Raw genomic sequence first — 54957 nt, forward strand, 5'->3', positions numbered from 1 at the left:
CTGCTCCAGCCGCTGGGCGATCTCGGCGTCGCGGGTGACAATCAGCCCGCCGGGCGGGCCGCCGAGCGATTTGTAGGTGCTCATGGTGATCAGATGCGCGCCGTCATCGAGCGGATTGGGCCAGGCGCCGCCGGCGATGATGCCGCATTGATGCGCGGCGTCGAACAGCAGGCGGGCGCCGGTCTGATCGGCGATCGCGCGGATCTCGCGCACCGGATGCGGCAGCAGGTTGAGGCTGCCGCCGATGGTGATCAGCCGCGGCTCCACCGCCTCGGCCAGATCGGCCAGCGCCGCGAGATCGACGGTGTAGCCGTCGGCATCGACCGGCGCCTCGTAGATCGTCAGCCCGTAGAGCCCGGCGGCCCCGCTATCGTGATGGGTGACATGGCCGCCGATCTCGGCCGGTGGCACGATCACCGCGTCGCCGGGCTTGCACAACGCCATGAAGGCAAAGAGATTGGCCATTGCGCCCGAGGGCACGCGAATTTCGGCATGGGTCGCGTCAAAGACCTCGCAGGCCAGTTCGGCAGCAATCACCTCGATCTCTTCGATCGCCTCGAGCCCCATCTCGTATTTGTCGCCGGGATAGCCGAGCGAGGGCCGGGTGCCGATGCCGCTCGACAACAGCGCCTCGGCCGCGGGATTCATCACGTTGGTGGCAGGGTTGAGGTTGAAACACTCGCGCTCGTGGATGCGCCGGTTCATCGCCGCCAGCGTGGTAATGCGGCTGGCGATCTCGGCGCTGTCGCCGGTGGCGGTGCGGCCGGCGATCTTGTCGATCAGCGTGGCGCTGCGCTCGGGCAGCCACGCGCGGGCCGCGAGTTTGGCGGTGGGGTCGGACATGCTTGGCCTCGTGGGTTTTCTGCCCGGCCACTCAACCTTGTCGCGGTCGCCGGTGTAAACCCATTATCGCCCGGGCGGTCATCAGCCGCGGGCGGCGCGGCGCTCGCGGCGGACGCGAAATACCTCTTCACGCGGGGTCCAGGTGTAGCGGCTGTCCTTCAGGGTCTGGACCCAGAACAGGGTGCCGCCCAGGCGCCAGGGGTCGAGCACGATGCCGTCATATAGCGACTGGCCGCGCTGCGACAGGATGACGGTGGAATGCTCGAGCAGAAGATTGTCCCAGTTGGCCACCGCGCGGTGCAGTTCCAGCGAACCGAAGCGTTCCTGCTTCAGGCGCTTTTCCAGATCGTCGGCCCAATGATAACACAGGCCCCGCGGCTTCAGCCCGAGGTTGACCTTGGAATTGTGGACCAGCGGCGGATCCTCGATCTCGTAGAGTTTCGCCAGCCGCCAGGTCTCGGAATAGGCCACCGTTGCGGCGCGAGTTGCCTCTTCCGGATCGACCTCCGGGCCCAGCATCTGCAACGCCCGGGTCAGCGCCTGTTCGTCTTCGGGGGTGGCCAGTGTCGGGCCATAGGTGCCGGGGGCCGCACAGGCAGACAGCCCGGCGGCGGGCAGCGCCATGAGAAAGAAGCGTCGGGTGAGGGCGGGCATGGGTATCCTGCGTGTGGCCGGGTCTGGCCCACGTTTTAGCGCACTCACCGGCACTGTCGAGCCACCCGGGCTTGCCGGATGGCCGATTGTTGCCCATTGGCAGGCAGCTAGCGAATGCGGTGCACCCGTGTGCCCTGATCGTTCACCAGCGTGTTGCGGTCGACGATGCGCAGGGGAAAGGCGCCGCTCACCGTTTCGACAAAGGGGCCGGTGTCGAGGAAATAGGTCGCCGACCCCTTGAGGACCAGCACGAAGTCAGTCTCGGAGGCGTTCTGGATCTCGTAGGTGCCGTCGAAAGTGAAGTTCAGCTGCTGGGTATAGCCGCGCGCGGTCATCTCGACCTGGCCATAGCCTTCATAGGTCTTGTCGCGGCGGTATTCCGTGGTGCCGGTGATCCGCGCGCTTTCGACGCCCGACATTTGCATCTGTTCCGGATCGGAACGCCAGGTGCCGGTGAGAAAGGCCACGCCGTCAAAGCTGGGGGTGACCGGCGCCGGCGGTGGGGCGGCGGCGAGGATGTCTTGCAACTGTGCCACCTCCTTGGCGCGTTTCCATTCGGTCATGCCCTCCATCCAGACATAGGTCTCACCGGTCAGCTCGCCGCTGGAGACTTTCCGCTTGAGCTCTGCGGCAGCGAACGGCCCCGTGGTGGCGCCGCCGGCGGCAATATAGATCGCCAGCACCGGGTCGGCGGGCGGTGGCGGCGGCGGTGTGGCCTTGCGGTCGTCATCGGCGGGGGGCGGGGGCGGCGGCGTGACACGCGTGTCGGGCACATCCGGCGTGCCGTCGCCTCCGGGCGGCTGCGGGGTGATCGAAATCGGCGGGGTCGGCGCCTCGCCTTCGGCGGGTTTGGCGCCGGCACCCAGCTTGTCGAAAAGGCCGGGGGTGCTGAAGGTCACCTGCGCCTCGGCCGGGGAAAAGTGGGCGAGGCTCGCAAGAAGAAAGACGGCACAAAGGCCGCGGATGAGACAAGTCATCGTTAAAACTCCCTTGATTCAATGGCCGCAGCATAGCAGATGCGCCGCCGCTCCCAAAGGACGCGGCGCCGGCACACGGAAATTGTCAGAGAGGCGAACTGCCGGGACGGGGCCGGGGTCCGCTCAGAGCATCGCGGGCACCACCTGATCGGGCGGGCGATGGCCATCGGCAAAGGTCTTGATGTTCAGCAGCACCTTTTCGCCCATCTCGAGCCGGCCCTCGAGCGTGGCCGAACCCATATGCGGCAGCAGCGCCACGTTGGGCATGTTGCGCAGGTCGGGGTTGATGGTGGCGCCATGTTCATAGACGTCGAGCCCGGCGCCGGCGATCTCGCCCGCCTTGAGCATCCGGGTCATGGCGTTTTCGTCGATCACCTCGCCGCGCGAGGTGTTGACGATGACTGCACTGGGTTTCATCAGCTTGAGCCGCCGGGCGTTCATCAGGTGAAAGGTCGAGGGGGTGTGCGGACAATTGACCGAGATCACATCCATTCGCGCCACCATCTGGTCGAGGCTTTCCCAATAGGTGGCGTCGAAGCGCTCTTCCACTTCGGGGCGCAGCCGGCGGCGGTTGTGGTAATGCACCTGCATGCCAAAGGCCATGGCGCGGCGCGCCACCGCCTGGCCGATATGGCCCATGCCGAGGATGCCGAGCCGGCGGCCGCCGACCCGTCCGCCGAGCATCGCCGAAGGCGACCAGCCGCCCCAGTCGCCGGTCTGCATCAGCGCGAGGCCCTCGGGAATGCGACGGGTGACGGCGAGGATCAGCGACATCGCCATATCGGCGGTGTCCTCGGCCGAGACGCCCGGGGTATTGGAGACCAGAACGCCCCGGCTGCGTGCGGTGGCGACGTCGATGTGATCGACCCCGGCGCCGTAGTTGGCGATCAGCTTGAGCCGCTCGCCGGCGCCTGAGATCAGCCCGGCGTCAATGGTGTCGGACAGGGTTGGAACTATGACATCGGCCTCTTGCATGGCGGCGGCCAGCTCCTGCCGGCTCATCGGCGTGTCGGCTTCGCGCAGGCGCACGTCGAAGAGTTCGGTCAACCGGGTTTCTACCACCTCGGGCAAGCGTCGCGTAACGACAACACTCAGGCGTTTTGATGGCATGTGCTCCCGGCTCCTTCTTCCCATCGGGGTCGTCTTGGGGGCACACTGCCGCAGAGCACGCGGAGGCACAAGAACCCCGTGGCGAATAAACGATTGGCAGGCAGTGCAAGGTGACTGACATGGTGTCGCGGGCCACGCGAACGGGCGCTATCGGCGCGGTGATACTGAGTTTCTGGATGGGGATGGCCGCCGCGCAGGAGACGCGCGGACCGGTGACGAACCTGCCTTTGCCTCGGTTCGTCTCGCTCAAGGCGAACGAGGGCAACGTGCGGCGCGGCCCGTCGTTGAGCCACCGCATCGACTGGGTGTTCAAGCGGCGCGACATGCCGCTCGAGGTGACGGCCGAATATGGCCACTGGCGCCGGGTGCGCGACCGCGAAGGCGCCGGCGGCTGGGTGCATTACGCGCTGCTCTCGGGGTCGCGGACGGTGATTGTCGATGCTGATCTGCTGGCGCTGCATGTGCGCCCCGACGGGCGCACGCCGGTCAAGGCGCGGCTGGAGCGCGGTGTGATCGCGCGGCTGGGTGATTGCGATCTGGAATGGTGCCAGGTGAGTTCCGGCGGCTACAAGGGCTGGGCCGAGAAGCGCGCGCTCTGGGGCGTGGCCCCGGACGAAATCCGCGAATAAGGCCCTGACGCGGCGCCAAGGTCGCCGCGTCGGGGCCGCGCGGGCCGCTCAGCCCTTGAAGGCCGCTTCCAGCGCGATCTCGACCATGTCGCCAAAGCTCTTTTCGCGCTGTTCCGACGGCAGCGCCTCGCCGGTCAGCAGGTGGTCCGAGACCGTCAGCACCGCCAGCGCCCGCACCTTGTGACGCAGCGCGAGGATGTAGAGCTCGGCCGCCTCCATCTCGACCCCGAGAATGCCGTGACGGGTCATCTGCTCGTTCAGGTCGGGGCGCTCGTCATAAAAGACATCCGAGGAATAGATGCCGCCCACATGGGTCGGCGTGCCGCGCGCCTCGGCCGCATCGGCGGCGGCGCGCAGCAGGCCGTAGTCGGCGCATGGCGCAAAGTTCAGCTCGCGCAGGATGCCGCGCGACGGCGTCGAGAGCGTGGTCGAGGTCATGGCGATGATGATGTCGCGGACCTTCACCGCCTCCTGCATCGCGCCGCAGGAACCGATGCGGATCAAAGTTTTGGCGCCGAAGTCGCGGATCAGCTCGTTGGCATAGATCGACAGCGAGGCCATGCCCATGCCCGAGCCCTGGATGGTGACCCGCTGGCCTTTCCAGGTGCCGGTATAACCCAGCATACCGCGCACCTCGTTGATGCAGACCGCATCCTCGAGAAAGGTCTCTGCCGCCCAACGCGCCCGGTAGGGGTCGCCCGGCATGAGCACGGTTTCTGCGATATCGCCGGGGTTGGCCCCGATGTGAATGGTCATGGCACACTCCGCTGCGCAATTATGATGCACAAAGAGTGACATCGGGGCTTTCGGATCACAAGTGGCGCGGATTATGTGCATTAGCGATTGAAGACGGGCGACTTATCCTTAAAGTTGAATTCGGGGGCAAAAGGGAAGGCATGACGTCATGTCGACCGTAGCATTGGTGTTCGGCCTTGGCGCCGGGGGACTGGCCCTCGCGGCTTTCTATCTTGCGCTCCGGCAATCGAAGCGGGCGGCAGATGAGACGGCGGCGCTGCGCGAACGCAACAACGCGCTGGTGGCGGAAAACGCCCGGCTTCTCAACATGGTGGAATTCGACGATCTGACCGACGCCCGCTCGCGCCGCTATCTGCGAGAGCTCTTTGCCCGCTCCCGGCAGGATGGCACCAATGCGATGATCTTTGTCGATCTCGACGAATTCAAGAGCGTCAACGACGGCTTCGGCCACCGCGCCGGCGACGGATTTCTGCGCCGGATCGCCCAGGCACTGCGCGACGAATGCCGCGAGACCGAGACCCTGTTTCGCCATGGCGGCGATGAATTCTGCATCTACCTGCAAGGCATCGCGTTGCCCCAAGCGGTGCAGCGGGCCGGCACCTTCGTGCAGGTGGTGCGGGAGACATCGGTCGATGTCAGCGGCGTCAACGTGCGCCGCACCGCCAGCGCCGGGGTGGCGCAGGTCGATCCCGGGCAGGACATGATGGGCGCGCTCTACTATGCCGACGAGGCGCTATATGCCGCCAAGCAGGCCGGCGGAAATTGCGTGCGGGCGACCGAAGGCGAAACCCTGAAAACGATGATCGCCCGCCGCACCGGGCCGCGCGCCGAGGATCTGGCCGAGGCCATCCGGCGCGAGGAGATCACTTATTACGTTCAGCCGATCTATGACACGCGGGCCGGTCGCGCGGTGGGGGTCGAGGCGCTGATCCGCTGGGTGCGCAGCGACGGCGACGTGCTCTTGCCGGCCAAGTTCATCGACATGATGACTCGCAGCCAGCACCGCGAGCTGTCGCCGCCTGACAGCGTCTCGGTCGACGTGGCCCAGAGCTTCTGCCCGGCCAATGACCGGCTTTATTGCGCCTTCAATATCTCGTCGCGCTTTCTCGAACGTTCAGTCGAGGACAACATGCACTTTGCTCGAAGTCTGACCCGCGGGCTCAACCCGTCGCAGGTGGTGCTCGAGCTGGTCGAAAGTGCCGCGATCCGCAATTCCGAGCGTGCGCGCGACATGCTGCAACAGCTGCGCGCCCATGGCATCCGCATTGCGCTTGACGACTTCGGCACCGGCTTTTCCAATCTGGAGCGGCTTCAGGAATACGAGGTCGATATCGTCAAGATCGACCGCCGGTTCGTGCACGGCCTTGGTACGGGGCAGGGCGATCGCGGCATTCTGCGGGCCCTTCATGCGCTGTCGCTCGACATGGGCTTTTCGGTGATTGCCGAAGGGGTCGAGACCGAGCAGGAACTGCGCGCCCTTCAGGAAATCGGGATCTATGATGCTCAGGGTTATCTTCTGGGTCGCCCCGAAACCGTGAGCTATTGGCAAAGCCGCATTGGCCAGCCGCTGTCGCCTGGCCTCTGCCTGCGCAAAACCGCCTGACGTCGGCGGCTATTCCGCCGCCACCGACTGTGGATCGGCCAGGGTGACGATATCGGCCATGATGGTGTTGAGCTCGAAATCCTTCGGCGTATAGACCCGCGCCACGCCCATGGTCAGCAGCCTGCGGGCGTCCTCGTCGGGGATGATGCCGCCGACGATCACCGGCACATTCCCGAGGCCGGCGGCGCGCATCCTGTCCATCAGGTCCTCGACGAGCGGGATGTGACTGCCAGAAAGGATCGAGAGGCCGACCACATGCGCCCTGTCGGTTTCGGCGGCGGCGACGATTTCCTCCGGCGTCAGGCGGATGCCTTCGTAAGAGATGTCCATGCCGCAATCGCGGGCGCGATAGGCGATCTGTTCGGCGCCATTGGAATGCCCGTCGAGCCCCGGCTTGCCCACCAGGAACTTGAGCCGGCGGCCCAGCCGGTCGCTGACCGCATCCACCGCGCTGCGCAGATCGTCGAGGTTTTCGGTGCGGTTGGATTGTGACGGCGAGACGCCGGTGGGGCCGCGATATTCGCCATAGGCCCGCCGCATCTCGGCTGCCCATTCGCCAGTGGTGACCCCGGCTTTGGCCGCTGCTATCGATGGCGGAACAATGTTGCCGCCGTCCCGCGCGGTGGCGCGTAGATCGGCCAGCGCGGCCGCGACCGCCGCGGCATCGCGGGTGTTGCGCCAGTCGGCAAGGCGGTCGATCTGCTCCTGTTCCACCGCCGGATCGACAACCATGATCCCGCCATCGGCGGTCATCAGGGGCGAGGGTTCGGTCTGGGTCCATTTGTTGACGCCGACCACCGTGGTCTCGTTGCTTTCGATCCGGCCGAGACGTTCGGCATTGGCATCGACCAGCCGCGACTTCATGTATTCGATCGAGCTGACCGCGCCGCCCATGCTGTCGAGATTGGCCAGCTCGTGGCGGGCGCCGTCCTTCAGTTTCTCGACCTTGGCATCGACCGCCGGGTTGCCGTCAAACAGATCGTCGAATTCCAGCAGGTCGGTCTCGTAGGCCAGGATCTGCTGCATTCGCATCGACCATTGCTGATCCCAGGGGCGGGGCAGGCCCAGCGCCTCGTTCCAGGCGGGCAATTGCACCGCCCGGGCGCGGGCCTTTTTCGAAAGCGTCACCGCCAGCATCTCGATCAGGATGCGGTAGACGTTGTTTTCCGGCTGTTGCTCGGTCAGGCCGAGGCTGTTGACCTGCACGCCATAGCGAAAGCGGCGCATCTTGGGATCGGTGATGCCATAACGGGTGGCGCAGATCTCGTCCCAGAGGTCGACAAAGGCGCGCATCTTGCACATCTCGGTGACAAAGCGGATGCCGGCGTTGACGAAGAAGGAGATGCGGCCGACGACGGTGGGGAAATCCTCTTCCGGAATGCGCGGCTTCAGCTCGTCGAGCACCGCCGTTGCCGTGGCAAGCGCAAAGGCCAGCTCCTGCTCGGGCGTCGCGCCGGCCTCTTGCAGGTGATAGGAACAGACGTTCATCGGGTTCCACTTGGGGATGTTGGTGTAGCAGTATTCGGCCACATCCGCGATCATCTTGAGGCTGGGTTTCGGCGGGCAGATATAGGTGCCGCGCGACAGGTATTCCTTGATCAGGTCGTTCTGCACCGTGCCTTGCAGTTTCGCCGTGTCTGCGCCCTGTTCCTCGGCCACCGCGATATAAAGTGCCAGCAGCCAGGGGGCGGTGGCGTTGATCGTCATCGAGGTGTTCATCTCTTCCAACGGGATCTGATCGAAGAGTGTGCGCATGTCGCCCAGGTGACAGATCGGCACGCCGACCTTGCCCACTTCACCGCGCGCCAGCACGTGATCGCTGTCGTATCCGGTCTGGGTCGGCAGGTCGAAGGCCACGGAGAGGCCGGTCTGCCCCTTGGCGAGGTTGCCGCGATAGAGCGCGTTCGAGGCCTTGGCGGTGGAGTGGCCCGCATAGGTACGGATGAGCCAGGGACGATCTGTCTTGGTTTCGGTCATATCGGCCTCTCGATTCGGGTGCGCAACTTTGTTTCGTTCCGGCTGTGATAAGCGAAAGAATATGGCGCTGTCAATTCGCTGCGTTGCGGCGTGCGACTTATGTTTACGCAAATGCAGCAAAATGCAAATGTCGCGCCATGTCAGGCACTGTCCAAATCCCGATATGGCTGTTTTTGCTGATCCTTGCCTTCGCAACGATCACCTTCGCCTCGCATTTTCTCTTTCCTTCGGTGCGCTGGTTTCTGCGCCGCAGGATGGAACGGGTCGTCACCCGCATCAACGAGCGGCTGGAACGGCCGATCCATCCGTTCAAGCTGGCGCGGCGGACCGACATGATCCAGCGGCTGGTCTATGACCCCCAGGTGACCGAGGCGATCGTCGACTATGCCCGTGAACAGGGGGTGCGCGAAGACGTGGCCTTCGAAAAGGCGCGCGACTATGCCCGCGAAATCGTGCCGTCGTTTTCGGCCACCGCCTATTTCGGATTTGCCATCCGGGCCGCGCGCTGGTTGTCGCGCTCGCTCTACGAAGTGCGGCTGAACCGCGCCGACAGGGGGGCGCTGGCCGAGATCGATCCACAGGCGACAGTGGTCTACGTGATCAATCACCGCTCCAACATGGATTACGTGCTGGTCACCTACCTGGCGGCGGAAAGTTCGGCTCTGGCCTATGCGGTGGGCGAATGGGCGCGGGTCTGGCCGCTCTCGGGGCTGATCCGGTCGATGGGGGCCTATTTCATCCGGCGCAAGTCGCGCGACGATCTCTATCGCCGGGTGCTGGCGCGTTACGTGGCGATGGCGACGGCGGGCGGCATCAATCAGGCAATGTTCCCCGAGGGCGGGCTGAGCCTCGATGGCGCGCTGGCGCCGCCCCGGGTGGGGTTGTTGAAATACATCGTCGATGGCTGGGATGCCGAGGGGCGCGACGTGGTCTTTGTGCCGGTGGCGCTGAATTATGACCGGGTGCTCGAGGACCGGGTGCTGATCGCCGCCGGCCAGTCCGGTGAGCGGCGCTTTCGCGGCAAGCTGGGCGAGGCCCTGGCCTTTCTCGGCCGGCATGTCTGGCTGCGCATCACCGGCCGTTTTCGCCGGTTCGGCTGCGCCGCAGTGAGCTTTGGCCCGCCGCTGGGCCTGCGCGATTTCGTGCGCGAGCGGGGCCGCAGGCCGGAAGCGCTGGCGGCGCTTCTGATGGGCCGGATCGCGGAAGCAATGCCGGTGCTGCCGGTGCCGCTGGTGGCGCAGGTGCTGCGTGACGGCAGGGCGCGCAGCATGGCCGAAATCACCGCCGCCGCCGAAGGCATCGCGCCAAGGGACACGGGCGATCTGGTGCAGGCCGGGATCGCCGGCATGCTTACCCGCAAGCTCATCCGCGAAACGCCCGAGGGCTATCAGATGCTGCCCGAACAGGCCGATGCGGTGCATTTCTACGCCAATTCCATCGCCCATCTGGAACTGTCGGGTTCTGCGGCTGCACAGTAAATTTCTGCATCGGCTCGGTTATAAAATTACAAAACTGCGACATTGTGTGTTGCAATGTTGCGCAGCCGTGCGTATTTCATACAAACAGCCCGCGATTCTGCGTTGCGGCACGATTTGACCAAGGAGGCCCCTATGGCACTGGACACGCACGGCGGCATTGCCGCCTATGAGGCGCCTGAAAAGGACCTGTATGAACTGGGCGAAATGCCCCCGCTGGGCTTTGTGCCCAAGCAGATGTACGCTTGGGCGATCCGCAAGGAACGCCACGGCGAGCCGGACACGGCGATGCAGCTCGAAGTCGTCGACGTGCCGCAGCTAGACAGCAACGAAGTGCTGGTTCTCGTGATGGCGGCGGGCGTGAACTATAATGGCGTCTGGGCCTCGCTCGGCCAGCCGATCAGCCCGTTCGACGGCCACAAGGCACCGTATCACATCGCCGGCTCGGATGCCTCGGGCATCGTCTGGGCAGTGGGTGACAAGGTCAAGCGCTGGAAGGTCGGCGACGAGGTGGTGATCCACTGCAACCAGGACGACGGTGACGACGAGGAATGCAACGGCGGCGACCCGATGTATTCCTCCAGCCAGCGGATCTGGGGCTACGAGACGCCGGATGGCTCCTTTGCCCAGTTCACCAACGTGCAGGCGCAGCAGCTGATGCCGCGGCCCAAGCATCTGACCTGGGAAGAGGCGGCCTGTTACACGCTGACGCTGGCCACTGCCTACCGGATGCTCTTCGGCCACGAGCCGCATGACCTCAAGCCGGGCCAGAACGTGCTGGTCTGGGGCGCCTCGGGCGGCCTCGGCTCTTATGCGATCCAGTTGATCAATACCGCCGGCGCCAATGCCATCGGCGTGATCTCGGACGAGAGCAAGCGCGATTTCGTCATGAGCCTCGGCGCCAAGGGCGTGCTCAACCGCAAGGATTTCAATTGCTGGGGCCAGCTGCCCACGGTGAACACGCCGGAATATGCCGAGTGGTTCAAGGAAGCGCGCAAGTTCGGCAAGGCGATCTGGGACATCACCGGCAAGGGCGTGAACGTCGACATGGTCTTTGAACACCCCGGCGAGGCGACCTTTCCGGTCTCGACCTTCGTGGTGAAAAAGGGCGGCATGGTGGTGATCTGCGCCGGCACGACAGGTTTCAACCTGACCTTTGATGTGCGTTACATGTGGATGCACCAGAAACGGCTTCAGGGTTCGCATTTTGCCCATCTGAAACAGGCGGCGGCAGCCAACAAGCTGATGCTCGAGCGGCGGCTCGATCCCTGCATGTCGGAAGTCTTCGAATGGAACGACCTGCCGGCGGCGCATATGAAGATGCGGCGCAACGAGCACAAGCCGGGCAATATGTCGGTGCTGGTGCAGGCGCCCCGGACCGGGTTGCGCACCTTCGAGGACGCGCTGGAGGCCGGCCCGAAGGGCTGAGGCCCGCCGAAACCCCAGGCTGCGGCCCGCGCTGCCCCCAGAGGGCGCCGCGGGCCGCAGTGCGTTTGGAGGCTCGCATGTCTTGTTTCAAATGCTTCGCATTTTCCGCCTCGCTGTTTTGGGGGAGTTGAAATGCGTGAATTTCCTGGAAAGTCGCGTCGTGGTAGAGTTGCTTTAATCCTTCGTTAACCAATCGAAATGAGAGTTAACAATGCAACACGACTGGATACTCGACGTACTGGCCGACCTCAAAACCTTCGCCCTGTCCAACGGGCTGCCGGCCCTGGCCGAACAGCTCGACGATGCGCGCATCGTTGCGATGGCCGAGCAGGCGTCGTGCACGGAGGGGACGGGCATTGGGGTTCGAGGCGGCACAGCCGAAACTGGACATGGTGCTCAGGCGATTGGAGCAATCCGACGCGCTTGAGGCGTTACAGGATTTCATCACCGAGCTGCGCGACGCATTCGGCGTCAATCATCTGGTTTATCACTGGGTCAACGGCAACGGCGACCAATACGGCTGCGGCACCTATGATCCGGCCTGGGTCCAACGTTACCTCGATCAGGGCTATCTGCGGATCGATCCGGTGGTGCTGGGCTGTTTTCAGCGGTTCCACCCGGTAGACTGGAAACAGCTCGACTGGTCATCCAAGGCCGCGCGGGCCTTCCAGAAGGAAGCGATTGCTTACGGCGTCGGAAACCAGGGATATTCGATCCCGATCCGGGGGCCCAACGGGCAGTTCGCGCTGTTTACCGTAAGCCACAGCTGCGACGACGAGGCCTGGGCGGAATTCTGCGTCTCCTCGCGGCGCGATCTCATTCTGGTGGCACATTTCTTCAACCAGAAGGCGCTCGAGTTCGAACCCGGGCGCCTGCCGGAACAGGGACATGCGCTGAGCCCGCGAGAGGTGGATGCGATGACCCTGCTGGCGGTGGGCTACAGCCGGGCGCAGGCGGCCAAAGCGCTGGAGATTTCCGAACACACGCTGCGGGTCTATATCGAATCCGCGCGCTTCAAGCTCGGGGCGCTGAACACCACCCATGCGGTGGCCCGCGCGCTCAGTCGGGGGTTGATCGTTGTCTGAGGGTTAATCCGGGCAACGCTCTGGTCCGGCAGGTTTAACGGCAGAGATCGCAGCCTTCTCTCGAGACACGAGAGGAGAGGCGCGATGATCCGTTACCTTTATGCCGACCAGCTGGCCCGCGAGCCTGCCTTGCAGCACGAGATGTTCCGCGACCGGGCCGATCAATTCGGCCGGAGGCTGGGCTGGAATGTGACGGTGGATAGCCAGGGAGAGGAGCGCGATGCCTATGATGGCGAGCATCCGCTTTACGTGCTCTGGCAGTCGGCCGATGGTGGCCATGGCGGCTCGATGCGGTTTTTGCCAACCACCGGTCGAACCATGGTGAACGATCATTTTTCCCATCTGACCGGCGGCGGGCGGATCGAGAGTCCGCTGATCTGGGAATGCACCCGCTTCTGCCTGTCGCAAGGTGCGGGCGGGCAAGTGGCGGCCGCGCTGATGCTGGCAGGCGGCGAGATCATGCGTAACTTTGGCCTGCGCCATTTTGTCGGGGTGTTCGATGCGCGCATGGTGCGGATCTATCGCCGGATCGGCGCCTCGCCCGAGGTGCTGGGCAGCGCCGGCACCGGTCGGAAGCGGGTCAGCGTCGGGCTCTGGGAATTCTCGGAAGCCGCGCGGGCGCAGGTGGCGACGAGCGCGGGACTTTCGCCGGCGCAATCGGCGCATTGGTTCGACCGGGCCTTTGGCGGCCCGCCACATCTGGCGGTCAGCGCCTGAGGCGGGCAGCGCTTGGGGAACGCTGCTCCCCGACGCGCGGTCGCCCTTCGAGGTAGCTGTGAGCGGAAGAAGCAGGGGAGCGGCGGCTCTATCGCTCTGGTGCTTGTTTGGCGGGGCTTGTAGGGTCCGCGCATGACCTTGCCCGCGCTGAGATTTTCCGAAGACCAGGCCGAAGCCTTTGACCGCGTCAGCGCCGCGCTGCGCGGGGTGGGTGTGGATCTGGATGCGGGCCATGTGGCGCCGCCGCGCGAGGGGCGATCCGGCGTGCTGGCGGTGATCGGCAAGGCCGGCTCGGGCAAGACCTTGCTGCTGGCCGAGCTTTACAAGGCGCTGAAAGAGGCCGGCGTCGATATCGTTTCGGGCGACTGGGAGGGCAAGCGCAAGAAGGACCGGCGCACGCTGGCAATTCTGGCGCCGACCAACAAGGCGGCCAGCGTGCTCAGGATGCGCGGCGTGCCGGCGACGACGATCCACCGCATCCTTTATACCCCGGTCTATGACCCCGAGTACGAGCGCATTGCCGAATGGCTGGCCGGGCAGGGCGAGCGACCCGAGATCGAGGGGCTGACCGAGGCGGCACTGGACCGAGCCCATACCTTCTATCAGTCGAACAATTCGATCCCCGGGGCGCTGGCGGCGGCCGGGCTGCGCGGCTCGGATTTCATCACCGGCTGGAAGCGGCGGGACGAGCCGCTCGACATCGGTTTCGTTGACGAGGCCTCGATGCTGGACGACCGGCAATACGAGGATCTGCGCGAGATTTTTCCTACGCTCTGCATGTTCGGCGATCCGGCGCAGCTGGCGCCGGTCAACCAGTCCGGCACGATGGTATTCGACAAGCTGGCCGAACCGGAAGTTCTGTCGCTGCGCCGCATTCACCGTCAGGAGGCGGACAATCCGATTCTCGATCTGGCGCATGCGCTGGCTGATCCGCAGCTCGAATTCCACGATTTTGAGCGGATGGTGGAGGATAAGGCGCGAGCCGACGAGCGGGTGGTCTGGGGCCAGCGGGTCGAGGTCGATCTGATGGCGCGTTCACCGGTGCTGGTCTGGCGCAATGCCACGCGGATCCGACTGATCAACGCCTTTCGCAAGGTGCATGACGCGCCGGAGGACCGGCTGCTCGAGGGCGAACCGTTGATCTGCGACGGTATCGAGCTGCCATTGAAACACCGCAAGAAGCGGCTCGACCTCGAGGCGCGCGGGCTGATCAAGGGCGCACAGGTGATCTTTCTGGGCGAGGGCAAGCGGCCCGGATTTTCCCGCCTGCACGTGATGGGGGCCGAGGATCCGCGGGTCTCGGCCGCCTCGATCGTCAAGATCGAGATGCTCGACGAGGAAGAGCCCTTTATCCCCTTTGCCGCGCGGATGGGCGCCACCTTCCTGCACGGAGCAGCGGTGACGATCCACAAGGCGCAAGGCTCGCAATGGGATTCGGTGCAGGTCTTTGCCCCCGATCTTTTTGTCGCCGCGCGGATGGGCCGGGTCGAGGCCGGCCAGCCCCTGTGGAAACGTCTGGCCTATGTGGCGATCACCCGGGCGCAGGAACGGCTGATCTGGGTGGTGCGCAACCGCTTGTCAAAGCCCACTTATCCGCTCAGGATCGATGATCTGCCGGTGCCGCAGCAGGCGCTGACCCTGGAGATGCAGGGCGAGTAGCGCCTCTTCCCACGGCCGCCGCGCTCGGCTATAGCGCGCGGATGACATCCAATCCGCCCAACCTCCGCCCCGATCTTGCCCATATGACCCTGCCGGAGGCGCAGGCCCGCCGGGGCGGGCCGACCATCGGCATGGTCTCGCTCGGCTGCCCCAAGGCGCTGGTTGACAGCGAGCGCATCCTGACGCGGCTGCGCGCCGAGGGGTATGGCATCTCGCCGGATTACGCCGGCGCAGATGCTGTGATCGTCAACACCTGCGGCTTTCTCGACAGCGCCAAGGCCGAGAGCCTGGAGGCGATCGGCGAGGCCTTGCAGGAGAACGGCAAAGTGATCGTCACCGGCTGTCTCGGGGCCGAGCCCGAGTATATCACCGGGGTGCATCCCAAGGTTCTGGCCGTCACCGGACCGCATCAATACGAACAGGTGCTGGATGCGGTGCATGGGGCGGTGCCGCCCGATCCCGATCCGTTTGTCGATCTGCTGCCGGCCTCGGGGGTGACGCTGACGCCGCGACATTACAGCTATCTGAAGATTTCTGAGGGCTGCAATCACAAGTGCAAGTTCTGCATCATTCCCGACATGCGCGGGCGGTTGCAGTCGCGGCCGGCGCGCGCGGTGCTGCGCGAGGCCGAGAAGCTGGTCGAGAGCGGCGTCAAGGAGCTGCTGGTGATCTCTCAGGACACCTCGGCCTTTGGCACCGACTGGAAGGACCGCGAGGTCAAGGCGCCGATCCTGCCGTTGGCGCGGGATCTCGGCAGCCTGGGCGCCTGGGTGCGCCTGCATTACGTCTATCCTTACCCGCATGTGCGCGAGCTGATCCCGTTGATGGCCGATCCGGCCAACGGCGTGCTGCCGTATCTCGACATCCCGTTTCAGCATGGCCACCCGGAGGTGTTGAAGCGCATGGCGCGGCCCGCCGCCTCGGCCCGGACGCTGGACGAGATCGCCGCCTGGCGGGCCGATTGTCCCGAGATCACCCTGCGGTCGACCTTCATCGTGGGCTACCCCGGCGAGACCGAGGCCGAGTTCGACTATCTGCTCGACTGGCTAGACGAGGCGCAGCTCGACCGGGTCGGCTGTTTCCAATACGAGAATGTTGCCGGTGCGCGGTCGAACGATCTGCCAGATCATGTGGCGCCCGAGGTCAAGCAGGAACGTTGGGACCGGTTCATGGCGAAGGCGCAGGAAATCTCCGAGGCCCGGCTCGCCGCCAAGGTGGGCAAGACCCTGCCGGTGATCGTCGATGACCTCGACGAAGACGGCATTGCCACCTGCCGCACCATGGCGGACGCACCGGAAATCGACGGCAACCTGTTCATCGACGAAGGGGCCGAGGCGTTGAAGCCGGGCGATATCGTCACCGTCGAGGTCGACGAGGCCGGCGAATACGATCTCTGGGGGCGGCTGACCGCCTAGAGCGAGCCATCCTCGAGGTGCAGCTTCATGTCGATCAGCACCTGTTGCAGGGCGATGGTCTCCTTGAGCATGCGCTTGGCCTCGTTGACGGTGATGATGCCGTCTTCGATCGACTGGGAATATTCGGTCATCAGCATGGCAAAACGCTGGCTCAGCGCCACAACGTCGGCATTCACGCCACCGCTGCGTTCGGCGTTGTCGCGGCGGTTGTCAAACGACAGGGTGATGCCGCGCAGCTCTGACAAGGCGGCGGTGACATGCGGATAGGAGGCGGCCGCCTCGAGCGCGGCCACGGCGTCGACCGGCATGAAACGGTCGGAATGTTCCTCGTGCTCGGAATAATAACGGCCCAGCGTCGCCTTCGACTTGCCGGTCACCTCGCAGGCGGGTTCTATCCCCACGTCCTTTACAAGCGCTTCGGTGTGCTTCTTGAGATAACTTCCGACACTGTCCATGCCCACTCCTGGCTTTGCCGCCTTCGCCCCAGAAGTCGGGGAAATCCCCGACTTTTTTCCCATTACGAGGTTTAGCAGCTTTTGCCATCGATGAAACACCCCAATCGGCTTTCACGCATAACCGGAGGCGCAGCCCCGGCGATGTGAAAAGCGCAACAGCTCTGCCGGTTCGGGCGGCGAAACCGGCAGCCCGATGAGGTGGCGCCCGGCTTGTCTGCGCGGTGGCTTCTGCGGGGCCGGCACTTGCCTCCGTCCCCGCGGCGCGGCATAGCATCGCGCCATGGCCAAGCTCTATTTTCACTATTCCACGATGAACGCGGGGAAATCGACCCTGCTGCTTCAGGCGGCGCACAACTATCGCGAACGCGGCATGGAAATCTATCTGATGACCGCGCAGCTTGACAGTCGCGCCGGCCCGGCGCGCATCGGCTCGCGCATCGGCATCGGCTGCGACGCGGTGACCTATGCGCCGGGCGAGGACCTGCTGGCGCATGTCGAGGCGCGTCTGGCCGAGGGGCCGCTGGCCTGTATCTTTCTCGACGAGGCACAGTTTCTCGAACCGGCACAGGTCTGGCAGCTGGCGCATGTGGTGGATGACCTCAAGGTGCCAGTGATGTGCTACGGCTTGCGGGTGGATTTCCAGGGCCAGCTTTTTCCCGGCTCGGCCACGCTTTTGGCGCTGGCCGACGAGATGCGCGAGGTGCGCACCATCTGCCATTGCGGCAAGAAGGCCACCATGGTGGTGCGGCAGAACGAACAGGGCAAGGTGCTGACCGAGGGGGCCCAGGTCCAGATCGGCGGCAACGAGACCTATGTGAGCCTCTGCCGCAAGCATTGGCGCGCCGCCACCGGCGCGGGGCAGGCGCGCGGCTAGCGGCTTCCGAGTTGATCCCGGATGTCGGCGGCGGCCTTGGCCATGGCGGAATTCGGATGCGCCGAGATCCGGCTGAGCAGCTCGTATATCCGCTGGGTGACGTCGGGGTTGTCGGCGCCATCGCGCGAGATCGGCAGAACGGCGCAATCGAGCAGGGTACGGGCCCGCACCACCGGCAGCGAGACCCGGGCAAAGGTCGGGGTGTAATCCGTTTCGGATTGCGGCTCGTTCGGGACTTCCTCCCAGAGCAGCCGCTCGATCCGGCCGAGCACCTCGATCGCGGTGCCGGGATCGTTGATCCCGGGCGAAAGCGCACGCTGCCCGGTTTCGGCGAGGATGGTGAGCCCCAGCGTCGGATCCTGCTCGAAGGTGCGCACGTCGCCGATGTCGAAGGCGCGGGCGGCACGTGAGCGCAGTTCCGCGTCGCTGCGCGACAGCGTGCCGATGACAGACCCGCGCAGTACGAATTCACCCGGCACGCTGGTGACAAAGACCTGGGAGTCGGTGTCCTCGGCCAGTTCGTTGAGCCGCGCGACATCGATAAAGCGGACATAGCCGCTCTTGCGCGAGCAGATGCTGCCGGCGGTGTCCGGCACGACGTCGTCGTCGAGCATGCGGCGCGCGCCGAGCGAGGGGCGGCGGGCGCGGGCATGCATCGACTCGCGGGCGCGTTTCTCGATGATTTGCAGCGTATGATCCATACTGCCGAGATGTGACAGGTGGTCGATCCAGCGCAGGATCGCCAGCACGATCAGCGTGACGACCACCATGGTGAAGGCAAAGACCACCACGGCGGCATCTTCGGAATAGACCTTGGCGTGAAACAGGATCACCGCGCTCAGGCTGTAGACGAAGCCGCCGACAAAAGTGGCCAGCACCGATTGGGTGATGGTGTCGTCGAGCAGCAGGCGATAGGCGCGCGGCGTCGCCATCGACGAGGCGGCGCGATAGGCCGAGACCATGACGTTGAGCGAAAAGGTCGTCACCGCCAGCATGCCGCTGGCCAGGATCGTCAGCACCGGCAGCACCGCCTCGCGGCCAAGCTGGAGCCGGATGTTTTCCGGGATGAAGGGCGTCAACAGCGGCGCGATTGCCAGCGCCAGAAGCGAGAAGACCGAGATCAGCACCACCCGAACCCAGAGCGTTCGCCAGATGTGCTGGGCCAGGTACAGCAGTTTCGAGATCATGCGAGGCTCATCAGGATACGGGCCCCGGCATCGGTGAGCACATCGCGGACCATCGTGCGCTCTTCGGCGGCCAATACCTGATGGCGCGGATAGCGCGGCATGGCGCGGTCATCGAGGATCGGCGCCTCCCAGCCGTCGGTGGTGGCGACAAAGCCGGTGACACCCTCAACTCCGAAGCGATGCAGATAGCCTTGCAGCACACATTCCAGATAGGACATCAGAATCGGGCTGGCGTCGCTTGGCGGGCGATGACGGTCGGACGGTATGGCATAGATCGCGATATCGAGCGGATGCGGCGCGTCATGGTCGATCTGCGCGCTGGCCGCGATCCGGTCATAGGCGTGTTCGCGTTCGTCGAGCGCGAGCCAGTCGGCGCCCGGCACGGCGGCGATCACCCCGTCGATGGTGCAATCGTTATCCGGCACGGCGGTGAGAAACGACACCGGTCTGAGATCGGTGTGCCGCCACGCGCGGCGCCATCCGCGGGCCCGGGCGAGGCGGATCTGTCGAAAGTCGTGAGTCGCGGTATTGACCAGCGACCCGTATCCGAAAAAAAATGGATCGTTCATGCCATAAAGGTGCCCGCGCAGTGACGGATGTCAAATTCTCCTTTCGAGTTTTGTGGCAGGGTCGCGCCATATTGTTATCGGGGATTAAATCTATGCGTGTTACGAAGCGTACTTATATCGCTATACGTGTATTGATGTATTGCGCCTCCAATTCCGACCGATTGGTGACAAAATCCGAAATAGCAAAGCAGTGCAATTCCTCTGAAAACCATGTGGCCCAAGTGGTCAATCAATTGGGACAGCTCGGTTTTATTGAAACGCACCGTGGCCGGAATGGCGGGCTGGAACTGGCGCGCGCGCCCGCCGACATCCGTATTGGCGAAGTGTTTCGCGCGGTCGAGGCACCGGTGCCGATGTCCGACAGTTTTTCCGCGGCCGACACCAGTTTCCCTTTGGTTGCCGCCCGTCAATTGCGAATTGCGCTGGACGATGCCTATACCGCGTTTTTCGAACAGCTTGACGGGGTCATGCTGGACATGCTGGTCGGCGACAGCAGGCCATTGATGGACATGATTGCGCCGACATCGCCATCGCGCGCTTGAAATTTTTACCATTGTCAATTGCTTGGCCCTTCGCATAAAGTCCCCGCGACTCGACGGGAGAACCGGCCATGCCGGTGCCGAAGGAGCAACCGCCCCGGAAACTCTCAGGCCCCGAGGACCGTCGATGTCGCAAAAATCTGGAGAGATCCCGGCCATGTCCGGGGCGCCGAAGGGATAACGATCTCAGGCAGAAGGACAGATGGGGCATCGCCGGGCTGACCTGTTGGGTCGGTTCATGGGGATGCCGGGATGTATCCGAGCAAGGACACTCCGGCCCGCAACGGGAGATGGATGAGTGTCTGACGAGGATGGGGCGCTGAAGCGCACGCCGCTATATGATCTGCATGTGAGCCTCGGCGCCAAGATGGTGCCGTTTGCCGGCTATGAGATGCCGGTGCAATATCCGCTGGGCGTGCTGAAGGAGCATCAGCACACCCGTGCCCGCGCCGGGCTGTTCGATGTGAGCCACATGGGGCAGGTGGTGCTGCGCGCCAAGACGCCCGAGATGGCCCGCGCCGCGCTGGAACGGCTGGTGCCGGTGGATGTGCTGGGGCTGGCCGAGGGCCGGCAGCGCTATGGGTTTTTCACCAATGATTACGGCGGGATCGAAGACGACCTGATGATCGCCAACCGCGGCGACCACCTGTTTGTCGTGGTGAATGCCGCCTGCAAGGCAGCCGATATCGCGCGGATGCGCGCGGCGCTCGAGCCCGAGGTGACGGTCAAGGAGATCACCACCCGCGCGCTGCTGGCCTTGCAGGGGCCGGCGGCCGAGGCGGTGCTGGCCGAACATCATCCGGGCGTGCGCGAGATGAAGTTCATGGATGTCGAAACGCTGCCGATCGCCGGCGCGGAATGCTGGATCTCGCGGTCGGGCTATACCGGCGAGGACGGCTTCGAGATCTCGGTGCCGGAGGCGGCGGCGGTCGATCTGGCCCGCGCCCTGCTGGCGCATGACGAGGTGGAGGCGATCGGGCTGGGCGCCCGCGACAGCCTGCGGCTCGAGGCCGGGCTGTGCCTCTATGGCCATGACATCGACGCCGACACCACGCCGGTCTCGGCCGGGCTGGTCTGGGCGATGCAGAAGGTGCGCCGCCCCGGTGGCGACCGCGAAGGCGGCTTTCCCGGTGCCGCCGAGATATTCGGCGATCTGGCCGAAAGCACCGCGCAGCGCCGGGTCGGTCTGCGGCCCGAGGGCCGCGCGCCGATGCGCGAGGGTGTGGAGATATTTGCCGCGGAAAGCGGTGGCGAGGCGGTCGGTCGGGTGACATCCGGCGGCTTTGGCCCGACGGTGGGCGGGCCGGTGGCGATGGGCTATGTCTCGACAGCGCTCGCCGCCGAGGGCACGCTGCTTTATGGCGAGGTGCGCGGCAAGCGGCTGCCGGTCAAGGTGGCGAAGCTGCCCTTCGTGGCGCAAGGTTTCAAGAGATAGGTCCAACAGGAGACGACCATGAAATACACCGAAGAACATGAATGGCTCGAGGCCGATGACGACGGCGTGGTAACCGTGGGCATCACCGCGCATGCCGCCGAACAGCTGGGCGACGTGGTCTTTGTCGAACTGCCCGAGGTCGGCACATCGGTCAACAAGGACGACGAGATCGTGGTGATCGAGAGCGTCAAGGCGGCCAGCGACATCCTCGCCCCGATCGACGGCGAGATCGTCGAGGTCAACGAGGCCATCGTCAGCGAGCCGGGCAAGGTGAATGACGATCCCGAGGGCGACGCCTGGTTCTTCAAGATCAAGGCCGAAGAGCTTGGCCAGATGGACGATTATATGGATGAAGCGGCCTACAAGTCCTTTATCGGATAGGCTTTTCCGCCCGAGTGGCTGCGGTTGTTGCGGGCAAGGGCCGCAGCCCTCGGCGGGCAATTTCTTGGCAAGATGAAGCAGGGGGCTTCGCATGACTTTCACACCGACCGATTATCTGCCTTATGATTTCGCCAACCGGCGGCATATCGGGCCTTCGCCGTCCGAAATGGCCGATATGTGCGAGGTGCTGGGGGTGGCGGACCTGGACGCGCTGATCGACGAGACGGTGCCGAAGGCGATCCGTCAGGAGACGCCGCTGAATTTTGGCAAGCCCAAGTCGGAACGCGAGCTGCTGCGCTACATGCGCGAGGTTGCGGCCAAGAACCGGGTGCTGACCTCGATGATCGGCCAAGGCTACCACGGCACGGTGACGCCGCCGGCGATCCAGCGCAACATCCTGGAAAACCCGGCCTGGTACACCGCCTATACGCCCTATCAGCCGGAAATCAGCCAGGGTCGGCTCGAAGCGCTGCTGAATTTCCAGACCATGGTGAGCGATCTCACCGGGCTGGAGGTGGCCAATGCCTCGCTGCTCGATGAATCCACCGCCTGCGCCGAGGCGATGACCATGGCGCAGCGGGTGGCGAAATCCAAGGCCAAGGGTTTCTTTGTCGACCGCGACTGCCATCCGCAGAACATCGCCGTGATGAAGACCCGTGCCGAGCCGCTGGGCATCGAGGTGATTGTCGGCAACCCCGAGAAGCTCGACCCCGAGGCGGTCTTCGGCGCGATCTTCCAATATCCGGGCACCTATGGCCATGTGCGCGATTTCACCGAACAGATGGAGGCGCTGCACGCCGCCAATGCGGTGGGTATCGTCGCCGCCGATCCGCTGGCGCTGACGGTCCTGAAAGAGCCGGGCGCGATGGGCGCCGATATCGCCGTCGGCTCGACCCAGCGCTTTGGTGTGCCGATGGGCTATGGCGGGCCGCATGCCGCCTATATGGCCTGTCGCGACGCCTATAAACGCGCCATGCCGGGGCGGATTGTCGGCGTCTCGGTGGACAGCCATGGCAACCGCGCCTATCGGCTCTCGCTGCAAACCCGCGAGCAGCATATCCGCCGCGAGAAGGCCACCTCGAACGTCTGCACGGCGCAGGCGCTGCTGGCGGTCATGGCCGGCATGTATGCGGTGTTTCACGGGCCCGAGGGGCTCAAGGCGATTGCCCAGCGCATTCACCGCAAGACCGTTCGGCTGGCGCGCGGGCTCGAGGAAGCCGGCTTCAAGGTGGATCCGCAGGCCTATTTCGACACCATCACCGTCGATGTGCGCACGCTGCAATCGGCGGTGCTGAAATCGGCCCGCGACGAGGGCGTGAACCTGCGCCGCGTCGGCGAATACCGGGTCGGCATCACGCTCGACGAATGCACCCGGCCGTCGAACATCGAAGCGGTCTGGCGCGCCTTCGGCATTACCCGCAAGGACGACGACTACACCCCGGTCTACAAGATGCCCGAGGACATGCTTCGGAGTTCGGATTATCTCACCCACCCGATCTTTCACATGAACCGGGCCGAGACCGAGATGATGCGCTACATGCGGCGGCTGGCCGACCGTGACCTGGCACTGGACCGGGCAATGATCCCGCTGGGGTCCTGCACAATGAAGCTCAATTCGGCGGCCGAGATGATGCCGGTGAGCTGGCGCGAGTTTTCCTCGTTGCATCCCTTTGCGCCGGCCAATCAGGCGCTGGGCTATACGCATCTGGTGAGTGACCTGAGCCAAAAGCTCTGTGCCATTACCGGTTACGACGATTTCTCGATGCAGCCCAATTCCGGCGCGCAGGGCGAATATGCCGGGCTGTTGACGATTGCGGCCTTCCACCGCGCCAATGGCGAGGGGCACCGCAATGTCTGCCTGATCCCGATGTCGGCGCATGGCACCAACCCGGCCAGCGCGCAGATGGTCGGCTGGAAGGTGGTGCCGGTGAAATCGGCCAGGAACGGCGATATCGATCTCCAGGATTTCCGCGCCAAGGCGGAGAAACATGCCGAGGCGCTGGCCGGTTGCATGATCACCTATCCCTCGACCCACGGGGTATTCGAGGAAACCGTGCAGGACGTCTGCAAGATCACCCATGAGCACGGCGGTCAGGTCTATATCGATGGCGCCAACCTCAACGCCATGGTGGGGCTGTCACGGCCCGGCGATCTGGGCGGCGATGTCAGCCACCTGAACCTGCACAAGACCTTCTGCATCCCGCATGGCGGCGGCGGCCCCGGCATGGGGCCGATCGGCGTCAAGGCGCATCTGGTGCCGCATCTGCCGGGACACCCGGAGGTGGGCGGCGAAGAGGGGCCGGTGAGCGCCGCGCCTTATGGTTCGCCCTCGATCCTGCCGATCTCCTGGGCGTACATCCTGATGATGGGCGGCGAGGGGCTGACCCAGGCGACGCGGGTGGCGATCCTGAACGCCAATTACATCGCCAAGCGGCTGGAAGGGGCCTATGACATCCTCTATCGCGGGCGCGGCGACTGGGTGGCGCATGAATGCATCATCGACACCCGGCCCTTTGCCGAGAGCGCGGATGTCACGGTCGACGACATCGCCAAGCGGCTGGCAGATTGCGGTTTTCACGCGCCGACCATGTCCTGGCCGGTGGCCGGGACATTGATGGTGGAACCGACCGAGAGCGAGACCAAGGCCGAGCTGGACCGGTTCTGCGATGCGATGCTGGCGATCCGCGAAGAGATCCGCGAGATCGAGGAGGGCCGGATGGACCGCGCCAACAACCCGCTGAAGAACGCGCCGCATACGATGGAAGACCTGGTGCGCGAGTGGGACCGCCCCTACAGCCGCGAGCAGGGGTGTTTTCCACCCGGCGCCTTCCGGGTGGACAAGTACTGGCCGCCGGTGAACCGCGTCGACAACGTCTTTGGCGACCGCAACCTGGTGTGTATCTGCCCGCCGATGGAGGAATATGCCGAGGCGGCGGAGTAGCGGCCGGCTCGGCCACGGCCCGGGCCCGGAACAAGGCCGCAGGCCGCCGTCGGCCCGGCTTGTCTGAGGGCGCGGTGGGGGGAAACCCTACCGCGTCTGTTCCTATTCCTCGTCGGAAAGCGTTTCGCTCTCGGGCTTCGGCCCGAGCAGGAAACCAAGCTCGTCGGCCACGGTCTTCCAGGTGGCCTCGGAGCCGGCGCAGAGCAAATAACCCTCTTTCTCGGCGGCGGAATACTCTCGGCCGTCAAGGAAACCGACATGCCCGCCGGCCTTCTGGCAGAGCAGCACGCCGGCGGCATGGTCCCAAGGCGTCATCTTGCACGACAGCACGAAATCGCAATGGCCCTCGGCCAGCAGTCGGTATTCATGCGCCGAACAGCGCAGCGCGTCGGGCCGTCCGATCTTGGGATAAAGCGCCGCGACCAGCGGCTGAACCTCGGCCGGCATCAGCTTCATGTGGATGTAGCCGACCATCTCCGACAGCGGCTTTGCGTCGGCGGTGGAGAGCGTGCGGCGGCGGCCGCGCGGGCCGGTCCAGGTGGTCAGGCTGTCCTCGTCGGCCACCACCACGTCATCGTTGAGCGGGTCGTAGATCATGCCATAGACCGGTTTGCCAAACCGTGTCGCCGCCACCATCGTGCCGAAGAGCGACAGCCCATGGGCGAAATTCCAGGTGCCATCGACCGGGTCGATCAGAAAGCCCAGTTCGGCATCGCCCAGGGCGTCGAGGATCCTGGGATCGCGCGACGCCGCCTCTTCTCCGACGATCACCGCCGAGGGAAAGGCCATTTGCAGCCCACGGGTGATCATAGCCTCGGCCGCTTCGTCGGCGGCGGTGACGAGATCGAGCTTGGACGTCTTTTCGGACACCTCCGAGGGATCGAGCGCCCGAAACCGCGGCAGGATCTCGGCCTTGGCGGCGCGGCGGACGAGGTTCAGAAGCGAGGTTTTCTGCGCGCGCGTCAGCGGCGCGTGCACGGCCATGGGCAGGTTGTCCGACATGGGAACTCCGAGTCATTGGGGTTGCGCAGGGTGTGCCAGCCCACGGGAGAGGGATCAAGTGCAGGATTGGCGCAGCTCGGCCTGTACGGGCGCGGGCCAGGGGCGGTGGAGCGGCGGCTGAAGGGGTTCCGGGCGCGCCTCACTCGCGCGCCCGCAGCACCCGCGCCGGACGGGCCGCCAGCGGCCGCCAGGCAAAGCCGAGGCTGGCCAGCAGCGTGGCCAGCACCCCGCCCAGCACGATCAGCAGCGCCGAGGACCATTGTACCGCGAAATCCACCTCCATCAGATAGGTCATCACCGCCCAGCCCCCGGCCACCCCGGCCCCCAGTGCCACCAGCCCTGCCGCCGCGCCGAGCAGCGCGGCGCGCAGGGCGAAACTTTGCAGGATGCGGGCGCGGGCCGCCCCCAGGGTCTTGAGCACTGCCGCCTCGTAGGTGCGGGCCTGTTCGCCCGCCGCCGCCGCGCCGATCAGCACCAGGAAGCCGGTCAGCAGCGTTGCCGCCGCGCCCCAGGCGGTGGCCTGGGCAATGCCGCCCATGATCTCGGCCACCCGGTCGACGGCGTCGCGCACGCGGATCGCGGTGATATTTGGGTAGGTCGAGGTGAGATCGCGCAGGATCGTCGCTTCGGCCGCTTCTTCGGCATAGACCGTCGAGATGAAGCTGTGCGGCGCGGCCTCGAGCGCGGCCGGGTTCATCGACATCACAAAGCCGATCCCGGCGGTCGAGAAATCCACCTCGCGAAACGAGGCGATGGTTGCGGTGATGTCGCGGCCCAGGATGTTGACGGTGATATCGTCGCCAAGATGCAGGCCGATCTCGGCCGCTTCCTCGGCGGCAAAGCTGACCAGCGGCGGGCCGGCGTAGTCGGGTTCCCACCAGGTGCCGGCGGTGAGCGTCGTGTCCTCGGGCAGGGCGGCGGAATAGGTCACCCCCCGGTCGCCCCGGATCACCCAATGATCGCCGGCCACCTCGCGCGCGGGTTGGCCATTGATCCGGGTGATGATGCCGCGCAGCATCGGCGCGCTCTGCACCTTGCTCACCGCGGGGTCGTCGCCGAGCCGGGCGCGGAAGCCCGGCATCTGGTCTTTCTGGATGTCGACGAAAAAGAACGAGGGCGCCACGTCGGGCAGGTCTGTCTGGATCGCGGCGCGCATGTTGCCTTCGATCTGGCCGACCGCGGCCAGCACCGACAGCCCGAGCCCCAGCGAGAGCACGGTCGAGGCGGCACCTTCCTGAGCGCCGGAGATCGCCGAAAGGGCCCAGCGCAGCGCCGGCCGGTGGCGCGCAGCGCGGCCCGACCGGCGGGCGGCCCAGCGGATCAGCGCGGCGGCCAGCGCCAGCACGGTGAGCGCCACGAGGATGCCGCCGGCGGTCCAGAGTGTCAGCATCGACGAGCCGGAAAACAGCGCCGCCGCGCCCAGCAGAGTGGCGATCAGCGCGAGGATCACCAGCACATGCGGCCAGCGCGGCAGCAGGCCGGCACTGCCCAGGGCATCGCGGAACAGCGCGGCCGGGCGGATCTCTTCGGTGCGGGCCAGCGGCCAGAGGGTAAAGATCAAGGCGGTGAGGCCGCCGTAAAGCGCCGCCTCCAGCAACGGGCCGGGGTGGATGGCAAAGACCGCCGGCACCGGCAGCAGCGCTTGCAGCAGCGGTCCCAGGGCCAGCGGCACCAGCGCGCCGAGGGTGAGCCCCAGCGCAATGCCCAGCAGGCTCAGCGCGCCGATCTGAAGGAAGTAGGTGAGAAAGATCACCTGTCGCGTGGCGCCCAGCGTGCGCAGCGTGGCGATGACCGAGGTCTTGGAGGCCAGATAGGCGCGCACCGCCGCCGAGACGCCGACGCCGCCCACCGCCAGCCCCGACAGGCCGACGAGGATCAGGAAACTGCTCAACCGGTCGACAAAGCGTGCGATCCCCGGCGCGCCGTTGCGGGCGTCGCGATAGCGCCCGCCGACTTCGGTGAAGCGGTCTCTGGCCTCGGATTGGAAACTGTCGAGATCTGTGCCGGCGGGCAGGGTCAGACGGTAATGGGTTTCGAAGAGCGTGCCGGGCTGAAGCAGGCCGGAGTTTGCCAGCGCCTCGGTGCGCACCAGGGTGCGGGGTCCGAGCGCAAAGCCGCCGCCGGCATCATCCGGCTCGAGCGCGATCAAGGCAGAAAGCGTGAAGGTCTCGGTGCCGAGCTGGAAATCGTCGCCAGGCGAGAGGGCCAGCCGTTCGGCCAGAACCGGGGCCATGACGGCACCGGTGCCTGCCAGCGCCGCATCCAGCGGCATCGGCGGCTCGAGCGTGACCGCGCCGATCAGCGGATAGGCGCTGTCGACGGATTTCACCTGGGTCAGGGCGCGTTCGGTGCTGTCGTTACGGTCGACCACCACCATCGAGCGGAAATCGGTGATCTCGGATACCTTCGTGGCGCGATCCTGCATCCAGGCGCGTTCCTCGGGCGTGGCAAAGCGGTAGGTGAAGCGCAGCTCGGCGTCACCGCCGAGAAGCTCGGCGCCTTTCTCCTCCAGCCCCAGCGCGATCGAGGTGCGCACCATGCCGATGCCGGCAATCGCGGCGACACCCAGCGCCAGGCAGGCGAGGAAGATGCGGAAGCCGCGCAGGCCTCCGCGCAGTTCGCGCCGGGCAAAGCGGGCGGCCGTGGTGAGGCTCATTCCGCCGCCTCGCGGGCCTGTGCGTCGATCCGTCCGTCGCGCAGCCGCACCACGCGGTCACAGCGCGCGGCCAGCGAAGGGGCATGAGTGACCAGCACAAGTGTCGCGCCATGGCGGTCGCGGAGATGGAACAGCAGATCCATGATCGCGCCGCCATTGGCCTCGTCGAGGTTGCCGGTGGGCTCATCCGCCAGCAGGATGTGCGGCCGTGGCGCCGAGGCCCGGGCCAGCGCCACCCGCTGCTGTTCGCCGCCCGACATCTGTGCGGGATAATGGCCGGCGCGATGGCCGAGGCCCACGGTCTCGAGCTCGGCCTCGGCGCGCTCAAAGGCGTCGCGGTGGCCGGCCAACTCCAGCGGCGTGGCGACGTTTTCCAGCGCCGTCATTGTCGGGATCAGATGAAAGCTCTGAAACACCACGCCCATGTGATCGCGCCGGAAACGCGCCAGCGCATCCTCGTTCATCGCGCCGAAATCTTCGCCCAGGGCCGTGACGCTGCCGCCGGTGGCGCGCTCCAGCCCGCCCATCAGCATCAGCAGCGAGGATTTGCCCGAGCCCGAAGGGCCGATGAGGCCGATCGAGGCGCCTTTGGCGACATCAAGCGAAATACCATGCAGGATCTCGACCCTGCCGGCATTGCCATCGAGCGCCAGATGCACATCTTTAAGCGACAGGACGGGATCAATCATGCAAAGGGCCTTTCGGGCAATGTATCAGCTTTTCACATATGGGGTATGCGCGCGGTTGAGCAAGGCGTGCGCAATTGTTTTGACGCTGGCGGCGCCGGCGGCGGCGGAAGAACTCGAGATCCTGGCGCTGGGCGACAGTCTGATCCAGGGCTACGGGCTGATGGCCGATGAGGGGTTTGTGCCGCAGATGCAGGATTGGCTGGAGGCGCAAGGCCATGATGTGACGCTGATAAACGGCGGCGTGTCGGGCGACACAACCGCCGGCGGCCTGGCGCGGGTTGAATGGAGCCTGAGCCCCGGGGTGGACGCGATGATCGTGGCGCTGGGGGGCAACGACGTGCTTCGCGGGCTCGATCCGGCGGTGTCGCGGGACAACCTCGACGGGATTCTCAGGGTGGCGGCGGCGCGCGAGATGCCGGTGCTGCTTGTGCCGATGCGGGCGCCCGGCAATTACGGGCCCGACTACAAGGCGGCGTTCGACGGCATGTATGCCGATCTGGCGGCCGAGCATGGCGCGCTGGAGGCGCCGGCGTTCTTTGACATCCTGCTGCCGGACGGGGGCGATCCTTCCGGCGCCGCGGATCTGATGCAGGGCGACGGCATCCATCCCAATGCGGAGGGTGTGGCGCGGATTGTCGAGGGGATCGGCCCGCATGTGGAACGGCTGATCGCGGAGGTTCCGGGCGAGTCCTGAGCTTGGAAAGCAAAAAGCCCCACCGGATGGCGGGGCCTTTCCATTTCTTCGAGGCAGAAGCCTTAGGCCAGCGCGATGTTCTCGGCGGCTTCGCGGCCGTCACGGCCCGGCTTGATGTCAAAAGTGACTTTCTGGTTGTCGGCGAGGCCGGTCAGGCCCGAGCGCTCAACGGCCGAGATGTGCACGAACACGTCTTTGCTGCCGCCGTCGGGTGCGATGAAACCAAAGCCTTTGGTGGTGTTGAACCATTTCACAGTGCCAGTGGCCATGTGTCTACTCCTAGTGTTACTGCCCGCGGAATTGCGGCAGGTCGGCTTAGTCAGTGCAGATCGAAGGACTGAGCCGTAGAGGAGCAGCGGTCGATAGATAACTTCGCAAGAAAGATATGCGGGGAAGCGGGCGCCATTTCAAGGGGAATTCTTCGCAATCTGCCGGGGCGTCGGCAAGGTCACGCCGGGGCAGGCGGGCCGGCCGATGGCGCGATGAAACCCCGGCGCGACCCCCGGTGTGCTGCGCCCGAGGCGGACCGCCTGAGGCCGAGCAGACGATGACGGAGGCGGCTCAGTTCCGGAGCGATCGCAAGGGTTTCAAGGGGAATCGCCTTGAACTTTCGCGCTGCCGAGTGCGCGCATCAGATAGTTGGGCAATCGCCGCACCAGCGCGCGCATCAGATCGGGATATTCGATCTCGCCGCCCAGAAGCCGCATGTAATCGTGGCGCAGATGACCGGACTTGCGCACCGCCCGGACGAATCCGGTCTTGAACGGCCCCCAGTAGAGCAGCAGGCGCACCATGTTGGCGTGGCGCATGGCGGTGAGAATCGGCCGCAGCCGCTGGCGGTAGAGCCGCAGCGCCGCATCCGGCTCGTGACGGGCCAGCGCGTCGCGCGCCGCGAGGGCGGCAAGCTGGCCGGATTTCATCGCATAGGCGATGCCTTCGCCGGTGACCGGATCGACCAGCCAGGCGGCATCGCCGGCCAGCAGCACGTTGTCGCGCCCGGGTGCGCGGCGGGCCTTGCCGAAGGGCAGGTACTGGCCCTTGACGCGGGTTTCGGCCGGCACGTCCAGATCGGCCATATAGGCGCGCATGATCGTCTTGAGATCGGGATTGCGGCTGTGCACGCCGCCCACGCCCACCGTGTGGCTGCCACTTTTCGGGAACGACCAGCCGTAACCCCAGTTCGCCGCCCCCATGTCGATGCGCAGCGGGGCGTCGGCGGGCAGGGCGGGGCCCTCGGCCTCGAGCGCAAAGCCGATGCGGGCCGGGTCGAACGGCCGGCCAAAAAGCGCGCGGGCGGTGGCGCTGGTGACGCCATCGGCGCCGATCACCACCGGCGCCTCGAGCCGGGTGCCATGGGCCAGCGTCACGCGGCCGGCCTCGGGCGCCAGTTCGGCGATCCTCGTGCCGGTGAAATCCTCCGCGCCGGCGGCCAGGGCAAGCGCCACAAGATGGGCGTCGAGCGACAGGCGCATGGTCAGGTAGACCGGCGGGATATCCTCGATCACGCCAAGCTTTTCGCCGAAACCATAGAGGGTTACCGCAGATTTGCTGTCAAAGGTCTCGGGCAGATCGGTCTCGAAAATCTCGCGATAGTACCGCGCCGCGCGGCCGGTGAAACCGCCGCCGCAGAGCTTGTCACGCGGAAAGCGCGCCTTGTCGACCAAGGCGGTGCGCAGCCCGGCGCTGGCAGCGGTGCGGGCGGCGGCGGCGCCGGCAGGGCCCGCGCCGATGACGATAACATCGAACAACATGCGCGCTCTTTCCCCGCTGGCCTGCCCATGGTCAAGGGGCAAAACGAAACCACGCGGCGCCCCGGATCAGAGCACGGTGACCGTGGTGCCGAGGGGGATGCGCGGATAGAGATCCATCACGTGGTCATTGGCCATGCGGAAACAGCCGTTCGAGGCCGCCTTGCCGATCGAGGCGAGATTGTCGGTGCCGTGGATGGCGGCAAAGGTGTTCACGCCGTTCTGGAACAGGTACATCGCCCGCGCGCCCAGCGGATTGCCCGGCCCGCCGGGCTGGACGTAATCGTTGCCCTTGAAGCGGCCATAGGTCTGCGGCTCGCGTTCGATCATCGCGTCGGTGGGGCGCCACGTCGGCCATTCCTTCTTGGCCTGGATCACGCCGGTGCCCGAAAATTCCAGCCCGGTGCGCCCAACGCTGATGCCGTAGCGCAGCGCTCGGCCGGGGTCTTCGATGAAGTAGAGAAAGCGCGATTTCTGCAACACCACGATCTGGCCCGGCGCCATGTCGGCCCGGACGCGCACATATTGCGGTGCGAATTTCGGATCGAGTCGGACCTGGGCCCGGGCAAGCGACGGCAGGGCCAGGGCAGCGGCGGCAGTGCCGAAAAAGGCGCGGCGTGAAATCCTCATATGTCCCTCCAGCGATGAGCAAAAGAATCATATGGCAGGCCCCCGGCAAGCGGGAGTCAGGAATCCGTTACTCCGGGCAGGCGTCGGGCCGGCGTGGGCCGGGGGCAACGTTTGGCTCTCAGGCGGTGACGGGGTCGGTGCCGGCAGCGTCCTCGCTCTGCCGGCGAGGCCGGGCCGCGAGGGTTGCGACGGCGGGAACGATCAGGCCGAGCGCGAGGTAAAGCTCGAGCGCCATGGTGGCGCTCATTCCGAAGACCAGCCAGCCGAGCAGACCGGTCAACGCCCCGAGCGTACTGCCGCAGATGAGTGCGATACTGGCCATAACGGTCTCCTGTCCCTCTGGATCGGACCAAGTAGGCGCGGAAATTGGGGCGGCAATGCGGCACCTTCTGTGCAATTTCGGGCACGGGCCGGCCGGGGCTTGCCGCCAGAGCGCGCCGCCCCCAGATAGGCGCAAGCACGAAATCAAGGACAGGTTGGTGATATGACGGCACGGAAACTGACATGCCTCGACTGCGGACAGGTGAACAAGGTGCCCGAGGCGCGGCTTGACGCCGGGCCGAAATGCGGCACCTGCGGCGCCCGGCTGATGCCGGGCAAGGCGGTGGCGATCGACCTGGCCACCCTGCGAAAGGCGGCGCGCCATGACGAGGTGCCGCTGGTCGTGGATTTCTGGGCGCCCTGGTGCGGGCCCTGCAAGATGATGGCCCCCGAGTTCGACCGCGCGGCCGGCCAGGCCGGCACCCGGGCGCGGTTGGTCAAGCTGAACACCCAGGACGAGGCGCAGGCGGCCGGGGCCTACAACATTCGTGGCATTCCGACGATGATCCGGTTTCATCGGGGCCGCGAGGCGGCGCGTCAGTCGGGCATGATGAAGTCAGAACAGATCCTGCGCTGGATCGGCTGACCCGCCGGTCGCTTTTTCTTGCAGGTCGCGGCGGCTTCTGCGAGCGTCGCGGCGCGCAAGGCAGGAGTGACAGTGATGAGTGAATTGATCTGGGCCGGTATCGTCATGGGGCTGGGCGGCACGTTGGCGATGGACATCTGGTCCGAGGTTCTGGCCCGCGGCTTCGGACAGCCGCGCCCGGCCTGGGGGCGGATCGGCCGCTGGGCGGCACAGCTTCCGGCCGGGCAGGTCTTTCACGACGATATCGGCGCGGTTGCTCCGGTGCGCCGCGAAGAGGCGCTGGGCTGGGGTGTGCATTATTTCGTGGGGATCGCTTATGGCGTGATCTTCGCGCTGCTCGCCGGCGCGGCCTGGCTGGATGCGCCGAGCTTCCTGCCGCTGTGGATTTTCGCGATTGTCACCGTCGGAGCCGGCTGGTTCCTGTTGCAGCCCGGCATGGGGCTCGGGTGGGCCGCCGCCCGCACGCCGAACCCCTGGAAGGTGCGGCTGATGGGCCTCGTCGGCCATACGGTCTTTGGCCTCGGCATGTATGCGGTGGCGCTTCTGGCGGCGCCCTGAGGCTCAGCGCTCCGAGGCCGGCCGCAGCGGCGCGGCGCGGGTGTCCTGTTCCTGCGCCTGCATCCAGCCGTTTTCCCAGGATTGATGGTCGACGGTGTTCTCGGAATAGGGGTTGGCCTGGAACGAGATGCCCTCCTGCCGGGCAATGTAGCCTTCGTCATAAGAGCCCATCCGCGGGTCCATGCCGGCGGAATGATGTGCCGTCTTTTGCAGGTGCTCGGCGAACTCGCGGTATTTCACCAGCACGGTCTGGTCGAGCCCGTCGGGGTAATCCTCGAACGCCTGCCGGCCGCGATCCGTCAGGTGCAGGGCACCGTCTTCTCCGGCCTCGAGAATGCGCGCGATGCGCAGGTGGTCGAGCTGGCGGGCGAGTTTGACCCTTCGTTCGTCCTCGGGCAGGCCGGGCGGTTTGCCGGCCTGGCGAAACAGCGCGTCGAGCCGGTCGGAACAGCTGTCGAGGGTCACCGGCCCCTTGGCGGCGGCGTGCAGGATGAGCGCCGTCAGACTGGCGGTGCTGAGCAGGGGGTAATCATTGTCGAACATGCGATATGGTGTCCTCATGGTCGGGCTCCCTGTGGGTCAGCCTAGGCGCAGAGGGCTTCGGGGTAAAGGGGCGGGAGAGGCCGCCCGGGGCGGCCTCGGCCTTTCGGAAGGATGACAGGCCTCAGACCTGGCCCATCAAGAGCAGCACGATCAGCACCACCAGCACGACGCCGAGGATGCCCGAGGGGCCGTAGCCCCAGCTGCGGGAATGGCCCCAGCGCGGCAGCGCGCCGATCAGGGCAAGGATCAGGAGGATGACGAGAATGGTATAGAGCATGGCGCGGGTCTCCGGGGTGGCGGGTCAAGGGGGCGGGGGCTTTGCGTCCCGTCCCGGTCTGAGGCGAACGCGCGGTTCCGGCCTTTGGTTCCGCCGGCAGACCGGGGGCCGGCGCGCCGGTGCTGGGCAGGGGCGGCGGCGTGGTGTAGCCTTGGCCGACAAAGCAGCCAGCAGGGGCAGGACGACATGACAGAGACGACAGACGGGCCGGACGGCGAGCTGACCCTGCGAACGCTGGCGATGCCGGCGGATACCAATGTGTCGGGCGACATCTTCGGTGGCTGGGTGCTGAGCCAGATGGACATCGCGGCGGGCATCGTCGCCGGCGAAAAGGCCCAAGGTAGGGTGGCGACCATTGCGGTGGACGCGATGAAATTCATCCGGCCGGTCAAGGTGGGCGACGTGCTCTGCGTCTATTGCCAGATCACCCGGGTCGGTCGGAGCTCGATGGCGATCGACGTCGAGGCCTGGGTCCGCCGCGAACGCATCGGCGGGCGCGAGAAGGTGACGGAGGCGATCTTTACCTTCGTGGCGATCGATGGCGAGGGACGGCCGCGTGAAGTGCCGTAGGGTGTTCACCCTCCATTAACCCGGTCGGGGCCAGGCTTGGCGGATGCCGAATTACATCCGACCGAAGATTTCCGGCGCGACCGTATTCTTTACCGTGGCGGTGGCAGAGCGGAGGGGGACGATCCTGACCGACCACATCACGGTGCTGCGCGAGGCTGTGCGCAGGACGCGGGAAGACCGCCCATTCCGGATCGACGCGTGGGTGGTGTTGCCGGATCACCTGCATGCGGTCTGGACATTGCCAGCAGGGGATTGCGAATTCTCAACCCGGTGGAGCCTGATCAAGGCGCGGTTTTCACGAGCGGTGCCGCTCGGGTCTCGTCGGAGCAGCCACAGGGCCCGGCGGGAACGGGGCATCTGGCCGGCGGTTCTGGGAGCATCACCTTCGCGGGCCACGGGATTGCGCGGCGGCGGTCGGTTATTGTCATATGAACCCGGTCAAGCACGGGTGGGTGACCGATCCGCTGGATTGGCCGTTTTCGTCGGTGCATCGCGCGCGCCGGATGGGTCACGACGTCACGTAGGGTGCGCATTCACTGCGCACCGGTGTTTGGTTGGCCGAAGCGGTGCGCAATAAATGCGCACCCTACGCGGTTCCGACACGCGCCCGTCAAGGAAAAGTGGTCGCAACAGAAACGGGGGCGCCCTGCGTTTCCACAAAGACGTTTCTATTTTTACCGCGAAAACTTCTTGTGTTTCAGACGTTTCGGTTCCAGCGCATCGGCGCCCAGCCGGCGTTTCTTGTCTTCTTCGTAGTCCTCGAAGTTGCCCTGGAACCATTCCACATGCGCCTCGCCCTCGAAGGCCAGGATATGGGTGCAGATCCGGTCGAGGAAGAAACGGTCGTGCGAAATCACCACCGCGCAGCCGGCGAAATCCACCAGCGCGTCTTCCAGCGCCCGCAGCGTCTCGACGTCGAGATCGTTGGTCGGTTCGTCGAGCAGCAGCACGTTGCCGCCTTCTTTCAGAAGCCGCGCCATGTGCACGCGGTTGCGTTCCCCGCCCGAGAGCAGGCCCACCTTCTTCTGCTGGTCGCCGCCCTTGAAGTTGAACGAGGAGCAATAAGCGCGGGAGTTCACCTGGGCATCGCCCAGCTGAATGATCTCGGCGCCGCCGGTGATCGCCTCCCAGACGGTGTCGTCCGCCTTCAGATCGTCGCGTGACTGATCGACGTAAGACAGATCGACGGTGTCGCCATAGGTGATTTCCCCCACGTCGGGCGTTTCCGCGCCGGTCAGCATCTTGAACAGCGTCGATTTGCCGGCGCCGTTGGGGCCGATCACCCCGACGATGCCGCCGGGCGGCAGCGAAAAGGTGAGGTCTTCGATCAGGAGCTTGTCGCCCATGGCTTTTTTCAGCCCCTCGACCTCGATCACCTTGCCGCCGAGGCGCGGGCCGTTGGGGATGACGATCTGGGCGCGGGTGATCTTTTCGCGCTCGGACTGGCCCGCCATCTCTTCATACGCCTGAATCCGCGCCTTGGACTTGGCCTGCCGCGCCTTGGCGCCCTGACGCATCCATTCCAGCTCGCGCTCGAGCGTTTTCTGCTTGGCCTTGTCCTCGCGGGCCTCCTGGGCCAGGCGCTTGGCCTTCTGCTCCAGCCAGGCCGAGTAATTGCCCTCGTAGGGGATGCCGCGGCCACGGTCGAGCTCGAGGATCCAGCCGGTGATGTCGTCAAGGAAATAACGGTCGTGGGTGACGATCAGGATCGTGCCCTTGTAGTCGATCAGGTGCTGTTGCAGCCAGGCGATGGTTTCCGCGTCCAGGTGGTTGGTCGGTTCGTCGAGCAGCAGCATCTCGGGCGCTTCCAGCAGCAGCTTGCAGAGCGCGACGCGGCGTTTCTCACCACCCGACAGCGTGGTCACGTCGGCATCGTCCGGCGGGCAGCGCAGCGCCTCCATGGCGACGTCGATCTGGCTGTCGAGATCCCAGAGGTTCTCGCTGTCGATCTGGTCTTGCAGCGCGGCCATCTCGTCGGCGGTCTCGTCCGAGTAGTTCATCGCCAGCTCGTTGTACTTGTCGAGGATGGCCTTTTTCCCCGCCACGCCCAGCATCACGTTGCCGCGCACGTCGAGCGACGGGTCGAGCTCGGGCTCCTGCGGCAGATATCCCACCTTGGCGCCCTCGGCGGCCCAGGCCTCGCCGGTGAAATCCTTGTCGAGCCCGGCCATGATCTTGAGCAGGGTGGATTTACCGGCGCCGTTGACGCCGACCACACCGATCTTGACCCCGGGAAGAAAGCTGAGACGGATGTTCTCGAAGCATTTCTTGCCGCCCGGATAGGTCTTGGACACGCCGTCCATGTGGTACACGTACTGATAAGCCGCCATTGCTCGCCCCTTGGTTTGCTTGCAGGGCTAGATAACGGGGCACGGGGCGAGGTGCAATTGGCATTGGCGAAATCGGGCCGCGCGCAGGGCCGGGCCTCGCATCGGCCGGCCCAGGGTGCGGCGGGCAATGGAGGGCGAGATGGAGCGGATGGCGGAACTGATCGCGCGATATGCGCGGCCCGGGCGGGTCGAGTGGATCGGCGTCCGGCCGGAGCGGCGCGGCGCGATGCGGGCGCTGGAGACCGTCGAAGTGACCGAAGCCGGGCTCGCCGGCGATCACGGGCGGGCCGGCAAACGGGCGGTCACGCTGGTCCAGGCCGAGCATCTGGCGGTGATCGGGGCGTTCCTCGGCCGCGACGCGGCGCCGGCGGAGGCGCTGCGGCGCAATCTCGTGGTCTCGGGTATCAACCTCGCCGGGCTGCGGGGGCGGGCGGTGGCGCTGGGCGGGGCGCTGCTCGAATTCACCGGTCCCTGTGCGCCATGCAGCCGGATGGAGGCGGCCTTCGGCCCCGGCGGTTATGCGGCGGTGCGCGGACATGGCGGCATGACGGCCCGGGTCTTGCAGCCCGGACCGGTCGCCCTGGGCGATGCGCTGCGGCCAATCGATTGACAAACCTGTGTCACTTCCCTGACATGAGCGCGTTTTGACCAGAGGACTGACGTGGTGACCCCTTTTCCGGCCCTGCGGCGCGGCCAGACCATCGGATTGCTGGGCGGGTCCTTCGATCCGCCGCACCAAGGCCATGTGCATATCACCCGCGAGGCGCTCCGGCGGTTCGGGCTGGATCGCGTGTGGTGGCTGCTCAGCCCCGGCAATCCGCTCAAGGCGCATGGGCCGGCGCCGCTGGACGAGCGCATGGCCGCCGCGCGGCGGATCATGCAGCATCCCAAGGTGGAGGTCAGCGATTACGAGGCACGGGCGGGAACCAGATATACCGCCGAAACGTTGGACGCGCTGAGACGGGATTACCGAGGTGTGAAATTCGTATGGCTGATGGGGGCCGACAACCTCGTGCAACTGCCGCAATGGCAGGATTGGCAGCGGATCGTCGAGACCGTGCCGATCGGCATTCTTGCCCGGCCCGGAGACCGCATCCGGGCGCGCAACTCCAAGGCCGCGCGGGTCTATGCCGGCGCCCGTATCCGTGGCCGGGAGTCGCGCAGGCTAGCCGAAGCCGAGGCCCCGGCGTGGTGTTTCGTCAATGTTCCGATGCGCGACGAAAGTTCCAGCGCGATCCGCGCCACCGGCAATTGGCGCAACGACGCGAAGCGGTGACGGCCGGGGCCGGGCAGAGGCACGGCCAAGTGGGGTGCGGTTGCCCGGTTCACGACGATGTGTCGGCAATCTGCGAGCGGACCGTCATAATGCCGGCATCGGTCGCCAACGCGCGCTTGTCTGTCATTCAGGGCTGAGGTTAAATCATCGCATGACGAAAGCATTTTCCAGACGCATGTTTCTTGGCGCGGCGCTCGGATTTGTCGCCACCGCCGCCCAGGCATCGCCACCCAGCCGGTCATTGCGGCCGGTGGCCCGGCCGGGCAGCACCAAGCCGATCGTCAAGACCTTTCCCAGCGCCGAACAGCTGGTCCGCGAGGCCAAGATCTCGGGCCAGGTGGGATATGCGGTGATGGATGTCGGCACCGGGCAGATGCAGGAAGAGGGCCAGGCCGATGTGGGCCTGCCACCGGCCAGCGTGGCCAAAGCGGTGACCGCGCTTTACGCGCTCGACGCTCTGGGCGAGGAGCACAGGTTTGCCACCACCGTCCATGCAAATGGCACGGTTTCCGACGGCGTGCTGTCCGGCGATCTGATCCTTGCGGGCGGCGGCGATCCGACGCTGGGCACCGACGAACTGGCTGATTTGGCCGCGGCGCTCGAGGCGGCCGGTATCCGCGAAGTGACCGGTGATTTCCTGGTCTGGGGCGGCTATTTGCCGTTTGCAGACAGGATCGATGTCGAACAGCCGGCGCATGTGGCCTATAGCCCGGCGATTTCCGGGCTGAACCTGAATTTCAACCGCGTGTATTTTCAATGGGTGCGGGCAGGCGATGGCTACGAAGTGAGCATGGACGCCCGCAGCGGTCGCCACAGGCCCGATGTTGCGGTCGCCCGGATGAGTGTCGAGGATCGCAGCACGCCGGTCTATACCTACGTCGACGAGGATGGCATTGATACCTGGACGGTCGCCCGCGGGGCGCTGGGCAAGGAGGGCGCACGCTGGTTGCCGGTGCGCAAGCCCGAGATCTACGCCGGTGAGGTGTTCCAGATCCTCGCGCGCAGCCACGGCATCGTTCTGAAGGCGCCGAAGGTGACGCGGGATGCGCCCGAGGGCGCCGCGCTGGCCGAGGTAACAAGTGCGCCGCTCACCGAGATCCTGCGTGACATGCTGGAGTATTCCACCAACCTCACCGCCGAGGTCGTGGGGCTTGCCGCCACCAAGGCGCTGGGCGTGGAGGCCGATGGCCTGGTGGCCTCGGCGCAGGCGATGACGCAGTGGCTGCGCGACGAATATGGCGTAAGCCCCGATGTCAGCCTGGTTGATCATTCCGGGTTGGGCGGGCAAAGCCGGATGACGGCGGCCGACATGGTGCTGACGCTGCGCGCGGCGCGCACTGCCGGGCCGCTGCGGTCGCTTCTGAAGCCGATCCCCCTGCGCAACGAGAAGCGCCAGATCATCGACGATCACCCGGTGGAGGTGGATGCCAAGACCGGCACGCTGAACTTTGTCTCGGCGCTGGCCGGCTATTCCACGGCGATTGACGGCAGCGAGCTGGCCTTTGCGATCTTTACTGCCGATACCGAACGGCGCGACGCGCTGACCATGGCGCAGCGCGAGCGGCCGGAAGGTGGACGCGCCTGGATCGCCCGATCGAGAAAGCTGCAACAAAGGCTGTTGCAGCGCTGGGGCCAGGCTTTCGTCAACAGCTAGGCGGGCTCAGAGTGTCATGTGCCGCGCCCGCGCGCCGCGTTCGATGGCCGCGGCGTGCAGCCGGTCGATGTTCAATTCGTAACGAATTTCTTCCAGCAGGCGCAGCTCGGCCTCGTGCAGCATGCCGTCGGCCGCGGCCACGTCGCAGGACAGCGCATAAGCGGTCTCGAACAGCCGTTCCGGCAAGTTTTCCCGGATCAGGCCGAACAGCGCGTCGAGTCCGTCTTCCTGTTCGAACAGGTCGAATACCGTGCGGGCCACGACATTCATCCGGTCGACGTCGTAATCGGCAAAGACCGGCAGATTGTTGACCGCGGTCTCGATCTTGACGAGCTGGGCAGTGTGGATGTTCTCATCCGAGGCCGAGATGGCGATCATCAGGCCGACAAGACAGTCCTGGGCGCTGAGCGAATGGGTGATTTCTTCCGACATTGGGGCCTCCTGTTGCAGTGCAGAATATTGACCCCGCGCGCCACCCGCAATAGGGAGAGGCGGCCTGTGCGCATGGGGCGCGCGGCCCTACCGGAGATGCCTGAACTATGTCTGACCTGCGCGATGCCGCCATGACCTCGAAAGCCTGGCCTTTTGAAGAAGCGCGCCGCGTGCTCAAACGCTATGAAAAGGCGCCGCCGGAAAAGGGCTATGTGCTGTTCGAGACCGGCTATGGCCCCTCGGGTCTGCCGCATATCGGCACCTTTGGCGAGGTGCTGCGGACGACGATGATCCGCCGCGCCTTCGAGGTGATTTCCGACATTCCGACGCGGCTGATCTGTTTTTCCGACGATCTCGACGGCATGCGCAAGGTGCCCGGCAACGTGCCCAGCCAGGAGGCGCTGGCCGAGCATCTGCAAAAGCCGCTGACCTCGGTGCCCGATCCCTTTGGCACGCATGATAGTTTCGGCGATCACAACAACGCCATGCTGCGCCGGTTTCTCGATACCTTCGGCTTCGAGTACGAGTTCTATTCGGCCACCGAGTTCTACCGCTCCGGCCAGTTCGACGAGGTTCTGCTGCGCGCCTGCGAACGCTATGACGACGTGATGAAGGTGATGCTGAAGAGCCTGCGCGAAGAGCGGCGGCAGACCTATTCGATTTTCCTGCCGATCCATCCCGAGACTGGCCGCGTGCTCTATGTGCCGATGAAACACGTGGATGCGGCCAAGGGTGAGATCACCTTTGACGACGAGGACGGGCGCGAGTGGACCCTTCCGGTCACCGGCGGCAATGTGAAATTGCAGTGGAAGCCCGATTTCGGCGCGCGCTGGGCGGCGCTGGGTGTCGATTTCGAGATGTATGGCAAGGACCATTCGACCAACACACCGATCTATGACGGCATCTGCCGCATTCTCGGCCAGCGCCCGCCCGAGCATTTTACCTATGAGCTGTTCCTCGACGATCAGGGGCAGAAGATCTCGAAATCTTCGGGCAACGGGATCTCGATCGACGAGTGGCTGACCTATGCCTCGACCGAGAGCTTGAGCTATTTCATGTATCTCAAGCCGAAGACCGCCAAGCGGCTGTATTTCGACGTGATCCCCAAGGCGGTGGACGAGTATCACCAGCAGCTGCGCGCCTATGCCATGCAGGATGCGGCGCAGCGGCTGAACAATCCGGTCTATCACATTCACGGCGGCGCGGTGCCGGCCTCGGATATGGTGGTTTCGTTCTCGATGCTCTTGAACCTGGCCAGCGCATCGAGTGCCGAGGACAAGGAAACGCTCTGGGGCTTCATCCGCAAATACGCCCCCGATGCCACCGCCGAGACCCATCCCGGCATGGATCAGGCGGCCGGTCACGCGGTGCGGTATTTCCAGGATTTCGTGAAGCCCGCCAAGGTGTTCCGCGCGCCCACCGATCAGGAACGGGCGGCGCTGGAGGACCTGGCGAAAGCGTTGCAGGACGGCGATTACGCCCGCGATCTGATTGCCCGCAAGAACGCCATCGTCGGCAAGGACGAGCCGCTGCCGGAGGCGGATTTCACCGACGAGGAGTTCCTGCAATCGATCGTCTTTGCGGTTGGCAAGGTGCATGAATTCGAGCCTCTGCGCGACTGGTTCAAGGCGATCTACGAGGTGCTTCTGGGTGCCTCGCAGGGGCCGCGGTTCGGCGGCTTTGTCGCGCTCTATGGCGTCGAAGAAACCGTCGCGCTGATCGACAAGGGCCTCAAGGGCGAGCTGGGCTGAGCCCTCTCGGGGCCGGCGCAGTTTGAAGCGCAGGCGTTTCGGACTATCTTTTGTGGATCAACCCCGCGAAAGGTGCCCGTCATGCTGCGTCACTGTCTTGCCGTTCTGGCTTTCGTTCTGGCCTTCGGACCTGCGCAAGCGCAGGAACCACAGCCCAGAAATCCCGAGATCGAGGCCGTGATTGGCGGCCAACTCGAGGCTTTCGAGGCGCAGGACATCGACCGCGCCTTTTCCTACGCCAGCCCGACGATCAAGGGCATGTTCGGCTCGCCCGAAGTCTTTGGCCTGATGGTGCGGCGCGGTTATCCGATGGTCTGGATGCCGGGCGAGGTGACCTACCTCGAACTCGCCGAGATCGGCGGCGCGCTCTGGCAGAGGGTCGAAATCATCGATCAGGCCGGACAGCGGCACTACCTCGGCTACCGGATGGTGCCCGGCGAGAGCGGCTGGAAGATCGGCGGCGTGCAGATCCTCGATGCGCCCGATATCGCGGTCTGACCACGCGGGGGCCGTTGCGCCGGCGGCGCACGGTGCTCTCAGCCGTCGTTAAGCCGCAGTTGATACCTCTCTTTCCCATCGGCGGGCGGCCTGCCTGCCCTGACGTGTGACATGCGCGACCTGGGCGCGATGTGGGAAAGGGACCATCATGAACAAAGCGATTACCGAGGGCGTGGTCTTCATGCCGACGGCCTTCGCCGCCGGGCTTGACGTCTGGTCGAGCGAGAACGGCCGGCCGGGCGATGACACCTATGCCAGCGCCGCCAATGCCGCCTTTGTGCCGTCGGATCAGGATTTCGGCGGCTGTCTCGAGATCCAGAAATCCGATTCGACGCAAAAGCTGCGCTACATGGGGCAGACGCCGATGCTGCCGGGCTGCTACCTGCGGGTCACGGCGCGGGTCAAGGCGATCTCGGGCAATCTGCCGAATGTGCGCATCGCGGGATATCCGGCGCTGTCGAACGGCAGCCAGGTGAGCGGGGTGATCGTGAGCGGGCCGGCGGTGACGCTGACCAATTACGGCGAGATCACCGAGGTTTCGGCCATCCTCGGGCCGGGCAACCGCACCGGCGTCGACATGATCTGGGGGACGGCACCGGTCTTTGCGCATCTCGGGCTTGACCTGACCGGGCCGAACGGCGGGCTGGTGCGGATCGACGATCTGGTGATCGAGGATGTCACCTCGGTCTTTCACGGCAAGCAGCTGGCCATGGTGGATGTGCGCGATTTCGGTGCCATCGGCGATGGCAACACCGATGACAGCGCCGCCTTCGAGGCGGCCGACGATGCGGCGGACGGGCGCGAGATCCTGGTCTCCGCCGGAAGCTATCGGCTGAACAACGACGTCACGATAAATTCGCGCATCCGCTTCGAGGGCACGGTCACCATGCCCGAGAGCGCGGTGCTGTCGCTGACCAAGGATTTCGACCTCGGCACCTACATAGACGCTTTCGGCAATGAGGAGCTGGGCTTCAAGAAGGCGTTTCAGTCGCTGCTCAACAACGCCGATCACGAAAGTCTCGACATGGGGGGGCGGCGGATTTCGATTTCCGAGCCGATCGACATGCAGGCCGCGGTGAACAACAAGGACACCTATGCCCAGCGCCGCCACATCGCCAATGGCCAGTTCTATGCCACCGGCGATGCCGTCTGGGAGCCGGATGTCTTTACCAGCCAGGCGACCTATTCCGCAGGTGATGACGACAAGCTGACCAATGTGGCCAATGTGGCCAATATTCCGGTCGGCGCGCTGATCACCGGCGCGGGCGTGGCGCGCGAAACCTATGTTCGATCCAAGAATGTCTCGGCCGGCGAGATCACCCTGTCGCAGCCGATGGGGGCGGCGACCGGAACCCAGACCCTGACCTTTACCCGGTTCAAATATCTGATCGATTTCAGCGGCTTCGAAAAGCTCACCAGCTTTTCCTTCTCGGACATCGAGTTCCAGTGCAACAACAAGGCCTCGGGCATCATGCTGGCCAAGACCGGCACGGTGTTCCAGGTGCGCGATTGTTTTTTTACCCGACCCAGGCAACGCGGTATCACCTCGATCGGCTATGGCTGCCAGGGGATGCTGGTCGACCGCTGCCAGTTCCTGTCGTCCGAGGGCAGCGAACCGGCGCAGAACCGGATCTCGATCGCGATCAATACCAATGCCAATGACGTCAAGCTGCGCAACAACCGCGCCAGCCAGTTCCGGCATTTCTGCATCCTCTCCGGCTCGAACGCGGTGGTGCAGGGCAATCACTTCTTTCAGGGCGACGGTCAGCCCAATGGCGTGCGCATGGCGGGGCTGGTGCTGGCATTGCGCTCGTGCAACACGACGGTGGTGGGCAATTACGTCGACAATTGCTTTATCGAATGGACCAACGAGCGCGAGGTGGCGCCGGATTTCGCCGGCGGGTTCGGTTTTGCCGGGCTGTCGATCACCAACAACGTCTTTCTCTGCGGCGAGGTGCTGCCTTCCTTTGCCTGGATCGTCGTCAAGCCATATGGCACCGGCCATTTCTTCAACGGCATCAACGTGACCGGCAACCTGTTTCGCGGCGTCGGCGCGGTGATTCAGCAGGCCGAAAAGGTGGACACCACCCATGCCGACATGAACTACGGCAACATGAAGAACGTCTATTTCACCGACAACACCTTCAACAACGTCTTCAAAACCACCGAGAATCCGGTCACCGTTTCGCATACCCAATCCTCGGCCGCCGCGACCTGGCAGATCTCGGGCGCGAGTGTGCTGGCATTCGGTGGCGAGGCGCGGGGGGTGGTGTCGGTGGTCGCCACCGACAAGATCGAGAACAGCGCCAATGTGGCGCAATGGGGTATGCCCTATACCAAGGTGCGGCAGGGCGCGGCCAATGACCGGATCGATCTGTTCTGGCAGACCGCCGTGCGCGGCAAGGTCAGCGTGACCATGCGGATGGACGTCTGACGCCGCCGCGCCCCCGACCGTGGCGGCCGCGCTACCGCACGCTGAGGTAGCGCGCCGACATCCAGCCGGCGGCGCCATCGGGCATCACCATGCGCCACCAGACGTCGTTGGAATTTCGGCAGTCGGCGGCGGCCTGGAAATCGGTGGCGCTGAGCCCGTCGCGGGTTGCGTGATCGCAGGCCGCGCGGCAGCTCTCGGAGGTGATAAGATAGGCGTCTTCGTCCCGGCTGACCGGGGCCACGAAACTGCCCTTGGGCGCCTCGGCGACGATCTCGGCGCTGAAGTTGGGTTCGGTGCGCAGGGTGGCGAATTCGTTGACGTTGACCACCTGATAACGCTCGGCGGCCGGGGCGCAGAGCGCATTGGCGGCGGCGGGCGGAAGCTCTTCTCCGTCGCCGGCCAGATCGGTCAGCTTGGAGGCGCCGGGAAAGATCACGATCGGTTCGAAGAAGGTGAAGGGGCCGGTGGCCTGTTCGGTCAGCCGTTCGATCTCGGCGGCGGTGGGCGGGGCGTCGTTGGGCGCCTCGCTCTGGCCGTTCCAGGCCGCCTGTTGCAACACCCGGGCCGAAACGCCGCCGGTGCCGGAGCGCGGTTGAAACCAGCGCACCTCGCAGACCGTCCAGTAGAGCTCGCCCTCGGCCCGATAGCCGGTCAGCCAGGCGCCGCGCCGCGCGCCGGTGGCGGCGGGGGCAAGCATCATGCCGGCGGTGGCCTGGAACACCCGGGTGCTTTCGGGGCGGTCAAAGTGGTCGGGGCGCATCTCGGGGCCGATCCGTTCGCAGATCTCGCGCAGCTGGTCCTGGCTCATCTGGTCGGGCAGGGGGCGCAGGCCCTCGACGCGGATGCCGGCATCGATGCTGCGCGCCACGGTGTCGACATGCAGGTAGTCGCCTGGCACGGAAAACACGGCAAGCGCGAAATCGCGGCTGATGCTGAGGATGTTGAGGCTGCCGAAAATCGCTGCCGTGGCCTGCTGTGCCTGTTGAAACGCCAGTTGCACGGCGTCTTCGGTCAAGCCGTCGTCGGGCAGTTCCAGCCCCGGCGCCCGAAAGCCCAGCCTGGCCGCGGCATGGATCGAGCGGTCGAGGGCACGCACCACCCCGCCTTCGAAACTGGCGCGGGTGCCGCCGAGAAAGGCCAGCGCACAGGGGCCGAGACAGCTTTCGCCCTCGGCCACATGGCTGGAAATGCCGGTGTGGCGCAGGTATTCGGCGATCTCGACCGCTTCGATGAAATCGCCGCCGGCGCTGTTGAAACAGAGCCGGGGCGCGGCGTCGAAATATTGGGCGCCTTCCGAGCCGCCCGGCAGGAGCCGCGCGATCCGCGCGCTGTCGCCTGGCTCGATCGGGCCGGTGGCGCGGGCATTGCAGCCTTCGGGGTCGGCGTTGACCAGCCGGAGCTGCAAGGCCGCGGCCGGGCCGACAAGGGTGAGCCAGAGGCCAAGGGCCGCAATGAGCGGGACGAGCGAGCGCAGACAGGAGGACTGGGGCATGAGGCGTATCCATTCTGGCAGGTCGTGCCAGTCTAACCAATTGGCGCCACATGGCAATTCCCAGTGTGATCGGTCAGAACTCGCGCCAGAGGCCGATTTTCACGCCGGGCAGGGCCGGGGTCCGAAGATCGAACAGCAGCCCGCCCTGGATCTTGGCCCGCCGGCCGACCGGGATGACGATGCTGGGGGCAAGGCTGGTGTAGGGCGTGTCGCTGACCTGGGTGTGAAAGACCTGCGCCATGGCCTGAAGGCCGTCGGCAAAGGTCAGCCCTGCGGTGACATCCAGCTTGCTCTGGCGCAGATGTTCGGCGCCGGGCCCCTCGGCCCGCACCAGCCGGGTGTCGAGGCCGAACCAGCCGGAATTCGGCCCGAGCGTGAACCCGCGGCCGTAACCGAAGCCGATGGCGCTGTAATTCAGATCGTCGACCCGCCCGAGACTGGCCTCGAGCGACAGATAGGTTCCCTGGCGGCTGAGCACCGGCGCCCGGACAAAGACCCGGTAATCGGGATCGGAGCCGACGCTATGGCCGATATCGAGCCCGAGGGTGAGCGAACGGGTCAGCCCGTATTCCATGTAGAGATTGTTGAAGATCGACAGCTCGCCCGGGCGGCGCGCGACCTCCAAGTCGCTGATCTCGGTCGAAGTGGCCAGAAACCAGCTGCCCTTGTCCCGTGGCCAGGCCCCCGCCGTGGCCATGCCGGCCAGCATCATGAAAATGGCGGCCAGACGAAACATCGATGATCCTCGCGCGTCACGCTCCCCGCCGATCAGAGTGCAGGAGCATGGTAAACATGCGGTTAATGCCGCCCTGACGCTGCTGGCCAAGGGGCGGTGGCTACGCTATCACGCGGGGGCACATGGCAGGGTGACACATGACCGATTTGACCGAACTGGCCCGGCTGATCCGCGACGACAGCGCGTCGCGCGGACAGCCGATCTCGAAACTGGGCTATTTCTGCGCGCCGTTCCGGCCCACGCAGGGGCCCTTTTCCGACCGGGTGATCAAGGTCTATCGCGGATCGACCGACCCGGCGCTGATGGCGCGGCTGGCCACGTGTCACGCCGATTATGTCGCCGCGCTGCACAAGACCGGCGTGCCGGTGCCGGAAACCGAGTTTCACCTGCTGCCCGAGGGCGATCTCGAGGTGCCGGTGATCGTGCAGGAGGCGCTGCCGGCCGAGAGCATGATGCGGCCGCAGATGCAGGCCGCGCCGCGCGATGCGGCGCTCGAGTTGATGGAGGCGGCGGGGCAGGTCATCGCCCGGTTCTGGAACAATGCCGACCAGTTCGAGACCCGCATCGGTTTTCACCCCTCGATCCGCAATTTCGCGGTTGCCGGGGGTCAGGCCAGCTTTTTCGACACCTTTCCGCCGCTGATCCATTATTCCCGTCCCGAGATGGGCCGCATGCTGCTGATCTTTTCGGAAAGCGCGCTGATGCGCAGGGTGGGGCCTCTGCTGCGCGGCCGCGTCACCGGCATTCAGGACGAATGGTATTTGCCGCCCGAAACGCTGGTCGGCCTGGTCGGTTCGGCCTGCCGCCTGCGCCCCGAGCATGGCGAGGCCTTTCTCGCCTGGGGCCGGGATTTCATGACCCGCGAAATGCCGCGCTGGGCCGACGAGGCACTGCCGCATCTGCAACGGCCGCCACGGCTGCCGGGCTATTGGACCGGAATGCGCAAGGTCTTGGGGTTGCAGGGCGAACCCAACGTCTGAATTCGGCGTCAATGGGGCTTTGACTGGCCGCAGCCGCGTGGCAGGGTGGAACCAGAGGAGGAGTTCCCATGCCCGAGATCAAAGCCGACGCCAAGCTTCAGACCGTGATCACCACCTTCGAGATGACCCCCGGCACCTGTCAGGATCTGCTCGATGCGTTGCAGGACGCCTACGAGAATTTCATCTCGAAGCAGCCCGGCTTTGTCGCCGCCGGCCTGCATGTGAACGACGCGCAGACCCGGATTGCCAATTACTCCCAATGGCAGAACCGCGAGGATTTCCTTGCCATGCTGCGCTCTGACGAGATGCGCCAGCGCAACCGCCAGATCCACGACCTCTGCCGCAGCTTCGAGCCGGTGATGTACGACGTTGCGGCAACCTTCGGCTGAGGGTCGCTCCTCACGTTGGCTCAGCCGATCGGCGGCGTCGGCCGGGTGACGATGAAAAGCGCGGCACCGGCGAGCACCACGGCCTGCAATGTCACCAGCCAGGCGCTGAGGCCGAGGACCAGCCCGGCCAGGAGCACCACCCCCATGGTCGAGACGGCCAGCACCTTGGCGCGCTGTGAAATCGCGCGGTAATCGCGCCAGTTGAGGATCGGCGGGCCGAGCGTGGGATGTTCGACCAGCCAGGCGTGCAGCCGGGGCGACGAACGGGCAAAGCAGAAGGCCGCGAGCAGCAGGAACACGGTGGTCGGCAGCAGCGGCAGGAAAATCCCCAATACGCCAAGCGCGATGGCCAGGCATCCGAGCGCGGTCCAGAACAGACGAAGCAAAAGGGCAATCTTCATGCGGCGCAAGCTAGCACGCCGGTCGCGAATTGCCCGCAGGAATGATGCGCTGCGCAGGATTTTAGCCCGTGTTCCGCCGCGTGACGCGGGAAAAATACGGCGTGGCACTGGCGAAAGCCCGGTCGGCGGGCTAGCTTGCGCCACATGTCAGATGATCTCGTCAGTGAAATCAGAGCCTTGCGCCGGGAAGTTGAAAAGCTCAACGGCCACCGTTTCTTTCGCATTCATGACAAGTTCTGGACCATGCTCTGGCATTCGCTGGCGCGGGGGCTGATGATGGGGCTCGGCACCGTCGTCGGCGCGACATTGCTGTTGTCGGTGCTGATCTGGACGCTGAGCCAGATCGAGTTCATCCCGATCATCGGCGAATGGGCGCGGCAGGTCATCGATATCGTGCAAGAGGTCGGCGACGGCAACTGACGCCGGCCGTCGCGGCGGAGCGGGCTGCGCTCAGAACCCCAGCCGCCGCAAGGGGCCGATCACCCGGCGGAACAGGATCGGCGGCAGCATGTCCTGCAACAGTTCGAGCCGGCGCACTTCGCGGTCGGCCTGGTCATGGGTGCCGGGGCGGGGGCGGAACAGCGTGGTATGGCTGCGTTTTGTGTGGTCCCAGGTGGCGGTGTAGTAATACAGCGCCAGCGACATGCGCGGCTCTCCGCGCGGGTGATTGACCGTTTCGGGATTGCCGTGCCAGGTGTCGGACCCGGTATTGAAACAACACATCCGGTTGTATTCCGGCACATAGCTTTCGACTTTCCGGCTCATGTCCTCGTTCCAGATTTCGAAGGAGCCGCCGTATTCGGCTTTCCAGTCCTTGTTCAGATAGATCAGGATATTCAGCCGCCGTTCCAGATTGAGCTTGGAATTGTGATTGAAGTCGGCATGGATATCGAGATGCCCGCCGTTGGCCACCACATGCACCCCGCCGCCCGAGAAATAGGGGTCTGGGATCAGGCCGTTGATGCCGGTCAACTCTTCGAGATAGCGCACGAAGGGGCGGGAGTTGAGGGCGTAGAACAGCTGTCGCGTATAGGGCGGCAGACGCTCGGGCAGGTAAGAGGTCTTGAGCTTTTCCTGCGGGCGATTGAAGCTGTCTTCGGCCTCGGGCAGGGTCTTGAGCTCGGCGATCACCCGGTCCAGCACCTCTTCGGGCAGAAAATCGGTAAAGCTGCCATGCGGATAGGGTTTGCGGGTGCGATAGCTCTCTGACGCCGCTTTGCCCGCGGCCTGCGCCGCCTTGGCATCAATGGACAATGTGTCTGGATCGATCGAAATGACAGCCATGAAAATATCCTCGCAAACTTGCTGGTCCGACTAACAGGGGATTTGGGCAGAATTAAGGATCGGTTTACGGGGTTTCGGCAGAGGTATCGAAATCGATATGGATGTGATTGCCGTCCGGGTCATGCAGGTTGATCTGGGTGACCGGGATGCCGGGCACCGGGTCGATGCTGTGGGCAATGCCCCGCTCGGTCAGCAACCTGGTGAAGCGGTCCATGCCCTGCGCCCGAAAGGCGAAATGCTCGAGGCCAAGATCATCACCAGGGTCGGGCGGTGCCGTCTTGCCGACGAGATGGACCACGGCCCGGTCGCCGAGGTAGAGCCAGGCGCCGGGAAAGGAAAAGGGCGGACGTTTGCCGGGATGCAGGCCGAGGATCTCGCCATACCAAGCGATCATCTCGTCGAGATTGGCGGTGCGGATGTTGACGTGATCAAAGGCGGTGAGCATGGCGGCGGGGCCCCTGTGCTGTTGCGGCTGCTGGTCTGGCTCACCATAGGCGCGGCACTGGGGGTTGCAAAGCGGAACGGGGCCGAAACCGGCCCCGTGTGCGATCAATGGTCAGCCGTTCAGACGTGTGCGGCGCGGCCCTTGGGGCCGAACAGCAGCCAGGCGAGGAAGCCCAGCACCGGCAGGATCAGGATGACCAGCGTCCAGACCACCTTGGCGCCGGTCGACGCGGCGGACGTGAGGGTTTTGTAAATGGCGTAGAGGTCTGCAATCAGGATGATGAGACCAAAAATTCCATATTCCATGGGATGTCTCCGGGGTTGTTGCTGTCTCGGTCGGTACGGGCAGGTAACGTCAACCAGTTCGAAATTGTTCCCGCAGGAGTTGGGCCGTCGGTGTGACCGAGGTAACAGCCGTCGTGCGCGGAATGTGGTATAATGATGCCTTGGGCCAGAAGGGCCCGGACATGGGGGGAGAGATGTACGCACGTATCACGCCATACAAGATGAAACCCGGATCCCGCGAGGCGGCTACGGCCAAGATGAACGAGTTGAAGGCAGAGATTCTTGGCCTGCCCGGCATGCAGCATTTCATGAGCGCGATGAACGAGGACGGCAGCGGCTATATCGTGGCGACCGTGACCGACAAGGCGACCTCGGAGTCCAACGCGGAACGAGTCAAGGCGATCTGGGCGAATTTCGCCGAGTTCCTCGAAGAGATGCCGGTGCCGCAGGGCTTTGACGTGGTTGCGGAGTGGCGGCCATAGGGCAGGCAGTGCCGCCCGCCCCGCCAGGCCTACCGCTTGCGCCGTTGCACATTGCCGCCGCGTTGCCCAGGGCGACCGGCGGTGCTGCGCCCCTTCGACTTGACCGCCGCCTCTGACGCTTTCTCGACCGCCTGCTGGCGCGCCAGAGGGTCGTCGTGGACCGCGAGGTCGACCGCTTCGAGCCGCTTGATCTCGTCGCGCAGCCGCGCCGCCTCTTCGAACTCCAGGTTCTCGGCCGCCTTGCGCATGTCGGTCCTGAGCCCGTCGAGCACCGCCTGAAGGTTGGAGCCGGCCAGCCCCTGGTCGATGGTCGCGGTCACCCGGTTCATGTCGACATCGCCTTTGTAGAGCCCTTGCAGCACGTCCTCGACGTTCTTTTTCACCGTCTCGGGCGTTATGCCGTGTTCCTCGTTGTAGGCGATCTGCTTGGCACGACGGCGGTCGGTCTCGGTCAGCGCCCGCTCCATCGAGCCAGTGATCCGGTCGGCATACATGATCACCCGGCCTTCGGCGTTGCGCGCGGCGCGGCCGATGGTCTGGATCAGCGAGGTTTCCGAGCGCAGAAAGCCCTCCTTGTCGGCGTCCAGAATGGCGACTAGCCCGCATTCCGGGATGTCGAGCCCCTCGCGCAGCAGGTTGATGCCGATCAGAACGTCGAAGGCGCCGAGCCGCAGGTCGCGCAGGATCTCGATGCGTTCCAGCGTGTCGATGTCGGAATGCATGTAGCGCACCTTGATGCCCTGTTCATGCATGTATTCCGTCAGATCCTCGGCCATGCGCTTGGTCAGCGTGGTGCAGAGCGTGCGGAAGCCGTCCGCCGTGACCTTGCGCACCTCGTCGAGCAGGTCGTCGACCTGCATCTCGACCGGCCGGATCTCGACCTGCGGATCAAGCAGGCCGGTGGGGCGGATCACCTGTTCGGTAAAGACGCCGCCGGTCTGCTCCAGCTCCCAGGCGGCGGGGGTCGCGCTGACAAAGACCGACTGCGGCCGCATCGCATCCCATTCCTCGAACTTCAGCGGCCGGTTGTCCATGCAGGACGGCAGGCGGAAGCCGTGTTCGGCGAGCGTGAACTTGCGCCGATAGTCGCCCCGGTACATGCCGCCGATCTGCGGCACGCTGACGTGGCTTTCATCGGCAAACACAATCGCGTTGTCCGGGATGAATTCAAACAGGGTGGGGGGCGGCTCGCCCGGCGCGCGGCCGGTCAGATAGCGCGAGTAGTTCTCGATGCCGTTGCAGACGCCGGTGGCTTCCAGCATTTCCAGATCGAAGTTGGTGCGCTGCTCCAGCCGCTGTGCCTCGAGCAGCTTGCCTTCGCCGACCAGCTGATCGAGCCGCATCCGCAGCTCTTTCTTGATGCCGATGATCGCCTGCTGCATCGTCGGGCGCGGGGTGACGTAGTGGCTGTTGGCGTAGATGCGGATCTGGTCGAACGTATCGGTCTTTTCGCCGGTCAGGGGATCGAATTCGGTGATCGCCTCCAGTTCCTCGCCAAAGAATGACAGCCGCCAGGCTCGGGTGTCGAGGTGCGCCGGCCAGACCTCGAGCACATCGCCGCGCACCCGAAAGGAGCCTCGCGCAAACCCGGCGTCGTTGCGGCGATATTGCTGCGCCACCAGGTCGGCCATGATCTCGCGTTGATTGTAGTCGTGCCCAGCCTTGAGATCCTGGGTCATGGCGCCATAGGTCTCGACCGAACCAATGCCGTAGATGCAGCTCACCGAGGCGACGATGATCACGTCGTCGCGTTCCAGAAGCGCCCGCGTGGCCGAGTGGCGCATCCGGTCGATCTGTTCGTTGATCTGGCTTTCCTTCTCGATATAGGTGTCGGACCGGGCGACATAGGCCTCGGGCTGGTAGTAATCGTAATAGCTGACGAAATATTCGACCGCATTTTCGGGGAAGAACCCCTTGAACTCGCCATAAAGCTGGGCCGCCAGCGTCTTGTTGGGGGCCAGGATGATCGCCGGGCGCTGGGTCTCTTCGATGACCTTGGCCATGGTAAAGGTCTTGCCGGTGCCGGTCGCGCCCAGCAGCACCTGATCCCGGTCGCCGTCGCGCAGCCCCTGGCTCAACTCGACAATGGCGGTGGGCTGGTCGCCGGCCGGATCGAATTCGGTGTTCATCACGAAGGTCTTGCCGCCTTCGAGCTTGTCGCGCGTCTTGAAGTCGGGGGCCGGCGCGCTGAGGATCGGCATCGCTTCGGGCGAGTTGTTGTACATGGCTAGGGCTCCTTGCCCGCTAAATGTGCGACCTTGCCCGGCCAATGCAAGACCTGCTCCGCGCGCTGTTGGCGGAGCGGCCGGAAATTGTTAGACGAGAACGGCGGAGATCCGCGGCCGATTCTCGTCCGACCGGATACGCGAAATCACGTCAAAGCAGTTTGATATTGCTCGGATTTTTAGTCTAACGAAATTTGTTGTCAGCGGTCGGCCTGAGTTGTCTCAGCGATTCCATGGGTTTACGGAGACACTGCACAGTCCTGTGTCGGCGTGATGAATTTTGCGCCGGCAAAAATCGTTGCCAAGCCCGTTTCGGCGATTGTACCCTGAAATGGCAAGCAGCAGGCTTGGCTGTCGAATGTGTTGCACCTACCCACCCCTCGCTCCCCGCGACACGAACGACAGCCAAGCTGTGCTTGGCCGCCAATCCGAACAATCAGGATCGAGCCGCTGGCAGGGGCGATGCCTTTCGGGCAGTCTATACGCTTGAAACGGGGCGCGGAATTGCCGATAACCGGCGAAACACCCGGAGGCACATCCATGCGCGCACGAATTTACCAACCGGCCCGGAACGCGATGCAATCGGGCGTGGCCAAGACCCGTCAATGGGTTCTGGAATTTGCGCCGTCCTCGCCGCGCGAGGTCGATCCGCTGATGGGCTGGACCTCGTCCGAGGATACCCAGGCGCAGGTGCGGCTGAAATTCGACAGCAAGGAAGCGGCGTTGGAATATGCCCGCGACCACGGCATCGAAACCACGGTGATCGACCCCAAGCGGCGCCAGCCCAACATCCGCCCGCGCGGCTATGCCGAGAATTTCGCGGTCAACCGCCGCGGCCCCTGGACTCATTGAGCCTGTAAGAGACATCTGAGTTTTTCCCG

At 65.2% G+C, this 54957-nt stretch carries 56 protein-coding genes, 1 pseudogene and 1 riboswitch (1 of these 58 running past the window's edge); of the genes and pseudogenes, 30 read left to right on the forward strand and 27 right to left on the reverse strand.

What is annotated here, in order from left to right:
* The 4 genes from BMW90_RS09695 to BMW90_RS09710 all read right to left on the reverse strand — a co-directional run.
* Positions 1-843 carry the 5' portion of a serine hydroxymethyltransferase gene (locus tag BMW90_RS09695; protein ID WP_074836351.1) on the reverse strand. Its footprint begins 513 nt before the window's first position, so the window shows 843 of its 1356 coding nt (coding positions 1-843); it begins with the start codon at positions 841-843; its stop codon lies beyond the left edge, outside the window.
* Between the two features lie 81 nt (positions 844-924).
* The gene (locus BMW90_RS09700) at positions 925-1497 is read right to left on the reverse strand and encodes a hypothetical protein (protein ID WP_074836352.1); all 573 of its coding nucleotides are present in this window, start codon (positions 1495-1497) and stop codon (positions 925-927) included.
* A 107-nt stretch (positions 1498-1604) separates the two neighbouring features.
* Positions 1605-2474, reverse strand: a complete 870-nt coding sequence (locus tag BMW90_RS09705) for a DUF4339 domain-containing protein (protein WP_074836354.1) — start codon at positions 2472-2474, stop codon at positions 1605-1607.
* 123 nt (positions 2475-2597) lie between these two features.
* Entirely contained in the window at positions 2598-3584 is a 987-nt protein-coding gene (locus BMW90_RS09710) for a 2-hydroxyacid dehydrogenase (RefSeq protein ID WP_048532665.1), read from the reverse strand.
* 176 nt (positions 3585-3760) lie between these two features.
* Between BMW90_RS09710 and BMW90_RS09715 the strand changes: the two genes are divergently transcribed.
* A complete protein-coding gene (locus BMW90_RS09715) occupies positions 3761-4213 on the forward strand; it encodes an SH3 domain-containing protein (RefSeq protein WP_244526479.1) in 453 nt (150 codons plus the stop codon).
* Between the two features lie 48 nt (positions 4214-4261).
* Here the strand turns inward: BMW90_RS09715 and deoD are convergent, their stop codons facing one another.
* Positions 4262-4969, reverse strand: coding sequence for a purine-nucleoside phosphorylase (gene deoD / locus BMW90_RS09720; RefSeq protein WP_074836356.1), 708 nt, complete (start codon positions 4967-4969; stop codon positions 4262-4264).
* 148 nt (positions 4970-5117) lie between these two features.
* On the opposite strand from deoD, the gene BMW90_RS09725 reads away from it, so the two are divergent.
* Positions 5118-6572, forward strand: coding sequence for a putative bifunctional diguanylate cyclase/phosphodiesterase (locus tag BMW90_RS09725; protein WP_074836358.1), 1455 nt, complete (start codon positions 5118-5120; stop codon positions 6570-6572).
* Between the two features lie 9 nt (positions 6573-6581).
* On the opposite strand, the gene BMW90_RS09730 is transcribed toward BMW90_RS09725, so the two are convergent.
* Positions 6582-8549, reverse strand: a complete 1968-nt coding sequence (locus tag BMW90_RS09730; protein WP_074836360.1) for a protein meaA — start codon at positions 8547-8549, stop codon at positions 6582-6584.
* Positions 8550-8686: 137 nt separating this feature from the next.
* On the opposite strand from BMW90_RS09730, the gene BMW90_RS09735 reads away from it, so the two are divergent.
* The 7 genes from BMW90_RS09735 to rimO all read left to right on the forward strand — a co-directional run bounded on the left by BMW90_RS09735 (position 8687) and on the right by rimO (position 16328).
* Complete coding sequence (locus BMW90_RS09735) at positions 8687-10027, forward strand: 1-acyl-sn-glycerol-3-phosphate acyltransferase (protein WP_074836362.1); 1341 nt, start codon at positions 8687-8689, stop codon at positions 10025-10027.
* Between the two features lie 132 nt (positions 10028-10159).
* A complete protein-coding gene (gene ccrA / locus BMW90_RS09740) occupies positions 10160-11452 on the forward strand; it encodes a crotonyl-CoA carboxylase/reductase (RefSeq protein WP_074836364.1) in 1293 nt (430 codons plus the stop codon).
* A gap of 211 nt (positions 11453-11663) precedes the next feature.
* Positions 11664-11879 carry a hypothetical protein gene (locus tag BMW90_RS26990; protein ID WP_048532656.1) on the forward strand — a complete coding sequence of 72 codons (216 nt, stop codon included), beginning with the start codon at positions 11664-11666 and terminating at the stop codon, positions 11877-11879.
* Entirely contained in the window at positions 11842-12537 is a 696-nt protein-coding gene (locus tag BMW90_RS09750; protein WP_048532655.1) for a helix-turn-helix transcriptional regulator, read from the forward strand. Before BMW90_RS26990 ends, BMW90_RS09750 begins: the two co-directional genes overlap by 38 nt.
* Positions 12538-12621: 84 nt before the next feature.
* Entirely contained in the window at positions 12622-13254 is a 633-nt protein-coding gene (locus tag BMW90_RS09755; RefSeq protein ID WP_074836366.1) for an acyl-homoserine-lactone synthase, read from the forward strand.
* A gap of 132 nt (positions 13255-13386) precedes the next feature.
* Entirely contained in the window at positions 13387-14913 is a 1527-nt protein-coding gene (locus tag BMW90_RS09760; protein ID WP_074836368.1) for an ATP-dependent DNA helicase, read from the forward strand.
* 41 nt (positions 14914-14954) lie between these two features.
* Positions 14955-16328, forward strand: coding sequence for a 30S ribosomal protein S12 methylthiotransferase RimO (gene rimO, locus BMW90_RS09765; protein ID WP_048532652.1), 1374 nt, complete (start codon positions 14955-14957; stop codon positions 16326-16328).
* On the opposite strand, the gene BMW90_RS09770 is transcribed toward rimO, so the two are convergent.
* Complete coding sequence (locus BMW90_RS09770; protein WP_048532651.1) at positions 16325-16783, reverse strand: hypothetical protein; 459 nt, start codon at positions 16781-16783, stop codon at positions 16325-16327. The genes rimO and BMW90_RS09770 overlap by 4 nt on opposite strands.
* Before the next feature lie 280 nt (positions 16784-17063).
* On the opposite strand from BMW90_RS09770, the gene BMW90_RS09775 reads away from it, so the two are divergent.
* Complete coding sequence (locus BMW90_RS09775; RefSeq protein WP_074836370.1) at positions 17064-17657, forward strand: thymidine kinase; 594 nt, start codon at positions 17064-17066, stop codon at positions 17655-17657.
* Here the strand turns inward: BMW90_RS09775 and BMW90_RS09780 are convergent.
* Together BMW90_RS09780 and BMW90_RS09785 are read right to left on the reverse strand one after the other, a co-directional pair.
* Complete coding sequence (locus BMW90_RS09780) at positions 17654-18844, reverse strand: DUF2254 domain-containing protein (protein ID WP_074836372.1); 1191 nt, start codon at positions 18842-18844, stop codon at positions 17654-17656. The genes BMW90_RS09775 and BMW90_RS09780 overlap by 4 nt on opposite strands.
* A complete protein-coding gene (locus BMW90_RS09785; RefSeq protein ID WP_074836374.1) occupies positions 18841-19413 on the reverse strand; it encodes a gamma-glutamylcyclotransferase in 573 nt (190 codons plus the stop codon). The genes BMW90_RS09780 and BMW90_RS09785 overlap by 4 nt, the downstream gene beginning before the upstream one ends.
* Before the next feature lie 92 nt (positions 19414-19505).
* Between BMW90_RS09785 and BMW90_RS09790 the strand changes: the two genes are divergently transcribed.
* From BMW90_RS09790 to gcvP, 4 genes are all read left to right on the forward strand, one after another.
* Positions 19506-19955: an RrF2 family transcriptional regulator gene (locus BMW90_RS09790; protein WP_074836376.1), complete on the forward strand. Its 450-nt coding sequence runs from the start codon at positions 19506-19508 to the stop codon at positions 19953-19955.
* Positions 19956-19999: 44 nt separating this feature from the next.
* Positions 20000-20086: riboswitch (glycine riboswitch) on the forward strand.
* 164 nt (positions 20087-20250) lie between these two features.
* Positions 20251-21387, forward strand: a complete 1137-nt coding sequence (gene gcvT / locus BMW90_RS09795) for a glycine cleavage system aminomethyltransferase GcvT (protein ID WP_074836378.1) — start codon at positions 20251-20253, stop codon at positions 21385-21387.
* A gap of 18 nt (positions 21388-21405) precedes the next feature.
* A complete protein-coding gene (gcvH, locus tag BMW90_RS09800; RefSeq protein WP_074836380.1) occupies positions 21406-21768 on the forward strand; it encodes a glycine cleavage system protein GcvH in 363 nt (120 codons plus the stop codon).
* A 91-nt stretch (positions 21769-21859) separates the two neighbouring features.
* Positions 21860-24709 (forward strand): aminomethyl-transferring glycine dehydrogenase, encoded by a 2850-nt coding sequence (gene gcvP, locus BMW90_RS09805; RefSeq protein WP_074836382.1) that lies wholly within the window; start codon positions 21860-21862, stop codon positions 24707-24709.
* Between the two features lie 102 nt (positions 24710-24811).
* Here the strand turns inward: gcvP and BMW90_RS09810 are convergent, their stop codons facing one another.
* The 3 genes from BMW90_RS09810 to BMW90_RS09820 all read right to left on the reverse strand — a co-directional run bounded on the left by BMW90_RS09810 (position 24812) and on the right by BMW90_RS09820 (position 29056).
* Complete coding sequence (locus tag BMW90_RS09810; protein WP_048532644.1) at positions 24812-25711, reverse strand: inositol monophosphatase family protein; 900 nt, start codon at positions 25709-25711, stop codon at positions 24812-24814.
* 139 nt (positions 25712-25850) lie between these two features.
* Positions 25851-28367 (reverse strand): ABC transporter permease, encoded by a 2517-nt coding sequence (locus tag BMW90_RS09815; RefSeq protein ID WP_074836383.1) that lies wholly within the window; start codon positions 28365-28367, stop codon positions 25851-25853.
* Positions 28364-29056: an ABC transporter ATP-binding protein gene (locus BMW90_RS09820; protein WP_048532641.1), complete on the reverse strand. Its 693-nt coding sequence runs from the start codon at positions 29054-29056 to the stop codon at positions 28364-28366. Before BMW90_RS09820 ends, BMW90_RS09815 begins: the two co-directional genes overlap by 4 nt.
* A 19-nt stretch (positions 29057-29075) precedes the next feature.
* Between BMW90_RS09820 and BMW90_RS09825 the strand changes: the two genes are divergently transcribed.
* Complete coding sequence (locus BMW90_RS09825) at positions 29076-29750, forward strand: arylesterase (protein WP_074836385.1); 675 nt, start codon at positions 29076-29078, stop codon at positions 29748-29750.
* 62 nt (positions 29751-29812) lie between these two features.
* Here the strand turns inward: BMW90_RS09825 and BMW90_RS09830 are convergent, their stop codons facing one another.
* The 4 genes from BMW90_RS09830 to BMW90_RS09845 all read right to left on the reverse strand — a co-directional run bounded on the left by BMW90_RS09830 (position 29813) and on the right by BMW90_RS09845 (position 32450).
* Positions 29813-30019 (reverse strand): cold-shock protein, encoded by a 207-nt coding sequence (locus tag BMW90_RS09830; protein ID WP_048532637.1) that lies wholly within the window; start codon positions 30017-30019, stop codon positions 29813-29815.
* Between the two features lie 318 nt (positions 30020-30337).
* The gene (locus tag BMW90_RS09835; RefSeq protein ID WP_074836390.1) at positions 30338-31501 is read right to left on the reverse strand and encodes a geranylgeranyl reductase family protein; all 1164 of its coding nucleotides are present in this window, start codon (positions 31499-31501) and stop codon (positions 30338-30340) included.
* 66 nt (positions 31502-31567) lie between these two features.
* Entirely contained in the window at positions 31568-32128 is a 561-nt protein-coding gene (locus BMW90_RS09840) for a L,D-transpeptidase (RefSeq protein WP_074836392.1), read from the reverse strand.
* A gap of 118 nt (positions 32129-32246) precedes the next feature.
* Entirely contained in the window at positions 32247-32450 is a 204-nt protein-coding gene (locus tag BMW90_RS09845; protein WP_074836394.1) for a hypothetical protein, read from the reverse strand.
* Between the two features lie 162 nt (positions 32451-32612).
* On the opposite strand from BMW90_RS09845, the gene BMW90_RS09850 reads away from it, so the two are divergent.
* Together BMW90_RS09850 and BMW90_RS09855 are read left to right on the forward strand one after the other, a co-directional pair.
* Entirely contained in the window at positions 32613-33035 is a 423-nt protein-coding gene (locus BMW90_RS09850) for a thioredoxin family protein (protein WP_074836395.1), read from the forward strand.
* 75 nt (positions 33036-33110) lie between these two features.
* Complete coding sequence (locus BMW90_RS09855) at positions 33111-33593, forward strand: DUF2938 domain-containing protein (RefSeq protein ID WP_048532629.1); 483 nt, start codon at positions 33111-33113, stop codon at positions 33591-33593.
* Positions 33594-33596: 3 nt separating this feature from the next.
* On the opposite strand, the gene BMW90_RS09860 is transcribed toward BMW90_RS09855, so the two are convergent.
* Both BMW90_RS09860 and BMW90_RS09865 read right to left on the reverse strand, forming a co-directional pair.
* Positions 33597-34154: a ribosome modulation factor gene (locus BMW90_RS09860; protein ID WP_244526474.1), complete on the reverse strand. Its 558-nt coding sequence runs from the start codon at positions 34152-34154 to the stop codon at positions 33597-33599.
* Positions 34155-34257: 103 nt separating this feature from the next.
* Positions 34258-34413: a DUF3309 family protein gene (locus BMW90_RS09865; protein ID WP_048532625.1), complete on the reverse strand. Its 156-nt coding sequence runs from the start codon at positions 34411-34413 to the stop codon at positions 34258-34260.
* Between the two features lie 186 nt (positions 34414-34599).
* On the opposite strand from BMW90_RS09865, the gene yciA reads away from it, so the two are divergent.
* Together yciA and BMW90_RS27275 are read left to right on the forward strand one after the other, a co-directional pair.
* Positions 34600-34983 (forward strand): acyl-CoA thioester hydrolase YciA, encoded by a 384-nt coding sequence (gene yciA / locus BMW90_RS09870; protein WP_074836397.1) that lies wholly within the window; start codon positions 34600-34602, stop codon positions 34981-34983.
* A 43-nt stretch (positions 34984-35026) separates the two neighbouring features.
* Positions 35027-35507 (forward strand): annotated as a pseudogene (locus tag BMW90_RS27275) (REP-associated tyrosine transposase).
* Positions 35508-35657: 150 nt separating this feature from the next.
* Here BMW90_RS27275 and ettA read toward each other — a convergent pair.
* Positions 35658-37313 carry an energy-dependent translational throttle protein EttA gene (gene ettA, locus BMW90_RS09880; RefSeq protein WP_048532622.1) on the reverse strand — a complete coding sequence of 552 codons (1656 nt, stop codon included), beginning with the start codon at positions 37311-37313 and terminating at the stop codon, positions 35658-35660.
* A 127-nt stretch (positions 37314-37440) separates the two neighbouring features.
* Between ettA and BMW90_RS09885 the strand changes: the two genes are divergently transcribed.
* The 3 genes from BMW90_RS09885 to dacB all read left to right on the forward strand — a co-directional run bounded on the left by BMW90_RS09885 (position 37441) and on the right by dacB (position 40243).
* Positions 37441-37923, forward strand: a complete 483-nt coding sequence (locus BMW90_RS09885) for an MOSC domain-containing protein (protein WP_244526475.1) — start codon at positions 37441-37443, stop codon at positions 37921-37923.
* Positions 37924-37977: 54 nt separating this feature from the next.
* Entirely contained in the window at positions 37978-38589 is a 612-nt protein-coding gene (locus BMW90_RS09890; RefSeq protein ID WP_371398795.1) for a nicotinate-nucleotide adenylyltransferase, read from the forward strand.
* Between the two features lie 151 nt (positions 38590-38740).
* Complete coding sequence (gene dacB / locus BMW90_RS09895; protein ID WP_074836401.1) at positions 38741-40243, forward strand: D-alanyl-D-alanine carboxypeptidase/D-alanyl-D-alanine endopeptidase; 1503 nt, start codon at positions 38741-38743, stop codon at positions 40241-40243.
* Positions 40244-40249: 6 nt separating this feature from the next.
* Here dacB and BMW90_RS09900 read toward each other — a convergent pair whose 3' ends face one another.
* Positions 40250-40675, reverse strand: coding sequence for a tellurite resistance TerB family protein (locus BMW90_RS09900; protein WP_048532619.1), 426 nt, complete (start codon positions 40673-40675; stop codon positions 40250-40252).
* A 107-nt stretch (positions 40676-40782) separates the two neighbouring features.
* Between BMW90_RS09900 and BMW90_RS09905 the strand changes: the two genes are divergently transcribed.
* From BMW90_RS09905 to BMW90_RS09915, 3 genes are all read left to right on the forward strand, one after another.
* Positions 40783-42426, forward strand: a complete 1644-nt coding sequence (locus BMW90_RS09905) for a lysine--tRNA ligase (protein WP_074836402.1) — start codon at positions 40783-40785, stop codon at positions 42424-42426.
* Positions 42427-42507: 81 nt separating this feature from the next.
* Positions 42508-42924, forward strand: coding sequence for a DUF4864 domain-containing protein (locus BMW90_RS09910; RefSeq protein WP_074836404.1), 417 nt, complete (start codon positions 42508-42510; stop codon positions 42922-42924).
* A 148-nt stretch (positions 42925-43072) separates the two neighbouring features.
* On the forward strand, positions 43073-45358 hold the full coding sequence (locus tag BMW90_RS09915) for a glycosyl hydrolase family 28-related protein (RefSeq protein ID WP_074836406.1): 2286 nt from the start codon (positions 43073-43075) through the stop codon (positions 45356-45358).
* A gap of 31 nt (positions 45359-45389) precedes the next feature.
* Here the strand turns inward: BMW90_RS09915 and BMW90_RS09920 are convergent, their stop codons facing one another.
* Both BMW90_RS09920 and BMW90_RS09925 read right to left on the reverse strand, forming a co-directional pair.
* Positions 45390-46850 carry a hypothetical protein gene (locus BMW90_RS09920; RefSeq protein ID WP_074836409.1) on the reverse strand — a complete coding sequence of 487 codons (1461 nt, stop codon included), beginning with the start codon at positions 46848-46850 and terminating at the stop codon, positions 45390-45392.
* Positions 46851-46923: 73 nt separating this feature from the next.
* Entirely contained in the window at positions 46924-47586 is a 663-nt protein-coding gene (locus tag BMW90_RS09925; protein WP_074836410.1) for a hypothetical protein, read from the reverse strand.
* A 137-nt stretch (positions 47587-47723) separates the two neighbouring features.
* Between BMW90_RS09925 and BMW90_RS09930 the strand changes: the two genes are divergently transcribed.
* Together BMW90_RS09930 and BMW90_RS09935 are read left to right on the forward strand one after the other, a co-directional pair.
* Positions 47724-48566, forward strand: coding sequence for a DUF6206 family protein (locus tag BMW90_RS09930; protein WP_074836412.1), 843 nt, complete (start codon positions 47724-47726; stop codon positions 48564-48566).
* A gap of 68 nt (positions 48567-48634) precedes the next feature.
* Entirely contained in the window at positions 48635-48955 is a 321-nt protein-coding gene (locus BMW90_RS09935; protein ID WP_048532611.1) for an antibiotic biosynthesis monooxygenase family protein, read from the forward strand.
* Positions 48956-48975: 20 nt separating this feature from the next.
* Here BMW90_RS09935 and BMW90_RS09940 read toward each other — a convergent pair whose 3' ends face one another.
* Complete coding sequence (locus BMW90_RS09940; RefSeq protein WP_074836414.1) at positions 48976-49356, reverse strand: YbaN family protein; 381 nt, start codon at positions 49354-49356, stop codon at positions 48976-48978.
* Positions 49357-49500: 144 nt separating this feature from the next.
* Between BMW90_RS09940 and BMW90_RS09945 the strand changes: the two genes are divergently transcribed.
* On the forward strand, positions 49501-49776 hold the full coding sequence (locus tag BMW90_RS09945; protein WP_048532608.1) for a DUF5665 domain-containing protein: 276 nt from the start codon (positions 49501-49503) through the stop codon (positions 49774-49776).
* Between the two features lie 30 nt (positions 49777-49806).
* Here BMW90_RS09945 and BMW90_RS09950 read toward each other — a convergent pair whose 3' ends face one another.
* The 3 genes from BMW90_RS09950 to BMW90_RS09960 form a co-directional block, all read right to left on the reverse strand.
* Positions 49807-50640, reverse strand: a complete 834-nt coding sequence (locus tag BMW90_RS09950; RefSeq protein ID WP_074836416.1) for a 2OG-Fe(II) oxygenase — start codon at positions 50638-50640, stop codon at positions 49807-49809.
* Between the two features lie 64 nt (positions 50641-50704).
* Positions 50705-51085, reverse strand: coding sequence for a VOC family protein (locus BMW90_RS09955; protein ID WP_074836417.1), 381 nt, complete (start codon positions 51083-51085; stop codon positions 50705-50707).
* 119 nt (positions 51086-51204) lie between these two features.
* Positions 51205-51390 (reverse strand): PLDc N-terminal domain-containing protein, encoded by a 186-nt coding sequence (locus tag BMW90_RS09960; RefSeq protein ID WP_048532604.1) that lies wholly within the window; start codon positions 51388-51390, stop codon positions 51205-51207.
* A 173-nt stretch (positions 51391-51563) separates the two neighbouring features.
* On the opposite strand from BMW90_RS09960, the gene BMW90_RS09965 reads away from it, so the two are divergent.
* Entirely contained in the window at positions 51564-51851 is a 288-nt protein-coding gene (locus tag BMW90_RS09965) for a hypothetical protein (RefSeq protein WP_074836457.1), read from the forward strand.
* A 29-nt stretch (positions 51852-51880) separates the two neighbouring features.
* Here the strand turns inward: BMW90_RS09965 and uvrB are convergent, their stop codons facing one another.
* Positions 51881-54076 (reverse strand): excinuclease ABC subunit UvrB, encoded by a 2196-nt coding sequence (gene uvrB / locus BMW90_RS09970; RefSeq protein ID WP_074836419.1) that lies wholly within the window; start codon positions 54074-54076, stop codon positions 51881-51883.
* Between the two features lie 540 nt (positions 54077-54616).
* On the opposite strand from uvrB, the gene BMW90_RS09975 reads away from it, so the two are divergent.
* Entirely contained in the window at positions 54617-54928 is a 312-nt protein-coding gene (locus BMW90_RS09975; RefSeq protein ID WP_048532598.1) for an ETC complex I subunit, read from the forward strand.
* Positions 54929-54957: the final 29 nt, after the last annotated feature.

The organism is Marinovum algicola, from assembly GCF_900109145.1.
Taxonomy (GTDB): domain Bacteria; phylum Pseudomonadota; class Alphaproteobacteria; order Rhodobacterales; family Rhodobacteraceae; genus Marinovum; species Marinovum algicola.

Excerpts from the sequence above, each read along its gene's own strand:
- BMW90_RS09925 (WP_074836410.1), bottom strand. The coding sequence starts at position 47,586 with ATGTTTCGTCTGGCCGCCATTTTCATGATGCTGGCCGGCATGGCCACG.
- BMW90_RS09975 (WP_048532598.1), top strand. The coding sequence starts at position 54,617 with ATGCGCGCACGAATTTACCAACCGGCCCGGAACGCGATGCAATCGGGC.
- BMW90_RS09835 (WP_074836390.1), bottom strand. The coding sequence starts at position 31,501 with ATGTTGTTCGATGTTATCGTCATCGGCGCGGGCCCTGCCGGCGCCGCC.
- BMW90_RS09910 (WP_074836404.1), top strand. The coding sequence starts at position 42,508 with ATGCTGCGTCACTGTCTTGCCGTTCTGGCTTTCGTTCTGGCCTTCGGA.
- BMW90_RS09770 (WP_048532651.1), bottom strand. The coding sequence starts at position 16,783 with ATGGACAGTGTCGGAAGTTATCTCAAGAAGCACACCGAAGCGCTTGTA.
- ccrA (WP_074836364.1), top strand. The coding sequence starts at position 10,160 with ATGGCACTGGACACGCACGGCGGCATTGCCGCCTATGAGGCGCCTGAA.
- BMW90_RS09705 (WP_074836354.1), bottom strand. The coding sequence starts at position 2,474 with ATGACTTGTCTCATCCGCGGCCTTTGTGCCGTCTTTCTTCTTGCGAGC.
- BMW90_RS09760 (WP_074836368.1), top strand. The coding sequence starts at position 13,387 with ATGACCTTGCCCGCGCTGAGATTTTCCGAAGACCAGGCCGAAGCCTTT.
- BMW90_RS09710 (WP_048532665.1), bottom strand. The coding sequence starts at position 3,584 with ATGCCATCAAAACGCCTGAGTGTTGTCGTTACGCGACGCTTGCCCGAG.
- BMW90_RS09700 (WP_074836352.1), bottom strand. The coding sequence starts at position 1,497 with ATGCCCGCCCTCACCCGACGCTTCTTTCTCATGGCGCTGCCCGCCGCC.
- BMW90_RS09780 (WP_074836372.1), bottom strand. The coding sequence starts at position 18,844 with ATGATCTCGAAACTGCTGTACCTGGCCCAGCACATCTGGCGAACGCTC.
- BMW90_RS09785 (WP_074836374.1), bottom strand. The coding sequence starts at position 19,413 with ATGAACGATCCATTTTTTTTCGGATACGGGTCGCTGGTCAATACCGCG.
- BMW90_RS09850 (WP_074836395.1), top strand. The coding sequence starts at position 32,613 with ATGACGGCACGGAAACTGACATGCCTCGACTGCGGACAGGTGAACAAG.
- uvrB (WP_074836419.1), bottom strand. The coding sequence starts at position 54,076 with ATGTACAACAACTCGCCCGAAGCGATGCCGATCCTCAGCGCGCCGGCC.
- BMW90_RS09915 (WP_074836406.1), top strand. The coding sequence starts at position 43,073 with ATGAACAAAGCGATTACCGAGGGCGTGGTCTTCATGCCGACGGCCTTC.
- BMW90_RS09945 (WP_048532608.1), top strand. The coding sequence starts at position 49,501 with ATGTCAGATGATCTCGTCAGTGAAATCAGAGCCTTGCGCCGGGAAGTT.
- rimO (WP_048532652.1), top strand. The coding sequence starts at position 14,955 with ATGACATCCAATCCGCCCAACCTCCGCCCCGATCTTGCCCATATGACC.
- BMW90_RS09775 (WP_074836370.1), top strand. The coding sequence starts at position 17,064 with ATGGCCAAGCTCTATTTTCACTATTCCACGATGAACGCGGGGAAATCG.
- BMW90_RS09885 (WP_244526475.1), top strand. The coding sequence starts at position 37,441 with ATGGAGGGCGAGATGGAGCGGATGGCGGAACTGATCGCGCGATATGCG.
- BMW90_RS09715 (WP_244526479.1), top strand. The coding sequence starts at position 3,761 with ATGGGGATGGCCGCCGCGCAGGAGACGCGCGGACCGGTGACGAACCTG.
- BMW90_RS09865 (WP_048532625.1), bottom strand. The coding sequence starts at position 34,413 with ATGCTCTATACCATTCTCGTCATCCTCCTGATCCTTGCCCTGATCGGC.
- BMW90_RS09825 (WP_074836385.1), top strand. The coding sequence starts at position 29,076 with ATGTATCAGCTTTTCACATATGGGGTATGCGCGCGGTTGAGCAAGGCG.
- BMW90_RS09810 (WP_048532644.1), bottom strand. The coding sequence starts at position 25,711 with ATGTCGGACAACCTGCCCATGGCCGTGCACGCGCCGCTGACGCGCGCG.
- deoD (WP_074836356.1), bottom strand. The coding sequence starts at position 4,969 with ATGACCATTCACATCGGGGCCAACCCCGGCGATATCGCAGAAACCGTG.
- BMW90_RS26990 (WP_048532656.1), top strand. The coding sequence starts at position 11,664 with ATGCAACACGACTGGATACTCGACGTACTGGCCGACCTCAAAACCTTC.
- BMW90_RS09755 (WP_074836366.1), top strand. The coding sequence starts at position 12,622 with ATGATCCGTTACCTTTATGCCGACCAGCTGGCCCGCGAGCCTGCCTTG.
- BMW90_RS09860 (WP_244526474.1), bottom strand. The coding sequence starts at position 34,154 with ATGAGGACACCATATCGCATGTTCGACAATGATTACCCCCTGCTCAGC.
- BMW90_RS09855 (WP_048532629.1), top strand. The coding sequence starts at position 33,111 with ATGAGTGAATTGATCTGGGCCGGTATCGTCATGGGGCTGGGCGGCACG.
- BMW90_RS09815 (WP_074836383.1), bottom strand. The coding sequence starts at position 28,367 with ATGAGCCTCACCACGGCCGCCCGCTTTGCCCGGCGCGAACTGCGCGGA.
- gcvH (WP_074836380.1), top strand. The coding sequence starts at position 21,406 with ATGAAATACACCGAAGAACATGAATGGCTCGAGGCCGATGACGACGGC.
- BMW90_RS09905 (WP_074836402.1), top strand. The coding sequence starts at position 40,783 with ATGTCTGACCTGCGCGATGCCGCCATGACCTCGAAAGCCTGGCCTTTT.
- BMW90_RS09820 (WP_048532641.1), bottom strand. The coding sequence starts at position 29,056 with ATGATTGATCCCGTCCTGTCGCTTAAAGATGTGCATCTGGCGCTCGAT.
- BMW90_RS09960 (WP_048532604.1), bottom strand. The coding sequence starts at position 51,390 with ATGGAATATGGAATTTTTGGTCTCATCATCCTGATTGCAGACCTCTAC.
- BMW90_RS09950 (WP_074836416.1), bottom strand. The coding sequence starts at position 50,640 with ATGGCTGTCATTTCGATCGATCCAGACACATTGTCCATTGATGCCAAG.
- BMW90_RS09955 (WP_074836417.1), bottom strand. The coding sequence starts at position 51,085 with ATGCTCACCGCCTTTGATCACGTCAACATCCGCACCGCCAATCTCGAC.
- BMW90_RS09920 (WP_074836409.1), bottom strand. The coding sequence starts at position 46,850 with ATGCCCCAGTCCTCCTGTCTGCGCTCGCTCGTCCCGCTCATTGCGGCC.
- BMW90_RS09750 (WP_048532655.1), top strand. The coding sequence starts at position 11,842 with ATGGTGCTCAGGCGATTGGAGCAATCCGACGCGCTTGAGGCGTTACAG.
- BMW90_RS09790 (WP_074836376.1), top strand. The coding sequence starts at position 19,506 with ATGCGTGTTACGAAGCGTACTTATATCGCTATACGTGTATTGATGTAT.
- BMW90_RS09965 (WP_074836457.1), top strand. The coding sequence starts at position 51,564 with ATGTACGCACGTATCACGCCATACAAGATGAAACCCGGATCCCGCGAG.
- BMW90_RS09900 (WP_048532619.1), bottom strand. The coding sequence starts at position 40,675 with ATGTCGGAAGAAATCACCCATTCGCTCAGCGCCCAGGACTGTCTTGTC.
- yciA (WP_074836397.1), top strand. The coding sequence starts at position 34,600 with ATGACAGAGACGACAGACGGGCCGGACGGCGAGCTGACCCTGCGAACG.
- BMW90_RS09730 (WP_074836360.1), bottom strand. The coding sequence starts at position 8,549 with ATGACCGAAACCAAGACAGATCGTCCCTGGCTCATCCGTACCTATGCG.
- ettA (WP_048532622.1), bottom strand. The coding sequence starts at position 37,313 with ATGGCGGCTTATCAGTACGTGTACCACATGGACGGCGTGTCCAAGACC.
- dacB (WP_074836401.1), top strand. The coding sequence starts at position 38,741 with ATGACGAAAGCATTTTCCAGACGCATGTTTCTTGGCGCGGCGCTCGGA.
- BMW90_RS09735 (WP_074836362.1), top strand. The coding sequence starts at position 8,687 with ATGTCAGGCACTGTCCAAATCCCGATATGGCTGTTTTTGCTGATCCTT.
- BMW90_RS09840 (WP_074836392.1), bottom strand. The coding sequence starts at position 32,128 with ATGAGGATTTCACGCCGCGCCTTTTTCGGCACTGCCGCCGCTGCCCTG.
- BMW90_RS09935 (WP_048532611.1), top strand. The coding sequence starts at position 48,635 with ATGCCCGAGATCAAAGCCGACGCCAAGCTTCAGACCGTGATCACCACC.
- BMW90_RS09845 (WP_074836394.1), bottom strand. The coding sequence starts at position 32,450 with ATGGCCAGTATCGCACTCATCTGCGGCAGTACGCTCGGGGCGTTGACC.
- gcvP (WP_074836382.1), top strand. The coding sequence starts at position 21,860 with ATGACTTTCACACCGACCGATTATCTGCCTTATGATTTCGCCAACCGG.
- BMW90_RS09830 (WP_048532637.1), bottom strand. The coding sequence starts at position 30,019 with ATGGCCACTGGCACTGTGAAATGGTTCAACACCACCAAAGGCTTTGGT.
- BMW90_RS09725 (WP_074836358.1), top strand. The coding sequence starts at position 5,118 with ATGTCGACCGTAGCATTGGTGTTCGGCCTTGGCGCCGGGGGACTGGCC.
- BMW90_RS09930 (WP_074836412.1), top strand. The coding sequence starts at position 47,724 with ATGACCGATTTGACCGAACTGGCCCGGCTGATCCGCGACGACAGCGCG.
- BMW90_RS09940 (WP_074836414.1), bottom strand. The coding sequence starts at position 49,356 with ATGAAGATTGCCCTTTTGCTTCGTCTGTTCTGGACCGCGCTCGGATGC.